We start from the raw sequence: 57,671 nt of genomic DNA, 5'->3' as shown, positions 1-57,671 counted from the left end.
AAGAATACAATGCAGCTGTTCAAGATGGGGAATACAATCCAACGGAAAAAGACGGGAAGGGAACAGTAGGTGTTACACCTGCAAAAACAAACTGGGCACTTCGAATAGAAAAAGGTCCGTTTTATGCATTTCCAGTTACATGTGGAATTACCTTCTCGTTTGGAGGCCTGCATGTGAATTCGGCAGGAGAAGTATTAGATAAAGAAGAAAAACCATTGTCCGGACTGTTTGCCGCTGGTGAGATGATTGGTGGAATTTTCTATCACAACTACCCAGGAGGATCTGGCTTGATGTCTGGAGCTGTATACGGAAAATTAGCAGGCTCTACTGCTGCACGCTATGTGCTTGGCAATAAGAAGGATACAAAGGTTACCCACTAATCTCTTAGCTTTGGTTGTGCCAGGAACAATTCCTGCTAATTGTTCCTGGCACAGAATAAAACAACTTTCGGGATAGAAGGGGGAACTAGAAAAAGTCACCTATTAAGCGGTGGCTTTTTCTAATGATTTTTACAGGGAAGAGGAGCAAAAGGAATGAATAAAAAACAACTATTACTAGGTGTTTCTCTAGTATTATATTTATTGTTCTTTTTACCCATTTTTGATTGGGATATGAAGTGGAAGGCAGTCGTTGCACTAGTTATTATTCAAATATTATGGATTGGAAAAGTGTTTCCGCTTGCGTTTAGTTCACTTTTATTTGTGTTGCTTCTGTCCTTTCACTTTTTTAGTTATGAAGAATCGTTAAGTTATTTTAGTTCTGGCATTGTTTGGCTACTATTTTCTACTTTTATTATTTCAAAAGCTTTTATTGATACAGGTCTTGCCAGTAGGGTGTCTCTTTCGATGCTAAAGCTTTCTAGTGGATCTGGAAAAGCATTGATTCTCATCTCTTTCTTGTTAATGTTTGTGCTTTCGGTGTTAGTGCCATCTAATGTTGGGAAAGCAAGCCTTGTTTCTTCTGTATTGGATAGCTTGGTAAGAAGTTTAAAGAAAATAGGAGAAGTCCGTCAGTTGGCAAAGTCATTATTTATTGGAATTGCTTATTTGGCGGCAATATCAGGCGCTTTTGTTGCGACAGGGGCAAGTTCAACGATTTACACGTTTGGAATATTTTCTGACATTTCACCAGACATAAACTATTTGAAATGGTTTCTCCTTTTTGGAATTCCAGTTTTTTTGTTTATTATCATCCTTTGGGTTATCTTTTTGGTGAAATTTCCACCAGAAACAGTTGATCGAAACCTTCTTTTAAATCTAATTGAGGAAAAAATAAAGGAATTAGGGCGGGTAAGTGCTAGAGAAAAGAAAGTGATGGCAATTATCGGATTGACTTTATTGCTATGGATGACGCAAAGTTGGCATGGATATTCGATACCACAAATAGGTTTGCTTGGTGCTTGCATGACAGTGCTTCCGTTTGTCGGGGTATGGAATTGGGAGCAAGCAAGAAAATCGATTGACTGGGATATGATCCTGTTTTTTGCGTCTACTTTGATGGTATCTGGAATGCTAATTAAAACGGAAACAATTGACTGGATGGCTGGTAGTTTAAATAGTCTCCTTGCAGGACATTCACCATGGATGGTTGTGCTTATTCTTGTACTATGCACCAGCATTCTGCGGATCGTATTTGTTAACATACTTGGATTTTTGACAATCATGCTGCCACTCGCAGTGACAATTGGTGAGAACATGCCTGGTGTGTCTCCAATGTATATTGCGATGCCTGTATTTTTGGCAGGTGTTCCGGGATTTTTCCTCGTAACGCAATCTCCTGTCCACTTGATTAGTTATACCTATGGCTACTTTACAGATAAAGACTTGTTTCGAGTGGGAAGTGTTGCTTCGTTGGTTTGGATAGGGATTATTTTATGTTCAGTGTTTTTTTATTGGTAAGTTGTAGAAATCTATTTTAAAGGTCTATTTCAAAGGTCTATTTCAAAGGTCCGTCCCCAAGCATGTTAACGCATCACCGCGATGGGGGACGGACCTTTTGTGCATAATTTCACTAAAGGTCCGTCCCTCATTACGGTGATGCGTTAAGGTGTATTGATGGTTTACCACTGGTGTTCTTCCTTTTTAAAAGGCCTATTAATTATTTGATAAGGTATTCCGTTATAATTAAACGAGTAATAGAGTTTGATGGAAAGGCGTTGCTGTGATGGCTAGTTGTCCAAGGTGTGGAGCACTACTAATAGAGGATGCCTGGGAAGAGAGTATGGTTTTAGAAGATTCTATTACGATTGATGTTTTTGAGGCATTTATTTGTAGTCAGCACTGTGGTTATTATGAGCGGCTGGAGGAAGAGGATGAGAGTGGAACAGATTAGCATTTTTGAAAGTTTAATAGATATGTATGAAAGAAGTGAGCATTATTCTAAAGTACCGCTAGAAGATTTTACGACAGAGCTACTTGCTGGCGTATTACGGTCGAATCAAGCGTGGCTGGATGCTTTTGTCTCTAAAGTTTTAACATTGGAGGGGGGAGAGTGGAGGGTTACAACGCAAAAATACTACCCACTCTCTAATCATTTTAATTGTATCGTCGATATGGTTTTTTACAATAAAGACAGTATTGCGTTTGTAGAGAATAAAGTCGATTCCACCCTACATACAGAACAGCTAGAGCGATATGAAACTGTTCTTCTTCAGTTTTTGGAAGATGATGTTTTTCAGAATGTTTCCCTTCATTACTGTACGAAAAGACGGGAAGAGGTTACGACTCCTTTTGAAGTGAAATTTAATTTATTCCGCTGGAGGGACGTTTACCAGTTTTTCCTTCCGTTTAGAGAAGATTCGTTAGTGGATGCGTTTTTACTATTTTTAGAGAGGAAGAGATTGATGAAGATTAGTGAGTTGGAAGGAGAGGATCTTCAGGTTCTAGGGAAAATATCCAGTACGATGAGCAAATTAGAGGAAATAATAGAGCTGGTGCAAATAGAGATGGGGAAACGTTTTGGAAAGCCGAAAGTAGAACAAATGATAAAGGAACTGACAGTACATGACCGGTACATTGCAAAAATTTCTCCAGCTTTTGCAGACAATTATAGTGATATTGCAGTCGGAATTACATTTGGGGATAATGCCCCAGCTTTACTAGTCCAAGTTTGGTGTAATAGAAAAAATACAAAAGCCGAAGTATTCTTTAGAAAATTGGCAAGTCACCCCCAGTTTTTTGACCAGTTTTATGAAAAATCTAGTGGTTGGAGAGCGAGATTTCTGTATCCACTTAAAAATATAATGGGGGAAAATGACCAATGGATATTTTTAGAGCAATGGTTTCAGCATCATTTGAATCTACTGGAAACTTTCATCTTAGAAACAGAAGAGCTAGAGTGGAATATCCCAATAGCAAGAGAAATTATCGCACATGAAGGAGGAGACCGTTTTCTTCTTAAACTAGGAAGCGGACGTGGACAAATTATGGACCTTCGTAACAAAGTGATTCACCCAGCTATGAACCTAGATTCACTAATTAAGTTTGGATATTGGGAGGAAAACTTTGAGCAACACGCACTTCCCAACATAAACGATGTAAACCTTAAGCAAATTAAAGAATATTTTTAATGCGTTAAAGCGATAAGGGACGGACCTTTTGTGCATAATTTCACTAAAGGTCCGTCCCTCACTACTTTAAGGTACTAAAGGTAATTTGTTTTGGCCCCCATAGAAATGGAGGATAATTACCTCTGCAATAGGGGTTTCACTTTCCCATAATTCCTTATTCCCCTACGCTTTTGGAAGTAATTACATATGTAAAAATATGTAGAATACTAGTAGGTGATGTGGTAAATTTATAGGAGAATTTAGTATTAGGTAAAAAGGAGGAGTTACGATGAGTGATATACAAACGAAGATTGGCGGAGGTCTGAATAAATTACAGGGATCTCTACAGCAAGGAAAACAAAAGTTACAAACAGTTCAAGAAATTAGTCAGTATCGAAAAGTAATCCAAGAAAATGGGGAGAAACGTGCTTCTATCATTTTAGCGTTAGGGGAAGCAGCGTTTAAAAAAATGAGAGCTGGTGAACTACAGGACGTTGAATTGCATGAGTTGACGCAGAAGGTTTTGCAGTTTGATCAAGAGATTTTTAAAGCTCAAAAGGCAGTAGAGAAGCTTGCACGACAAGCAAAACAGGAAAATGGTTGCCCTTCTTGCGGTGCTACTGTTACAGAAAATGATAAATTCTGTGGTTCTTGTGGGCAAAAGGTAGAAGCTGTTCATGAACTTGTTGATGAAGAAACAGAGCAATGCCGTGTGTGCGAAGAGGAAATTCCAGTTTCGTCAAAGTATTGCATATGCTGTGGAACTCAGCAGGTTGGTTAGGGGGTAAAATAATTGTATTGTAAAGTGTGTGGAATAGAAAATCCAACAACAGCTAATTACTGTAAACATGATGGTGTAGCATTACAGAGTGCAACCACAAATTTCAGTCTGCAAAAAAATAAAACAGTCTACTGTTCAGGGTGTGGCGAAACAGTAGCGGAATCACAGAACTACTGCCATACATGCGGAAATACCAACTTAAAGTTTGAAAATCGTAAAGTAATAGATATCGCTCAATCAAAAGAGTCTATCGCTATTCAGAAACCATCTTTTTCTAGCATGTTCGATTTGGGTATGGTGAAAAAAGCAATACTCCCAGTGGTTAGTGCTCTCCTCATTTTATTTCTTTTATCTCTTTCGATTATTAGTTCAACAGAAATATATTATCAAGAATTACTAGGCGAAGATGTAACAGATATGGATATTAATTTCCTTATGGAGCAAATAGAGAGCGAAACAGGTACAGACTTACCAGAAATAGATAAGTTAATTGGGGTCACCGATCTTATGCTACTTTCTCATTTAATTGACCCAACATTTAAGCTAGACATCAACGGGGAAATGTTTGGGGAAAGAGGAGAAATGACAGGTGACATTGGAGTTAATAATGGGATTGTTATGTACCTCCTTATTCCATTTATTGCTTTGTTTATCGCTGGTTGCATTGCAGGATTTAGAAACAAAGAAGCTTCAATAGGTAACCGAGTTCAACAAGCATTTCTTATTGCTATTTTCTATTCTATTTTATTAAGTGTTTTATCCTTGTTCATTGGTTTTAACTACAAGCTAAATTTAGATGAAGCAGATGTCGTAATGAATATTCATTTATCGAACAACTATTCTTTCTTCGCAACATTGTTTGTGTCCTTTATTTTAGCTTTCTTATTCTCGGGACTAGGACTATTATTTGCACGTAATTTTAAACAAACGACAGGTGTGTTACATCAGGAGTACGCATTTGGAGAAGCAATCCACCAAAGTATTTGGACGTTTGTTCGTGGTATAGGTGTATTCTTTGTTATTTCTATTGCGATTATTGGTTCTAAAGTAAATGAATTTAAAGCGCAAATTTTACCAGAGGTTATTGGAACACCACTTGAAGAAATATTGGATAAAAGTTATTTACTCGTGACAACGCTGAGTGCTCAGTTGAGTGTGTTAGTTTGGAATGTTGTCCACTTATCGCCTTTGAAACTTGTTGTAGCAGAAGGTGTTGGCGCTGGTGAAGAAGAAGCATCCATGAGTTACGGATTATTTTCTGGTTTAAGTGCAAAAGGAGAAGCAAACACGGATTTATTTTTTGCTCAAATGTTTTTAAAAGAGGCGAATATTGACCTTTATTTGAAACTAGCTATTATTCTACCGATTCTCCTATTTTTATGGGCAGGTTATAGAATAGCAGCTAAGAGCTACAATTTGCTTAATAGTATTGCAGTATTCAGTATTTTATATGCGGTATTGATGACGGGGCTTGCTTCATTATCATCATTAGGTGTTGACGTTAGTATGAACGCTTTCGGAGATACAGAAGGATTTAATGCAGGGATAGGTTTTTCCGCGTTTGGTGTATTTATTAGAAGTTTACTATTTGCAGCTATATTCTCTTATATAGGCTCTTGGTTGCATAAATGGAAATCTAATTAGGGGGAGGTTCGTTTATGGCTTTTTGTAATAATTGTGGTAACAAACTTGGTACAAACCAAACATTTTGTTCGGCATGTGGAGAAAAACATGAGGGTGCTAGTTTAGTAACGGAAAAAACTAGGACCGGGCAAAGCAGTGGTTTCTTTTCTAAAAAAGTAAAAATAGGCTTAGCGGCAGTTGTTATGCTTGCAATCGGACTGTTTGTCGCCCATCAAATTTTGTCTCATCGATATGCTCCTGAAAATGTCGTTGCAAATTTTGAAGAAGCTGTTACAGATGGAGATGAAAAGGCTCTTTTGGACTTGCTTCATCCTTCAACAAAATCGCTTGAATTAGATGAGGAATCGGTGGCTGGATTTATTTCTTATTTGGAAAAAGAGAGCGATGTTGATGAATTAGTAAAGGACCTTTATGAGCAGACGGTAAGAATGGAGGGCTATAAGAAAACAGAAGCCCTTACTGATCAGAGCGGAAATGAAATTTTAACGTTAAAAAGAGGAGAAAAGAAATTTGGACTTTATCCTCAATATGAAATAGAGGTCATCCCTTTTAAAGTAGAGATGACGTCTAATTTAGAAAATGTTGAGTTGACATTTCACGGTAAGAAAAAGAAAGTGAAATCTCCTGACGAATACGTTGATTTTGGTGAATTCCTTCCAGGAACTAGCAAAGTAAAGGCTGTATATAAAGGAGAATATGCAACACTAAAAGATGAATTTGAAATTCCTTTTTCAGAAGTGGCCTCAGATAATCTAGTACGTTTTCAAGCTGACCTTGAAGGAGACTATGTTTCTATTTATAGTAATGAGTATGAGGCGACTCTTTTCGTTAATGGAAAAAGTACGGGGAAAACGATAGATGAAATCGATGAGTTTGGTCCAATTGATACAAACGGAAAAGTTGTGCTCCATGCAGAGTATAAAACGGAAAAGGGAAAAATTAAAACAGAGGAAATAGAAGTTTCTAATCAAGGAGCAATCGATCTTAACTTTAAAGAAGAAGAATTATATTGGGAAGATTCGGCGCTAATAGCACAAGAAACTTTAGGTGATGGTGAGCTAGAAGCGGATATGGAAGAAATGATAGAAGCGTTTATGAAAAATTATGTACAACATTCTGTTCAATCCATCAATGAAAGAGACTTTGACATCGTTTCTCCATTCATTGATCCAGCAGGACCTTCCTATGAGGAAACAAGGAACTACCTTGACTACCTTGAGTCAGAAGGAATAACAGAAGAAACAACAGGCATTACTATCAGAGGAATTGAACAGCAAGAGCACGGCATTTCGGTAAAAACCGAAGAGTCTTATAATATCTACTACAATGATGGAACTGGCAAGGCGAAAACATTCCATTCAGAGCACTTCTTAACACAAGAAGGAAATGAGCTGAAACTACATTCGCTTGTAAAAACAGAAGAAATCTATTCGAGAGAGATATAAGCGTTAGTGCAATAAGTTCGGAGGTCCGTCCCCGGATTCTTTAAAGCGATAAAGTAAAGAGAACTCTACCTATTCTAGGATAAGTAGGGTTCTTTTTTAGAGGTCCGTCCCCAAGCATATTAACGCATCACTGCAATGAGGGACGGACCTTTTGTGCATACTTTCACTAGAGGTCCGTCCCCAAGCATATTAACGCATCACTGCAATGAGGGACGGACCTTTTGTGCATACTTTCACTAGAGGTCCGTCCCTCGCAGCATTAATAAATATCTCGTGTTATTATGTATATATTAGGAGTGAGATATATGATGGAACTTAAAGGAGTTTTACCTGCAGTAAGAAGTATGAAGGACTTTGATAAAATTTTAGAGAGTTCACAGGAACATATTATCCTGTTAGAAACTAGATTATCGCAAATAGACAGTATGGTGAAATATGCGAAACAAAGGAATAAAAAGGTATTAGTTCATGTCGATTTGATTCAAGGGTTAAAGGCGGACGAGTATGGAATTGAGTACCTTATTAGAGTCGCAAAGGTTGATGGGCTTATCTCCACAAGAAATAATGTTATCTCTTACGCCAAAAAGAAAAATGTTACCTCGATTCAACGCTTATTTGCTTTGGACAGCCATGCATTAGAACATAATATAAAAATTATTAATACAATGAGACCAGACTATATCGAAATCCTTCCTGGAGTCGTACCTGGTTTAATTCAAGAAGTTTACGAAAAAACAGGCATTCCCGTTATCGCTGGAGGGCTAATTCGTAATAAAGAAGATGTTCAAAGTGCTTTTGAAAATGGAGCACAGGCTATTACTACTTCGCAGGTTGAGCTATGGGATTTTACTACCGCTAAAACTAAATAGTAGCAAGGTGTCCGTTAGTAATAAAACATGCTAGCGGACATCATTATGAAAAAACATATTGACAACGCTTTCAAGTTAGAGTAACTTAGAGTTAACAAGTTAACAGGAACTGTGTAGGAGATTTGGAGACCCACACTGTCAAATGGTACTTTTCATGAATGGGAAAAGTATATCGTTTGTTGTGTGGGTTTTTTGTTGTCTTTTTTAGGTGGGAGAAGTGCATATATGGCTGTGCCAGGAACAAATCCCTGGATTTGTTCCTAGCACAGAAAACGCAAAATGTTCCTGGCACAGAAAACGCAAAATGTTCCTGGCACAGAAAACGTAAAATGTTCCAGGCACAGAAAACGTAAAATGTTCCAGGCACAAACAACAGCACAAACAACAACTAGTTCTTGTTAACGTCGATAGTAATACAATTTAAGGGGGAGAGGAAATGTCTGAGTTTATAGCAGAAGTGGTTGGTACGATGATTTTGATTATTTTTGGTGGAGGAGTAGTCGGTGGTGTTGTTTTAAAGAAAACAAAAGCAGAAGGTGCTGGATGGGTTCTTATTACGATTGCATGGGGCCTCGCCGTTACGATGGGAGTTTACGCGGTAGGAAGTGTGTCGGGGGCACATCTGAATCCAGCTGTTACACTTGGGTTTGCCTCTGTTGGTGAGTTTCCATGGAGCAAAGTTCCGCTGTATATCTCTGCTCAAGTTATTGGAGCATTTATCGGTGGCGTTATTGTCTTTTTACAATACCTTCCTCACTGGAGGGAAACAGAGGATCAAGGTGCCAAACTCGCAGTATTTGCGACGGATCCTGCTGTCAGAAGTCCTCTTTCCAACCTAGTAAGTGAAATGATTGGAACATTCGTTTTAGTTATGGGATTATTATTTATCGGTGCAAATCAGTTTACAGAAGGATTAAATCCTGCCATTGTAGGATTATTAATTATTGCAATTGGTATGTCGCTTGGGGGAACAACGGGTTATGCAATTAATCCAGCCCGCGACCTTGGACCAAGAATTGCCCATGCAGTATTACCGATTATAGGAAAAGGAAATTCAGATTGGGGATATGCTTGGATACCGATTGTAGGTCCAGCCTTGGGCGGGATTTATGGAGCGTTATTTTACAAAGCAGTCTTTACGAATGAATTTTCGATCCCATTTTGGATTGTAAGCGCAATCGTGGTAATTATTTTCATTACTGCAACAAAAATAGAATTGAAAAAAGCAAAAATGCCTGTTACAAATCAATTAAAACAAGCTCAATAAGGGGGAGCCATAATGGAAAAGTATATTTTATCATTAGACCAAGGAACAACAAGCTCACGTGCTATTTTATTTAATCATGCAGGAGAAATTGTAAGCTCTGCACAAAGGGAATTTGAACAGTTTTTCCAAAAGCCAGGCTGGGTGGAACATGATGCAAATGAAATATGGACATCTGTTCTTGCTTGTATCGCAGAAGCGTTGAGAAAAGCGGATATATCCGCAGAGCAAGTAGCAGGAATTGGGATTACAAACCAACGGGAGACAGCTGTCGTATGGGATAAAAACACAAGTAAACCAATTTACAAAGCGGTTGTTTGGCAGTCACGTCAAACGGATGAGATTTGTAAGGAGTTACGTGAAAAGGGTTACAATGACTTATTTAGAGAAAAAACTGGTTTATTAATAGATCCATATTTTTCTGGAACAAAAGTAAAATGGATTCTGGATAATGTAGAAGGTGCAAGAGAAAAAGCAGAGAAGGGAGACTTACTATTCGGTACGATTGACACTTGGCTTGTTTATAAGCTTTCCGGTGGTAAGAAGCATGTAACAGATTACTCTAATGCGTCCCGGACGTTGATGTACAATATTTATGATTTAGAGTGGGATGACGAGTTGCTTGAAATTCTCGATGTGCCAAAAAGTATGCTGCCAGAAGTACGTCCGTCTTCTGAAGTATATGCAACAACAGTTGATTACCACTTCTTCGGTCAAGAAGTTCCGATTGCAGGAATAGCGGGTGACCAGCAAGCAGCATTATTTGGTCAGGCTTGTTTTGAAACAGGAATGGCGAAAAATACGTATGGAACAGGCTGCTTTATGTTAATGAACACAGGTGAAAAAGGTGTTAAGTCGGAAAACGGTTTGTTAACAACACTTGCTTGGGGAGTAGACGGAAAAGTGGAGTATGCACTAGAAGGAAGTATCTTCGTCGCAGGATCTGCTATTCAATGGTTGCGCGATGGTTTACGTATGTTTGATCAATCACCTGAAAGCGAAGAATACGCGGCTAAGGTTGAATCAACGGATGGCGTCTATTTCGTCCCGGCATTTGTGGGACTTGGAACACCTTATTGGGATACGGATGCAAGAGGAGCAGTATTTGGCCTTACTCGTGGAACAACGAAGGAGCACTTTATCCGTGCTACATTAGAATCACTGGCATATCAAACGAAAGATGTTTTGGACGCAATGATTACTGATTCCGGAATTGATTTAAAAACGTTGAGGGTTGATGGAGGAGCAGTAAAAAATAATCTATTAATGCAGTTCCAAAGCGACATCCTTGGTGTACCGGTAGAAAGACCAGTTATCAATGAAACAACAGCATTAGGTGCTGCTTATCTAGCAGGTTTAGCTGTCGGTTACTGGAAAGACAAAGAAGAAATTTCAAAGCAATGGAAAAACGAACGAACGTTTACAAATAAACTAGATTCCGAGAAAAGTAAGAAATTGTATGAAGGCTGGCAAAAAGCGGTCGAAGCAACTAGGGTGTTTAAGCCGTAACATAGCGATTATCTATTTAACTATTTATTCAACTGTTGAATTTTAATGAATATTCAACAGTTGAATTCAGAACCAAATTCACCTGTTGACTTTAGCTCTATTTTCAACTGTTGAAATAAAGCTGTTATTTAGTAGCTGCGACAAATAGGGACACCGTCGATCTACAATCCCCTTCTAAGAGGTAAAAGAGGTCTGCCCGCCTTTTGCCTTTATTAACGGATATGAATTACAAACTTCTCAATAATGTAACTGGTTATAGAGGGGGAAGACACCGTAGGGAATTAGCTGAAGCTCAGTAAAAAAAGATTGTTATAATTTTAACTGAGCAATTGCCGACTACATTTCGGTGTCCGTCCCTACGTACAAAGAAATACATTAAGCGGGAAAGAGTAGATCATCTACTATTTGAATAGGAGAGGGGACAGACCTCGTCTGCATAGGAAGGGTTAATTTATAATCTCCTTCCTGCAGATAATCAAAGTTTCCCTTCATAATTACCTTAAAATATGCTATAATAATTTTACAAGTTAATAGAATGTATCGGAGAAACGGAGAGACTACATACCTCTATAGATTAATATATTAATCTTAGGGTGTTTTGTGGTCTCTTTTTTTCTGCCTTGTTGTTACCTTATGAGATTTGGAGATTATCGAGGATAGCATCGTAACGACTAAGTTTATACATCTAAAAAAGGAGCGATGAAGTTGATATTTTCCAGTTTAAATAGAAAAGAAACGTATAAAAAAATGAATGAAACAAACCTTGATTTACTTGTTATTGGTGGAGGCATTACAGGATCCGGAATCGCATTAGATGCTGCGGCAAGGGGCATGAAGGTTGCGGTTGTGGAGATGCAGGACTTTGCTGCGGGTACATCAAGCAGATCAACTAAATTAGTTCATGGTGGCCTGCGCTATCTAAAACAGTTTGAAATTAAAGTAGTTTCAGAAGTAGGGAAAGAACGAGCTATTGTGTATGAAAATGGCCCACACGTGACGACACCAGAATGGATGCTACTACCTTTTTATAAAGGTGGAACATTCGGTCCGTTTACAACAAATATCGGCCTTCGCGTCTATGATTTTCTTGCTGGTGTAAAGAAAAGCGAGAGAAGACAGATGTTTGGTAAAGACGAAGCCCTAAGAAGAGAGCCTCTTTTGAAAAAACAGGATATGAAGGGTGCAGGCTATTACGTTGAGTATAAAACGGATGATGCCCGCCTTACGATTGAAGTGATGAAAAAGGCGATTGAAAAAGGGGCACAGGCTCTTAATTATGCAAAAGTTTCCGAGCTACTTTACAAAGATAATAAAATAATTGGTGTAAAAGTAAAAGATATGATTGATGGCAGTGAGCATACTATTTATGCGAAACAAATCGTCAATGCAGCAGGTCCTTGGGTGGATACATTAAGGGAAAAAGATAACTCTAAACGAGGAAAAACGTTGCAGCTTACAAAAGGGATTCATTTAGTTTTTGATGGAAAAAGATTTCCGTTAAAGCAAGCTGTTTACTTTGATACACCAGATGGACGGATGGTATTTGCGATTCCTCGTGAAGGAAAAACATATGTTGGTACAACAGACACGGTATATAAAGGAAATATCGCTCACCCAACGATGACGGAAAGCGACCGTGATTATGTATTAAAAGCGATTGATTATATGTTCCCTGAGGTCAAAATTAAGGCAGAGGATGTAGAGTCAAGCTGGTCTGGTTTGCGACCGCTAATTCATGAAGAAGGAAAAGATCCATCTGAAATATCAAGAAAAGATGAGATTTTCGTTTCGGAATCAGGATTTATTTCCATCGCAGGAGGTAAATTAACTGGCTATCGAAAAATGGCAGAAAGCATTGTTGATTTAGTTGCGAAAAACCTACATGAGTTAGAAGGGGCTAATTATCCAGGAACACCGACAATGCACCTTCCTATTTCAGGAGGAGATGTGGGTGGATCGAAAGGTTTCGCTCGTTTTAAGCAAGAAAAAGTAAAAGAAGGAATTAACCTTGGTTTAACAGAAGACGAAGCAACTCTTGTCACCCAGCGATACGGGTCGAACGTCGATAAACTCTTCTCCTTGTACGAAGAGGAAAAAGTAAAAACGAAGGAAGACAACCAACTTGCATTAGTATTTGCAATGGTACGATATTCCGTAGAATATGAACTTGTCTACAAGCCTGTTGACTTTTTTATCCGACGCACAGGAGCACTTTTCTTCAATATTAATTGGGTTAGAAAATATAAAGAAGAAGTGATAACGTATATGGCAAGCATGCTTGGTTGGACGGCAGACCAGGTGAGCGATTATACAGAAGAACTGGATAAATTAATATATGAGACAAATCATCCTGTAGCGGGGTGAGGGGAAAACAGAGGCATCGTTTATTGAAGGATGTCTCTGTTTTTTGTATTGGGGACCTTTCTTTCTTCGTTAAAATAATACGGATAACATAATTGTCGCTTTTCTGACAGTTTCCTATTCTTCTAGTTCATCCTCAACCCAATTTCCTTCTAGTACTTTTCCATCCGGATCGACAGCCTTTCCCTGACCATGTCGTTCCCAATCCTTCACTTCTCCAACATAAGTTTCTCCGTTAGCTAGTGTAAAAGTCCCCTGCCCATTCGGAGCATCATTTTTCCATTGTCCCTTATAGACATTTCCGTCACGATCGATAAATGTTCCTTCCCCATGTCTAAGACCATTTTTCCATTGTCCTTCGTAATGAGCATCCAACCAAAGCATTTGGACTGTTTGTTCACCGTACCCTTCCTCTTGATTGTCTTTCCATTCTCCGTTGTAGGAAATTTTTGCAAGAAATCCAAAGTTCGTTACTTCTTTTCCAGTACCGTTACGGAGATCACTTTTCCACTCTCCATTATAAAAACCGGAGTAATTGGAAATTTTACCCTTACCATCTTTTAATCCATCTTGCTTATCTCCTTCATAAATTCCCATGACTATCTCGTCTTGCTCATATTCAATACTCGCGGGTAAACCTGCAATGAAAAAAAGAACGATAAGTAACAATGTATACTGCCATATTATTTTCCAGCGAGTCGTCTTTCCGATGCAGCGTATCTTTGCAGGTTTAATCAATCCTATTAAAATGGCAAAAATAGAAACTAAACCAAAGATTGCACCAATAAGCATGAAAAAGATTGGCCATCTAGTAACTAAGGTGATTAGTATGATAAATAAAAAGAGAAGTGAAGAACCCCATACTTTCATAACAGACCATCTATTTCTTCGTTCTACTGGTCTCCAATACACTGCCCACCGTGGTTTCACTAACCCAATCAACAATTCAATTAAGACAATTATTGTAAGGGTGAGAAAAAAGTTCACTAACATAGTCATATAAAACTACCTCTATTCTATAAAAATAATAATTTCAAATTTAGAAAGACTAAAAGGGGGGAGGCTTAATTGTAGTAAGTTTTTTGTAGTAACAATTACCCATTATCTTTAGACTTGGTAATTATAGCATAAAAAAACAAATGGATATCATTTTTCTATTACTACGTTGTCAGCTTCTAACAATAAGGAAATGAGAATATGGAAGGAAAATCTTGAATTCATAGAGAATGTAAATATAAAAGGTCTAAGCTATAAAAAGATAATGGAGGAGGATGCTGTGAGTAAAAAGAAAAAGTATCTATTTATAGCATACATTATCGCTTTTCTAGTTGTTGTTTCTTCTCTAACAACGTACTCTTTTTTAACCACTAGTCCAGAACGAATAAAGGCCGACGAGAAAAAAAGTACAGAAGAGGCTTCTAAAAAAGTAGAGGGAGATACGTCTGTTAATACAGGAGAGAGCAATGAAAATCCGTTTAATGAGGAAGTTGCGACACCATTAACGGAGACAGTTCTTCAACAATATATTCATGCAATGAGTCATCAAAAAGTAGAAGCAGAAGAAAAATGGTCTTTTTATAAAATGACGGATGACCGTATTCAGTTTTTGCTCAACCAATTAGAAGCCGAGGACTACGAACATGAGGAGCTATATCATACGATTTTGTTGAAATGGCAGGAAGGCGACTTATCCTCCGTCGACGACGACCACAATGAAATTTGGAACTTACAAGGGGGAACCGTTGGAGAAGCGACAGGAATACTAACAAAAGAAGAAGAAAACCAATACCTCCAAAAACAAAAAAATGAAAAAAGATAACCAAAGGTCCGTCCCCAACCACGGTGTTGCATTAAAGCAGTGAGGGACGGACCTCGAATTAGGAAGGGGAATTTCGAATGGCAAAGACACTTACGAAAGAAAACTATTTTTATGCATTTAGTAAAGATAATAATGCTTCTATGACCGTTGCTTCCGGTGACCAAGTGGTGATTGATACATATGATTGTTTTCAAAATCAAATTACTTCTGAACAGGCAGCATTTCAATCAATTGATTGGGACCAGATTAATCCTGCAACAGGGGCTATATTTGTAGAAGGGGCACAACCGGGAGATGTGCTGAAAGTGAAAATTGATAATATCGAGTTAGGAGAACGCGGTGTTATGTCGGTCGGTCCCGAGCTTGGGGTGATGGGACATCGGCTTGAAGAGTTTCAGGTGAAAATGATTCCAATTCAAGATGGGAAAGCTGTTTTTAATGAGAAACTCCATTTACCTTTAAATCCGATGATTGGTGTAATTGGAGTTGCACCGGAAGCAGATCCTGTTTCATGCGGTACACCTGGAGCGCATGGTGGAAATATGGATACAACACTAATAACAACAGGGGCTACGCTGTATTTTCCCGTATTTCAAGAAGGGGCATTATTCGGATTAGGGGACCTTCATGCTGCAATGGGTGACGGCGAAATCGGTGTTTCCGGTATTGAGATTCCTGGAAAAGTTACCGTCACGTTGGAGGTCATCAAAGATCGTTCGATTCCCTACCCTTATGTGGAAAATGAAGAAGGAATTGCGGTGATTGTCTCAAAGGAAACATTAGATGACGCTGCAAAAACAGCTGTCGAAGTGATGATCGATGCTATCCTTCCACACACCGACCTCACAATCGGGGAACTGACAATGCTATTTAGTGCTGTGGGTCAATCACAAGTCTCGCAAATTGTAGATCCATTGATGACGGCACGTTTCTTTGTCCCGCGTCAGGTGCTAGATGCTTATGGGATTAAATTATTCTAATTGGGAGGTCCTTACTTTGGTGCTTTAAGTTAATAAAGTAAAGTCGAGAGGTCCGTCCCTCAGTGCTTTAAATTGGTAAAGATTTTGCAAAAGAATACAAACTAGTAAAAGGAAGGTCTCCATTTATGGGACTTTCCTTTTTAAGTGCGGTCCTAGAGTCCGGGGGCAAGGTTTCACTTCCTCCCTACGAAAAGGAACGGTCCATTACCCACAAACAACAAACTTTACGAAAACAGCCATTTAAAAAGGGACAATCACCCTTTTTAGGAAAAATGTCATTATGTACATGAATGACTATACCGCTAGTCCCTCTTTTCATAAGATATAACGAGTTGCATTAGAGTAGAAAACAAGAAATATAGGAAAGGAGTAAAGAGATGGACAACCGTGCATTGTCAGAGAATTTACAGGCTGTGTTAAAGAGATTGCAGGGGTTGGAACGACTAATCTATGATCAAGATAATAGAATTGATTCTCTTCAAAAAGAGTTAGAAGAAGTTCGTCAAAAAATAGGACAAGACAACGCGGAACAATTGAAAAGGACTAGAGAGGAGTCATTCTACCGTCCGCCGCATTCACCACATTTCCCACCAATTTTTCAGCCAGTGTATCCATATCCACCACAGTATTCAGAGAATGACAAAAAGCCTCCTAAGAAGGAGAAAAAGGGATTCGAAAACCTATTTACAATGGATAACCTCCAGATGGTTCTCACTGTATTAAATAGCTTGAATGAGAAAAACGACGAACCTGAAAGTGACATGGATAGCTATCAAGAATAAACAACGTGTGGAACCTCTTTTATAAAATAAAGGGGTTTTTTAGATTTATAAGTTTGCTTTAATGACTTAAAGGGACAAGGAAAAGATGGCTTTTTTCATATCAGTAGTATAAGCCTCATACTTATCTAAATAAATACGTATTTGGAAGGTGACGTTATGAGGAGAAAAAGAAAGCCTTTACCAGCCATATTGATTGGATTGTTGATTATTGTGGCTGGAGTTTTCTTGACTAAATGTGCCTTCACTTCTTTTTCTAGTGATGACCCAGAAGAAGTAGTGAGAGAATTTTATAATTATGAAAAAGAAGGGGATTTTGGATCTTCCTGGGAACTTTTTCATTCAGAAATGCAAAAGCGATTTTCAAAGGGAGATTATATTGAAACGAAAAATCATGTGTTTATAGGTCACATGGGAGTAGAAACTTTTGAAGTAGAGATTGGAGAAATCGAAAATATTGGTGAATGGGAGTATAAACAAGGTGACGAGGTAGATACGTTTACTGATGTAAAGGCAGCCGAAGTTGATATGATCTATGAAAGTGATTATGGGTTGATGACAATAAGTCAAGTTTGTTATGTAGCGCAAGAGAAAGGCGAGTGGAAGGTTTTGTGGGATTATAATTTTTAGAAGTGAAGGGATCCTTCTGGCTGTTTTAAATTGAAAAGTAGTTAAGTGTTTTTTTGTGAGCTACAAAGGATATAAAAATTCAATCAAACGTTTGTTCAAGAAAGGGAAAGTAGGCAGATAAAGGGTTTTATAGATTTGAACAAACGTTTGAACAAGAGAAGTTTCTTCATCCTATTAGTTGAATTAGGAAAGTAACATTTGCAATTTTATTAAAGGTCCGTCCCCAATTGCTTTAAAGTATTAAAGTTGAATAGCAGAATAGTTGAAAGATATGTTACTATAATTTATATGAAAGTTGGAAAAATAAAGGATATGCATATCCGCTTTTTCTTTTTGCAGTTTAAGGAAGTGTAAACTATTCACATGTAGATTATTGTTCTGTTGGAGTAATTTATGTCTTGATCCAATGCTTAGTTGAGGCTGTTTTTAGGGTATGGCTGATCCAGACACCCGAATCTTTGCTTCAGTGGCTTACCTACATAAGGAAATCAGGTGAAATGTAATATGGAATTTATTGTTGTACTAGTACCGGTGTTTTGTATTTTTGCACTCGGTTTTATTGGGCAAAAGGTGATTGGCTTTGATCCGAAGGCGTTATCAACAATGGCTCTTTACTTAATGTCTCCCGTTCTGGCATTCAGAACTTTTTATGAAAATGAGCTGAATATGGACTATCTCTATTTGGCGGTTTATGGGTTAGGCATCTGCTTTGGTTTAATTTCCATTGTGTATGCTATTGCCTATTTTAAAAAGTACTCGAAAAGTGAAACGAGTAGTCTCATTCTATCTTCCGTTTTTATGAATAATGGAAATTACGGGACACCAGTAGCGCTTTTTGCTTTTGGAGCAGTAGGGTTTGATATTGCAGTTATCTTTATGGTAATTCAACAGTTGATTATGAGCACAATCGGTATTTATTATGCAGCAAAAGGAAGCGACGAGCATGATGGCATCCGAGCAGCGCTAATGGCTGTTGTACGCATGCCTGTTGTGTATGGAGCTATTTTAGGAATAGTATTCCAACTTACTCGCATAGATATTTCAGAAATATTTTATGAGTCTATCAATCTAGTAGCGGATGCGGCAATCCCGACAATTATGATTATTCTCGGCATGCAGCTTGCAAAAATATCCCTGAAAAAGCTTGAGATAGAAAAGGTTTCTTACTCATTAATAATCAAGCTTGCTATTTCGCCTTTGCTTGCTGTTGTATTTGCGATGATACTACCTGTTTCAGAAATCGTTCGCAATGTCATGATATTAATGGCAGCAATGCCGTCAGCGGCAAACACAACAATGTTTGCTTTGCAGTTCAATACAAAACCGGATTTTGTCTCCTCGGTAACGTTGATTAGCACATTATCAAGCATTGTAACATTGCCGATTGTGCTGTGGTTGATTTCTGGTTAGGCAGGTGGAAGGGATTTATCGGCGAACCGGAAAATATAGACATAATTCTCTTTCAACAACAAACGGTACACCCTTCACATAGGGTGTACCGTTTGTTATAAAACTCACTTTTCCAAGTCCTCACCAATAATCCTTACTTCCCGCTCCAGCTCAACGTTGAATTTCTCTTTCACCGTTTTTTGAACATGCTCGATAAGGGAAATATAGTCTGTTGCCGTTGCGTTATCCTTGTTAACAATAAATCCTGCATGCTTCGTAGAAACTTCAGCGCCACCAATATTCTTTCCTTGTAGGTCGCTATCTTGAATAAGTTTCCCCGCAAAGTAGCCTGGAGGACGTTTAAAAACACTTCCGCAAGATGGGAATTCAAGCGGTTGTTTGGATTCTCTTTTATACGTAAGATCATCCATAATCGCTTTAATATCCTCGTATTTACCATGTTTTAAGTGGAAGGTTGCTTCAAGAACGATATCACCATTTTCGGGAATATTACTTGTACGGTAATCAAGAGCAAGATCTGCTGCTTCCCGCTTCACGAGTTCACCGTGGCGGTCTACAACGATTGCATGATCCAAAACATCTTTGATTTCGCCTCCGTAAGCTCCAGCGTTCATAAATAGCGCTCCACCGACCGTTCCGGGAATCCCACAAGCAAATTCTAGGCCAGATAGATTCTCAGCCAGTGCTTTGCGAGACGCTTCAATAATGGCTGCGCCACTTTGCGCAACGAGCGTCGTACCGTCTGTGGAAATATCGTTAAAGTTCTTCAGGTGAATAACAATTCCACGAATCCCGCCGTCTTTAACAATTAAGTTAGAGCCGTTTCCTAACAATGTGAAAGGAATATTCTCTTCATTCGAAAGCTTTACGACATTTTGAACTTCTTCATAAGTCGTTGGAGTTATAAAAAAGTCCGCTTTCCCACCTAGTTTCGTATACAAATGATTTCTCAACATTTCATCCACTTTAATCGTATCTTCAGCAACAACAGTTAATAACTTTTCATACACTTGACGATTATTCATATTCATCATCCTATAGTAAAGTTTGTCTCCTTCATTTTTAATTCGATAAGAAACACTCACGTATCATTATATGACTAAATCGCCTAGAAGTTAAATCATTTATTTCTGGAAGTACTTGCCTTTGGCTCTTCACATTGAAAGGTCCGTCCCTCATCGCAGTAGAGAGTGAAAGTTCAGAGGTCCGTCCCTCACTACTGTACCGTGTTAGAGGACAGGTGCAGAAATGAATATTTTATAGTTTTTTTCGTAGGTATATATAAAGCCCTTTGTGGCGTGGTGGGTTACTACGGGTAGGTTGGAGGGAGTGGTAGAAGTGGCTGTGTTGGTTTGTGGTGGAGCGGGTTATATTGGGAGTCATACGGTAAAAGCATTATTGAAGCGGAAGGAAGAGGTAATTGTTTTAGATAATTTTCAACAAGGTCATACAGAGGCTGTCGACGATGAAGCCCTACTATACAATGGGGATCTAAGAGATGAAGCGATAGTAGAGGAAATTTTTCTTAATCATAAAATAACATCGGTGATTCACTTTGCTGCAAATTCCCTTGTTGCCGAAAGTGTCAGAAATCCCCTCAGCTATTATGATAATAACCTATACGGGACGCTTTGTTTAGTAAAAGCGATGAATAAATACGGAGTAAAGCAAATCGTTTTTTCATCAACTGCTGCGGTTTATGGAGATCCAGTAAGCACTCCAATTTTAGAAACAGATCCTACACATCCAACTAATCCTTATGGAGAAACAAAATTAGCTACTGAAAAAATGTTGAAATGGTGTGCAGCGGCCTACAATATGCAATACATCATCCTCCGTTATTTTAACGCAGCAGGTGCGGACATGGGCGGTGAAATTGGTGAGGACCACAATCCCGAAACACACTTGATTCCGCTGGTCTTACAAGCTGCGTTACGAAAAAGAGAAAAAATAATGATTTATGGTGATGACTATGATACACGGGATGGCACATGTATTAGAGATTATATTCATGTCGATGACCTCGCCAGCGCACATGTAGTAGCGCTAGAAAAATTACGAAGAAACCGAAAGAGTGGAACGTATAACTTAGGAACGGAAAAGGGTTTTTCGGTAAAAGAAGTAATCGATGCTGCTTGTAAAGTAACGGGTGTCAATATTGTTGCTGAAAAAGCGGCTCGTCGTACGGGTGACCCAGCGGTACTAATTGCTTCTTCGGCAAAGGCGAAAAAAGAACTAGAATGGAAACCGAAGTATGAGTCACTGGAAGAGATCGTCACAAGTGCGTGGAGATGGTTTCAAAAGTACCCGGAAGGTTATAAAAGCAAAAGTTATGTACAGTAATCATAAAAAATACGAAGCAAATTATTTTTCATATAGAAATTTGTCTTCTCCTTTGCGTATTTATTTATGCCATTTCGCAAATCGGGCCCAGTTTGGATAACGACATATTGTAAGCGTAGTTTTAGCGGGTAATGGTTATTTTAATCAAGGGGAGAAAGGAGGTTAGAAACCTTCTTTCTCCTTTCTGATTTAAAACGAAAATACGGATTCTTTATAAAGCACTCTGCCTGCCTCCACACCAAGTTCGAAAGCTTTGTAGCCTGTCACTGTAAAACATTTTGTTTCTATTTGTGAAAAGTATTCTTGGGATTCAGAGGCAATATTGTCTAGTAGGTCCTCGACGAGAAGAGCAATTTCCTCTTTATAGGCAGAATCCAACATATTAGCTGCTTGCTGAACACCATAAGAAAAGCCTTTTGTGAAAAGTTGAAGTCCATAACTTTCCATCATTTTCATGAAAAAGGGACCTTTAAAAAGATAGGTGATATTCTGAAGTTGAAGGTCATCCTTTGCAACATTATGAATGGATTTAAAAAGTTGATGGGTAATGTTTTCGTAGCTTTGAAGGATGTACTGCTGTAGGTCATTCGTTAACTTTCTATTTTTTTCTCTATTTGTTCGGAAGCGAGACAGATGCTTGGATTTGACAAAGTTAACGTTTAAGTCGGGGCGAGGATGATTTTTCTTTTCAGACATAGTAAAGAAACCTCCTGAGAGTATTAGTTTATTTTTTGAGTAACGGAGTAAATAAGGTTAGGTTGGATAGGAGACTGGCTAGGGGTGTAAGGGAATCGTTGTAGAGAGGGGATGCTTATTACATTGTTTTAATACTAAAATTGTCCGTTCATCCCCAATGATTTTTCTATACGTACAATATCTTTCTTCGTATTCCAATTCTCTTTTACCAACAAATTGACACTATCAATCAGTTCTTGTTGGCCTTCTTCTACAGCTAGCATTCTTGACTTCAAACTATCCATTCTTGTCTCTAGCTTAGTAAATCCTTCTTTCATTGCCACTTGCAATTCCTTAATAGCTTGTAAAATTACATTCTGTTCCATTTTTATCACCTCCTTGGTTTCTCTATTATAGCACCTTCGACCCAGGATACAAATATTAAACATATTACAAAGGTCCGTCCCTCACTGCGTTAAAGCGATGAGGGACGGACCTTTGCTAGATAAAAAAGGACACTTCCCACAAAGAGAAGTGCCATCAACAGGTATTGTTTTGATGATGATTCTATTAAAACATATTTTGGAGATTTGCGTATTTCTATTCTCCGTGCATGAAGGTGTCTTTTATCCAACTTTCTTCGAATATATTCCCTGTATCTGATAAAATATTAATATATTAATATTTTTGAGGTGGCGTCTATGGATTACTCCGCCATAGGGAGAAAAATAAAAGAATTGCGTAAAACTATAGGTATCACGCAAGGGGAACTAGCAAAAGGAATTTGTACGCAGGCACTTATTAGTAGAATAGAAAAGGGTGATATCTATCCAAGTGCAACGGTATTGTATGAAATTTCGCAGAGACTTGGAGTTGATGTGAACTACTTTTTTGAGATAGGTTTAACTCCTCGGTTGGATTATATAAAGGAAGTAGAGCATCAACTAAGGGTGTTGAGAAGGGCATTCCGATATGAAGAGATGATGGAAATGGTCAGAGTCGAGGAACAAAACCCGCTATTTACGAATAATGAGAAAAACCTTCAACTTTTATATTGGCACAAGGGGATTTACCTCTTTGAAGCAAAACAGGAGAGGGAAGCTGCCTTGCAAATTCTTCAGCAAGCACTCGAACTTACCAATACGCTAAAAAAGGCATGGACAGAAAGAGAGATGGAAATCCTTCTTTCAACGGGGGCTGTCTATTTTAAAGAAAACTTTTTAGAAAAGGCTCTCGAAATATACAACGATTTAAGAAGTCACTTAAAATCATACAAACGACTGCAAGATATAACGATAAAAACTAGGTTGCTATACAATTTATCCAGAGTATACACACGACTAGGCGAATATAAAAAGTCTATTCATCTTACAAATGAAGGGATTCAATGGTGCAAAGAATCCGAGCATATATTTATGGTTGGGCAGTTTTATTATAATTTAGGCTATAATAATGAGCTTCTTCACAATTATGACAAGGCAATCCCACACTATGAAAAAGCTCAACTAATTTTCCATCTTCAAAACGACTACAAATACGACCAGTACATAGAGGGAAGACTAGCTAAACTAAAAAAACTCGAGAAGTAATCTAACTTCTCGAGTTTCATCATAGTTTATCCATTTAATTCCGCCTGTTTACGTTCTTCGAATTCCTTCTTCATTTCAGCTAATAAATCCGAATCCGTCAAAACTTCCAAGCCTGTCAATGCCAAGCCCTTCGCACCAAAAATTAAAGCACGATCTCCTTCGGGGGATTTGGCTGCTTCTCTAAATTCATCTGTGTGAACAACGAGATTTTCAGGTCCAATTTTAATATAAGGATGAATCGTTGGGACAACGCGGCTAATATTTCCGGCATCAGATGAGCCAAGTCCTTTTCTTTCTGTTGCATCAAAAGGTTCGCCAAGCGATTCCACTACCGTTTGGAATACTTTATCAAACGTACGGTTCAATTGAAAATGATCTACTTCATTTTGAATTTTAATAATGTTAAGGTTCGTTCCGGTAGCCAATGCAGCACCTTCTGCGATAGTCTTTACTTTTTTCGTTACTTCATCACAAGCTATACGAGTCTTCGCTCGGATAAAAAATCGAGCCTTTGCATATTGAGGAACAATATTTGGTGCTTCACCGCCATGCGTGATGATTCCGTGAATTCGAACGTCATCTGTTACATGCTGGCGAAGGGCGTTGATTCCGTTGAATAATTGGATAACACCGTCCAATGCATTAATCCCATCTTCAGGAGACGCAGCAGCATGTGCAGCTTTTCCATGAAACTCAAAATCAAGCGGATCGACTGCTAACGTTTCTCCAGTAAAAGTAGTGCGGTTAAAAGGATGAGCCATTAGGCAAGCATCAATTCCGTCAACCAATCCATGTTTGACAAAGCTTCCTTTCGCACTTCCATTTGGTCCGCCTTCCTCAGCAGGTGTTCCAAGAACTAACACTTCACCGCCAGTTTCTTCTAAAACGGAAGAGAGGGCAATTCCTGCTGCCACACTTGTTGTTCCAATAATATTGTGTCCACATGCATGGCCCAATCCTGGAAGTGCATCATACTCTGCTAAAAAGCCAATCGCTGGACCGGGCTTATCGGACTTTTTACGAGCAAGAAAAGCTGTTTCATGACCAGCAACACCGCGTTCCACAGTGAATCCATGCTTTTCAAGAAAACTAGACAACAACTTCGAAGCAAAAAACTCTTCATTACCAATTTCAGGATTATCATGGATCGAATGACTGATCGAAATCAGTTCCTTTTCCAAGCCATCAATTTTAGAAAGAATGCTTTCTTTTATTTGATCAAACGTTTGAACAGCAGTCATATGTATACCTCCATTTAATTTGTTTTTTTGTGCCAGGCACAGAAAGCATGAATTGTTCCTGGCACAAAAGACTTGATTTGTTCCAGGAACAAAACCTCCCGGAACAAAGCCAAAGCCCTCCCCTATAAATTACTCTCCAATTTCGCTAAGCGGTACGAATGTTGGAATTAGTGATTTTTTATATACTTTATTCACGTGATCTGCTACATCATCCGTTTGGAAGATTTCAACAATCTTTTTGTATGTTTCATTGTCTTTGTCTTCTGTACGAGCAGCAATGATATTAATATAAGGCGTTGCTGTGTCGCCTTCTCTGAAAATGGAATCCTCCACAGGGATGAATCCAGCTTCTACTGCTACACCATTGTTGATAACAGAACCAGCTACGTCTGGAAGTACACGCGGTGTTTGTGCTGCAACAACAGCTTCAAACTTTATGTTTTTTGGATTTTTTGTAATGGCTTCAAGATCACCGTTTCCATCAAAGCCTTCTTCTAGTTCAATTAAGCCTGCTTCTTGTAAAAGTAGAAGGGCGCGTCCCATATTTGTTGCTTCTTGTGGGACAGCGATAGTGCTGCCTTCTGGAATTTCATCGGCTGATTTATATTTTTCAGAGTATAGTCCCATTGGTGCAATATACGTTGTACCAATCGGTGAAAGATCTAAATCTTTTTCTTCAATAAATGAATTGAAATAAGAAATTGTTTGGAAAGAGTTGATATCAATGTCCCCATCAGCTAATGCCATATTAGGACGAACATAATCGGCAAATTCAACAAGTTCAATTTCAATTCCTTCGTCTGCCGCTTTCTCTTTAATATACTCCCAAGTAGGTACACCAGAACCGTTGACACCAACCTTCACGACTTTCTTTTCACCGCCCGAACAACCAGCAAGTAAAGCTCCAACTAATAAAGCGAATGTAAGTATAATTCCAAATTTTCTCTTCATGGTGATTCTCCCTTATAAGTAATTTTTATAAAACCATCCTACTATCTTCTTCTAATGGATTTAGAAAATCTGTTTCCGAATGTTTGCATTCCTTGGACCATCACAACAAGAATAATAACGGTCACAATCATGACAGATGTCTCAAACCGTTGATACCCATAGGCGATTGCAAGGTCACCAAGGCCGCCTCCCCCGACAGCACCAGCCATTGCGGATGCGCCGACTAGTCCAACTGTTGCAATTGTAATATTCAATACAATCGAGCTTAAAGCTTCCGGAATTAATATTTGAAAAACAATCTGCCACGGAGTAGCACCCATCGCTTCAGCTGCTTCAATAACTCCTGGTTCGACTTCAAGTAAGGAACTTTCAATCAATCTAGCAATATATGGCGCAGCAAAAACGACTAATGGAACAATTGCAGCCGCCGTCCCAATCGATGTTCCCACAATAACGCGAGTAAAAGGGATAATTGCAACCATCAAAATAATAAATGGAATCGAGCGAAAAATATTAACAATCCCATTTAAAATGTTAAAAACAGCTTGCTGCTCCATCAAGTGACCTTTCCTTGTCACAACAAGAGCAATTCCTAAAGGAATCCCAATTAAAGCGGCAAATAATAGCGAAAATCCGACCATAACGAGTGTATCCCAAGTAGCTTCAATAATTCTTGGCCAAAATGTACCCCAATTTATGCTCATGATTCCCTAACCTCCTTCACTAAGATTTGTTTTTCTACAAAGTCGAGTGCTTTTCTTACTTCTTCTTGTTTGCCTTTGAACTCGACAATTAAATTTCCAAAAGGCTTTCCTTGCAACTCCGTAATCTGTCCAAATAACACATTCGCTTCGACATCAAATTGTTTGTTCACTTGAGAGAGAAGCGGCTGGCTGGCAGATTCCCCTAAAAATATTAATCTATAAATATTAGAAGGCTGATTCGATTTCAACTGTTCTAGTATTGAATCTGGAATATGATCATTCATGACACTTCTTACAAAGTTTTTCGCTGTGCGACTATCTGGTTGAGAGAAAACATCAAAAACGGTACCCTGCTCGATAACCTTTCCGTTTTCCATCACGGCAACTCTGTCACAAATTTCGCGGATAACATTCATTTCGTGCGTGATCATTAGGATTGTTATTCCGTACTCTTTGTTTACTTTTTTCAACAGTTGTAAAATTGCATCCGTTGTTTGCGGATCAAGGGCTGATGTTGCTTCATCACAAAGCAGGATATCGGGTGAAGTTGCTAATGCTCTTGCAATTCCGACACGCTGTTTTTGTCCTCCTGAAAGCTGATCCGGATAATAACTTGCTTTATCCTCTAGCCCCACGAATTGAAGGAGCTCTGTCACCCGTTTAGTAATTTCTGCTTTAGAAAACTTTGCGAGCTTAAGAGGATAAGCAATGTTTCCAAAAACGGTCCGAGAATGCAGCAAGTTAAAATGCTGAAAAATCATCCCAATCTTTTGTCGTGTTTTCCTAAGAGCTGCCTGATCGAGCTCTGTCATATCTTTATTATTAATAAAAATCTTACCGCTCGTCGGTCTTTCTAGTAAATTCACACAACGGATTAGCGTACTCTTCCCAGCACCACTAAATCCAATAACACCAAAAATCTCCCCTTTCTCAACGTCCAAGCTAATATCATTCACAGCATGAACCGGATTTCCATTACTCTCAAACACCTTTGTTACATTTTGTAGTGAAATCATGTTGTCCCTCCTTCTATTAGGTCCGTCCCCGGATAAGGTAACGCGGTAAATTGTTAAAGTTTTTAGTTGTAGAGGTCCGTCCCCGACTGCTTTACAGTGCTAAAGGTTCGACCAGAATGGAATAAAACAAAAAGGCCCCTCTTCTTAACAGGAAGAAGAGGGGCCTACGTATATGTAAATAAACCGCTCTTCTCATCTTACAAGTGCATATTGGTCACTTGCAGGAATTGGCACGGTATTCAGTAAAGAACCCGTTGCCGAGGTTTCAAAGGGCCAGTCCCTCCACCTCTCTGGATAAGAAGATATTTTCGCTATTCAATTAACATTTGAAATTCATAATACTTTAAAGTTTTAAAGTAGTCAAGAGAAATTTGACAATTATTTCGATTTTGACTAGAAGGAATTATGAGTGAAAAGGATAGTGGTTGTTTATATGTTTGCTGAAAAATAGTAGATGGGAAGAGAAAAGAAAGGATCAAAGGCTTGCATTCTAATACAATATAAAAAGCAAACTTCGAAACAAAATTAGCGATTAGAAATAAAACGATATAGTTAAGTAATAATATGGTTGAAATTTGAAACCAATTATTTATTTTGTGCGTAAGGATATAAAAGGAATAAAGTAGGGGGAGAGAAAATGGGGAGCATTATTACAGGTGTAGTAGTTATAGCAATACTTTTAGGTGCATTTTTCTTATTCAACTGGCTAATGGGCTATAAGAAAGATCATATCGTTATTGACTTGGATGAACGCTATATTGACTACAATAAGTATGTTAAAGCGATTCAACGGGAACTAGAAAGCAGGGGGATGGACGTAAAGTATGAAGGGAATTATCGGTTTGTAATAGATGGTAAACGTTATTTGTTTATTGAAAGAAATGTTTCGATGGGCGGAGTTCCGCTGCAGCGCACCATTTTGAAACCGGAAAAGTAGTGGAAGAAAGGTTCGAGAACAGTTTTACTTTTAAAAAATCAGTCCCCCCAATTCCAGGGAGACTGATTGCCCTATCACCTATCACTGCTTCTCATAAATCCGCAAATTCGCATAAATTTTCTCAAGCGTCGGAGCTGCAATCTCTTTCTCTTTCGCAATCCCTAGTAAATATCCATAAAAGTGATCGCCCTCTACAGATAGTCCTTTTTCCATATCACGCTGCAAGGACGACTTCATTTCATGTGCCATAGATTGAAGCTTACCCCAATTCACTTCTACAATATCGTCAGCAAGTGGAGCATTGATGCTTCTCATAATCGATGCTGCTTCGTCCAGTGTATTCTGAATAGTACTAGCACCTAGCTCGTCATCGCGAATAGGACCGATTGGTGAGCGGAATAGGGAAGTAACACCTGATAATGTTGAAATAAATAAGTACTTATGCCACATATCTCTGTTGATATTTTCGGATAACACAAAATTTGCCTTCGTCCCGTTGAAAGCCTGTTGAAGTTTAGTAATTCTCTCCGTTTTTTCTCCAGTTCTTTCCCCAAATATGAGATCATGAATAGGGCTAGTTTGGACAATATGCCCTTGCTCATTCAACGTGGATTCGATGAAACATAAACCGCCTAAAACATTCGATTCACCGAATGTATCAACCAACGTATCGATATGAGAGATTCCATTGAGGAGCGGTACAATCATCGTTTCAGGACCAACATATGGGCGGAAATCCTCGATTGCTCCTTCCAAGTGATAGGCCTTCATCGACAATAAAACAGCATCGTAGGCTTCAACATTTTCACCCGTCTGGATCAAATGAGGCTTTACTGTTACATCACCATGAACACTTTCTAAAACAAGCCCGGTTTCCTCTAACTGCTGTTTTCTTTTTTCGCGAACAAGAAAGGTAACATCTTCGCCTTTTTCAATCAATCTTCCTCCGAAATAGCCGCCGACTGCGCCGGCTCCAACTATTAGTATTTTCATTTGGCATCCCCTCCAACGTTTATGTATTATTTTTATTTTAACAGGTTTAGTTCTGGGTGGCAGTAAACAGCCTTTCAAAAAGTTGACAAAACCGGTAAGTTCCTATGGATTGCGCTTATGGGAGTAGACAGTTATAAATATAGATAAAAAATGACACAGTTGACAAAAACAGTGAAACAAATTGTTCTGTTAGTTATTGATAAAAAAGAAAAGAACCTAACTTGGTTCTTCTTCACTCTACAACTTCAAATGGGGCAGCAAGTTCACCGATAGTAGCTCGATATTCACCAGGTGTTAGCTTATATTTCAGGTCATTGACATTAAGAACTAGGGTTGACGATTTATTTGGAGGATGCATAAAACCTAGTTCTGTGAAGGATTCGTCTTTCATTGGCACCTTATACCATGTATCTTTCACTTTTTTTTCAAGGAATACATGAATACCTGTGGAAAATTCTTTAGGGCTGTCATTTTGAATTTTAACAATAATCTTTTTAACTGATGTTGGATATTCAACCTTTTCGGTTTTGATAGTAATACCATTTTTCGAGTCAGCACGTTTTTGGACAGGGGCTTCTTCTGTTAGAGGTGCTCGGCAACCGCTAAAAAAAATAAGTAATAACGCAAAACAAAAAACAGCTAATGGATACTTTTTCATCATTAAAACACCTCCTACCTACATTTTACCAATAATCGGATAGGAAAACAGCAAGAGAGGTTAATGAATAATACGAGAAAACTGTTTATTTTATTATGCAATTTTCTGTGGTAATATTCCAAATTTTTTATTTGTTGAAGCGTCGTGTTTTAATTTAAGAATTAAACTATTACCGAAACTATTTATTCAAAAAGGTTCCCTTCAAAGTATTATTGAACTGTAATATTAAGTGTTAATGTAGTTATATTATTTGCTTTATCGGTAAAAGGTGCTTCTAATACATAGTTTCTTACTGGGATTATATCATATTTTTCATTGTCATTAAGGTTAAAAGTTGTACCATTATTTTTGAGAGTTCCCCAAGTCAGTCTCTCACCAGCCTTAGTAGCTTCTACATTAGTGCTTTTCAAAACAACATTAATAGTTTTGCTTGTTTCAAACTCGTTATTTATTATTAATCCCATTTCGTTTAGGTTTGTTACATCATCTGTCACAGGAAGGAATACCGATGCAGTAGTGGCCCTTCAAGGTTAATTTAGATGTCAAATCCTTCAATAGTAATAGTGCCAGCTCCGGCAACTGTTTTTTTGTAGTCAAACGGAATTTCTATGTCGTCAATATAAAGCAACCCATCTTTCCTTACTGAGTCGAAGTTGTCAAAAATGACAGCTAATTCAGTACAATCATCAGATAGCACCACACAGATACCTTAGGATAATGGTATTGTTATTAAAGGATTCTATGCTAATATAAATGGAATCTAAAGCATTTTGTGCAGCCTATTCTCTCACTACTATTTCTTCTAGTTTAAATATAATATTCTTGGAATTTATAGGTTCTGTAGATAAAACGTAAGCTGTCTAATATTTATTAAATGAAAACATAAATGTTCTATCAAGGGGAAGGGGAGTATTTATCGTTATTTATCTCCTTGGATTAACCCTCTTTCTAAAGCTACATAAATTAACCCAATAGCATCAGATGTTGTTAATTTCCCGTCTAGAAAGTCGTTTCTCCATTTAGGACTAATTCCATTTTCTTTATTTTCTAAGCGTTTTAGAACAATAGAGACACTGTCTCTTATTGCTTGATTAGATGGATCCATGATTTCATCCCCCTTTTCTTTATAAGTAATGTTAAAGTATCTGCAAATAGCCTTAGCATGAACAACGGCTAACCTTTTAATATATTCTTCTTGTTTTTTACCAAAAATATTTTCAAAGTCAGTAGAATTTGTCATAAATCCGTTCTCCGTAAGTACAGCAGTCATTTTGGTTTCTCTAACAATGTGCAAGTCTGTCCAAGTTCCGGGTACAGAAGCGTGTAATCCATTACCGTGTGTGTCTAATCCTGCCTTGTTGAGTTCATCTATGAATAGCTCTGCAGCTCTTTTAGAATCAGGGTGGTCATGCCAATAAAAACAACAAATACCGTTTACATCCTTATTACTATTAGCATTGGCGTGTAGAGACCAAACCAAATCTACATTTTGACTATTATAAAAATCTGTTCTAGTCTTCAAATCAATCTCGTTTCTAAAAGGTTTTTGTATTGCCACGACATCAATGCCATTACGTTGTAAATGTTTATCCAATTCGATAGCTAACCTCGAATTAAAGTCATGTTCCTCATAAACTTTCCCATTAACTTTAACACCTTTACCTCTAGTATTTTCCCATGTATTAGAGCCGTGTCCAATATCTCTTCCTACTGTTGGCATAAGTATCACCTCACTATATTTAATGTGAAATCTTTTTTTTCGGTGAGGGCTAATTGGAAACTATTTCAGGATAAGTACCTGGTCACTTACATATTCCTAACTTTTACATATCTTCAGTTATTTGCGATTGTGTATACATATGTTTTACTATAAAAGTAAACTTAATGAAATATTTCGTGAGAAGAGGGGATAGTTTGAAAAAGATTATTAGTCTAATTGTGGTTCTCTTTATTTGTACTATTATAGTACCTAAGCCTACTGTTAATGCCCAATCTTTAAGTGATGTAAGTGACCATTGGGCAAAAGAGGAAATTAACAGCTTGGTAGAAAGAGGGATAATTGAAGGTTTTAAAGACAACTCATTTCGTCCAAATGCAGATGTTTCTCGTGGTCAATTTGCGGCTTTTTTAGTTAGAGCGTTAGATTTACCAAAAGGTTCTTCGTCTTTTGTTGATGTAACAAAGGGGAGTAATCTTTATGAAGAAATTTCTGCAGCTAAAAAAGCTGGAATTGTTAAAGGGACTTTAAACGGGAAAGCACTGCCTAATCAAAAGATTTCCAGGGCTGATGCAGCCGTTATGCTGGATCGTGCACTACAGTTAAACGGAGACTTTAAAGAGAGAGCAACTCTAGAATTCACTGATGCTGGTTCTGTGCCTGAATATGCTTTAACAGCATTTAGTAGAACGGTTCAATATGGGTTTATTCAAGGGACAAAAGAAAATGCATTAGATCATTCTTCTACAGCAACCCGTGCAGAATCAGCTGTATTTATTCATAGACTATTTACATTTTTAGTAGACAAAGGGTTAATTGAAGATCAGCCAATAAGCTCTCCGGCTAAACCAGGAGAATCTGTAAATTTATCTGCTTCCCATGTTCAGGTCACTTTAGATGATGGTAATAAAATAGGTGTTAAAATGAATACGAAAGGAGTTCCGTTAAATTTTTTCAAGAAAACAGCAGTAAAGCATATTCGTTCAACTGATACACATTATTACTATCATATGGGTTATGCAAGTAAACCGCTTGGGCAACTGAAGCTTACATTAAGAACATTAGATAATGGGGACACCTTTGTCTTTTCTCAATTTGAGCATAATGGAGATAATACTTATTCTGCTTCCATAACTTTGCCAATTACTAACATTGATTCTTATGACCTTAAAAAAATTGAGAAGTATGGAACTATAGAACACGGTCATAGTGGAACGTTTGGGGTTGACCCAACAACACACCCAATAGGATTATTAAATTTATATAGTGCTTCTGGGTTAGAAAGTAGTCTAATGTTAAGTAAAAACTATACATCGCTTCGTAGAGAAAAAGTATACAATGACGGACAAAAATCAGTTTTACGTGAACTGTTAGAAGAATATGAAAGCTATAATATAACTAAAAGTGGTTCGAGTGTTCAAGTAAATCTAAACATGAAAGTTACGAGTAATGCAATTTCAGAAAGCTGGGCTTTACTATCGAACCATAAACTTCTTGAAAAACAATCATCAATTGATTCTTGGTTTAGCCGAAGTATTGATGAATATCGAGTAATTAATAAATGGTTAACAGCAGAAGGAGTCTATTCAAAACTTCCTTGGTCAATAGAACCTGGGTATCAAATGGGATATGGAAGAAACCTTGGCAATATCCAGGGTGGAATGTACCTAAATGCATATAAAAGCACAGATGAAAGGTATTTTTATGATTTAGTAATGAATTCTGTTGCCGACTTAGATGTATATTCCGATGGAGCCTTAACAGCTGGAAAGGTCCCTGTCTTTAAAAAGGAATACACAAGTACATGGTTGAAAAAGGCTTATGGCACAACAGCTCCTTACATTGATACAAGGCATAATGAAAATACAGCACTTTTCTTAAAAAACACTGGAGAAACGTTTAATATTCCATCATTGAGTGTGGCAAATCTTAAATATGCTGATTTTCTTACTCAGCAAAAGGAAATGGGCAATACCATTCCTGTTACTGTTTCTAGTTATTTAATAGCTGATTATTACGCACCAGGAAGTAAAATTACTCATACATCCCTAAATCATGCTCTTGGAGAAATGCGCTTTCTAATTGAAACCTATCAGCAAACAGGAGCTGAAGTCTATTTTAAGACTGCTCGAGAGTTAAAAGCTGGAATTGAAAATCTATACCCTAAATGGATTCGTTCAAATGGTGATCTTTGGTATCAAGTAAATGGAGAGTTGGAGTTTACCGGAAATGACTATGAGACACTCACATTGGTAGACCTACTGAAGAGTCAAGAGTTATTTAAAAAAATAAATTACCCGAGAAGTTCAATCTTCGATAAGATGATTGAGTCAAAATTGAAATACCTAGTGAAAATTAATCACCCACTAAAAAGTTTTGAGATAGATCTAATTAATTCACAAGGCTTTGGTTATCTTTTAGGGGAGAAATACAGTGTGAAATCAGCAACAACTATTCCTGAAGAAAAAGATACGTTAGAGTTACTAGCTGAATAAATAAGAGAGCAGTGTTCTTTTGATAAGAATACTGCTTTTTATATTGAAGTATCGGGTGATGGATAATTATGTGAAGTTCACTAAATTATTTGATCGGGTTCCCGTAAAGGGGTGAAACACAGTTAGTAAGAAATAGTTTTAGTTAAAGTTAGAAAGGGAGTTTTGAAAAAACAAGTAGATAAATAGAAGTAAAGTATAGAGTAAGGGGAAGGAATATGGTAAAATGGGGAAAAATGTCGAAAGGAGATAACACAGTGAGACGCATTTCACAAGTATTTGGCTTATGTATCACTTTAATTTTAGCGTTTTCACTCGTTCCAGAAGTTCATGGAATGACGTTTAATGACATCGGTGAATCTCATCGTGCAAAAGAGGAGATTTTCTACCTTGCCACTGGAAAAATAGCAAATGGGGATTTGGCGGGGAATTTTAAACCAAACAGTACAGTAACTCGTGCGGAAGCTGCTGCTATGATTGGAAGGGCACTACAACTGGATGGAGACCAAAGGGCAACTGAATTTAATGATGTGGGTTCAAACCACTTTGCTTCTGGCTATATTCAAGAAGCAGCAAAACTCGGGATTATAACGGGGTATCGAGATGGTAGTTTCCAACCTGACAAACCTGTTGTTCGTGGGGAGATGGCCCTATTAATAAGTCGTGCTTTTGAGTATAATTCGACTACGATAACAGCTGCTTCTCATCAACTACTCTCAATGGGGATCGCCCAAGGAATGGCAGACGGGTCATTTGGTGCAAAAGAATCTATTAAAAGATCCGACTTTGCAGTTTTTCTTGCTCGAAGTATAAATGCTGAAATGAGGCTGCTGGGACAGGAAGCATCTTTTAATAAGTCTCGTTATGTAACAACGAATAATTTGAACTTTCGTTCGGGACCTTCCACACTCTATTCTATAAAAGGTAAATTAAACTCTAGTGATAAAGTGAAAGTAGCATACTACATTGGAGAGTGGGCTTATATAGAATCTAATAGTAAACAAGGGTTTGTACATAGCGCCTACCTCAGTAAGACAGATGTAACAGATATCGAAGGAATTCTAAAAAACAAAACACTTATCATCGATCCAGGTCATGGAGATCAAGATCCAGGAGCTTCTGGCTATGGGTTATTGGAAAAAAATGTGGTTTTAGATACTTCTATTAGACTTAAAAACTACTTGGAGGATAGTCCTTTTAATGTTAAACTTACAAGAGAAAAGGACGTTTTCCTAGAACTTTGGGAAAGGGTCGCATTTGCTGAAGAAAATAATGGTGATATTTTTATTAGTGTTCATGCAAATGCCTTTAATGGAAGTGCAACTGGTACTGAATCGTACTATTATAGATCTGCTAACAACTCCTATGTGAAAGAAAGTAAGGCGTTGGCAACTTATCTTCAAAATAGACTCATTAATGCATGGAACTTATCTGATAGGGGAGTGAAAGAAAAAAATCTTCATGTCCTTCGAGAAAATTCAATGCCAGCTTCTTTAGTAGAATTAGGATTTATTGATAATAAATCAGACAATGCTAAGTTAGCTTCTGCGGAATGGAGACAAAAAGCAGCTAAGGCACTATATTTAGGTATCCTCGACTATTATTATCATTATGAAGGTCTTAAAGATATCTCTTATTTATATGAGAATTTAGGAGCCTCACCATCAAAAAAATTACATTAAAATAATACTGAAAAGGGGTCTTGTAAAGCAGGCTCCTTTTTTGGTAGAAAGAGGGTGAAAAGTTGAAGAAAGTTATTCCTTTTTTGTTAGTTCCTTTACTACTTACTTTTGTATTACCCAATGTTTCCAACGGGGAAACACAGGAGAACAAAAAATACGTCATTTTTTTCGATGAAAAGGTTGATAGTGAACTTTTAAACAAAAATGATATTACTATATTGGAAGACTTTACTTATGTCCCGGCTGTTTCGGTAGAGGCATCTAAAAATCAAATGGATGTTCTTAAGAATGAAAATGGTATACGTCTTATTCAAGAAGAAAAAGCTTATAAAGTTATGGAGCAATCAACCCCTTGGGCATTTGAAGATATGAACTTAACAAATGAAGTAAGAAGTAAGTATAAAGGTACAGGTATAAAAGTAGCGGTATTAGACACTGGGATTGATTCTACTCATCCTGACCTAAATGTGGTTGGTGGAACCTGTGCATTGAAAATTAATTGTAATAATGGCTTTCAAGATGACAATGGACATGGCACGCATGTGGCAGGAATTATAGCAGCTCTAAACAATAGAATTGGAATGGTTGGTGTAGCACCAAATATTCAACTTTACGGTGTCAAGGTGTTGGACTATAGCGGACTAGGTACTACCACGACAATACTTACAGGGATTGAGTGGGCTCTAGAAAATGATATGGATATTCTCAATCTAAGTTTTACTACTCCAGCGGACGATCCAGCTTTAAAAGCAATTATTGATGAAGCATATAGAAGAGGATTATTAATAGTAGCGGCTGCTGGAAATGTCGGCAACTCTTCTGGCACTGGTGATACGGTCCTTTACCCTGCTAAGTATTCTAGTGTTATAGGGGTAGCGGGTGTTGATAAATATTTACAAAGAATGAAAGAGTCTTCGTCTGGTTCAACGGTAGAAGTCTCCGCCCCTGGTAAAAATATTATTAGTACTATACCATTAAGTGCCGATATTTATGACGGTGTGCAGGATGGATATGCACCGATGTCTGGGACGTCTATGGCAACACCATATGTTACAGGGCTTTTAGCTTTGTATAAAGAAAAGTATCCCAATGAAAACAATGAAACGTTACGTAATAAGTTGGTTACAACTACTTTAGATTTAGGAGAAAACGGGCGAGACCCTTTATATGGGTTCGGCCTCGCGAGGTTCTCTGATGTACCCGTGAATAAGGAACTACCATCTGCTTCTTTAATGAAAGTAGAAAATAGTGAGATAGAATTTCAATTTGATATGGATGAGGATACTGATTCTCTAGATATCTACGAAAATAAAAAACTACTAGTAAGTGATTATAAAGACAATCAATACTTTGATTATAGACCAAAAGGTAATTATCAATATGAATTTCATTTCAATATGGATTCTGGGGAAACAAGAGTAGTAGAAAAGTCAGTCTCTGTTTTTTCTCCATATTTTCAAGACTTAAAAGGAAATGAGTGGTATGCTCCCCACATGATGTATTTGAATCACCAAGGGATTTTAAATGGAGTAGATGAAAATGTATTAAAACCGAATCTTAACATTACAAGAGGACAAGCAGTTGCAATACTTGGGAGAGCTATAGGGCTAAACGGAGACAAAAGAAAAACTAAATTCACAGATGTAGGTAATCAATACTTTGCCTCGGGATATATCCAATCAGCTTTGGAAAAGGATATATTACAAGGCTTTCCTGATGGTTCCTTTAGGCCTGAACAATATGTATCTAGAGCAGAAATGGCAATCCTATTAGCTAATGCGTATCATCTTTCTAATGAAACTGGGCAAGAATTTAACGATGTAAATAAAAGTATTACTGGTTATCAAGAAATATATAAAATTGCAAATCAAGGTATAACAGAAGGTTATCCTGATGGCAATTTCAAACCTCACGAAAAAATGACGAGAGCTAATTACTCTGTCTTTATTTCTAGAGCGGAAAACTCTTCTTTTCTAAATAGATAGTGAAAAAGGGTCCACCTATGAATTAATTATTCTAGGTGGACCCTTTTGTAATGAATATGTAATATAATCGTAATAACATAATTCGCAAATATTTGATAGAATTTTACTATAATCGATAAAAAATGTAATGCTTTTGGGGTGGGAAAATGAAAAAACTGTTGTATTTACTTGTAACATGTTCTCTATTATTATTAATTACTCCTGTTCAGTCAACTAAAGCTGCTAGTGGTCAGCAAATAGTAGATTTTGCTAAGAAGTATGTAGGAGTACCTTATAAATTTGGTGGTACTAGTCCTGCTGGTTTTGATTGTTCAGGATTTTTGAAATATGTGTACGGGAAATTTAACATAAACCTACCACGAACGTCATCTGAACAATACAAGGTAGGCACAAAGGTTTCGAAGAGTGAATTAGAACCGGGGGATATTGTACTATTTAGTAATACATACAAACCAGGTATTTCTCATGCAGGTATTTACATAGGAGATAATAAATTTATATCTGCAGAAAATAAAGGAATTGCTATTTCTTCCCTTAGCAATTCATACTGGGGACCTAAATTTACTGCAGGAAAAAGATTAGATTCGGTATCTTCTAATAAACAATTCAGTGACTTAGCAACTTCACATCCGGCATATGATGCTATTATAGAGCTTTCTTCTAATGATGTAATCAATGGATTTACTGATAATACATTTAAACCAGAAAAGCCTGTAACTCGTGGACAAGCTGCTGCTATTCTGAATCGTGTACTAGGATACACACCTTCTAAGAATACTAGTTTTAAAGATGTCTCACCAAATCAGTCATTCTACAAGGACATATTAGCGATGCAAAGTGCTGGGATTATACAAGGATACCCAGATGGGACATTTAAGTCCAATCAATATATGGACCGAGCACAGATGGCGGTTATTATTGAAAGAGCGTTTGAATTGGATCATGGCTTTAGTATTGCAAAAGCTAGTACTATTTATGATGATGTAGTCCCGAATCACTGGGCAGGTGCAGCAATTGCTAGCATGCATGCAATTGACAAAACAACACTTTTTCAAACATCAAGTTTTAGAGCTAGCGATGAGGCTACTAGAGCAGAATTTTCTGCAGCAATTTACAACGCCTATACTGGAAAATAGATTACAAGCTTCTTATCCTATAAGGGTAGGAAGCTTTTTTGATGTTATTAATAATTCGCGAGGTATGAATTGCTCATACCTCTCATAATTAGCCTATGTAAGGTCATTTCTAGAAAATAAGGAAGAAGTACATCAAGGTACTTTGTTATTGTTTTACCCAATTGTCTTTTATTAAAACGCAAATACTATTTAATCTGAAACTAGTTGTTTTACTAATAACTACTCGCAAGATACTTTATTACGTAATTCCATAAAATACTTATTTTTTTATTACTAGGTTACGTGTAAAATATTTGATAGAATAGTAGGGTATATGTCGAAGAAGTAAAGAAATAGGAGGATTTTGTATGAAGAAGTTCTATGCAGTTATGACACTACTTTTTGCACTAGTAACTGGAACTGTATTTGGTAGCATTGAAGCTCAAGCAGCTTCTGATGACATCACTGGAATTACGTTAGAAAAAGAAATGAGAGAAATGATTGAACTTGATGTACTTCAAGGCTTTTCAGATGGTGTTTATAAACCAAAAGTAAATGTGACTAGAGGGCAATTTGCAACATTTATTTACAGAGCACTAGATTTACCAGTAGGAGATAAAACGTATCCTGATGTAGCACTGGATTCCTCATTAGCAGATGGAATTAGTGGGGCAAGCTCTGCTGGTATTGTAACAGGGTATTCGAACGGTAAATTCGGCCCAAATGATAAAATAACACGTGAGCAAATGGCTGTTATGATTCAACGTGCATTAAAATTTTATAATATTGAGTTACAGCAAGCAGATATGAAATTCACAGACTCAAGTCAATTTAATTCTTCTGAGATAAAGCGAGCAGTAGCAGTCAATGTACATTATAAAATTATTCAAGGTATTCCTAACAAAGATAATACACACCGTTTTGAACCGAAGTCATATGCGAAACGTGACCAAGCTGCGGCAGTTATTTCGAGATTATTAACAGCAGTTGAGGAAAATGTTGACGAAGAAATAAAAACCTATAGCGTATCGAAAATTGAAAATGGGAAGTTAGTTCCTATTAAATCCTATAGCAGTTATAGTGCTGCGGTAAAAGCGTGGGATGGTTCAAACAATCAAGTAGTTACTAATGGGAAAGATGTTGTTAAAATGAACACGGGTATTGCAGTAACAGTAGCGACTCCTGCCGGAAGTAATACTAATATTTACCCATCCGAAGGTTCATCTTCAGCTGAAACCTATGTAGCGTTTGATACTGAACTAAAATATCTGGATTCAACGGAAGATAGGGTGAAAATTCAGATTGGTGATCGCATTGGTTATGTTAAACAAGAAAATGTGAAACTAGAACCTATTAATATGGTGGAGGAACGTTCTTACTATAAAGTGAATAATGGTCTACTGTACCACTATATTTATTCAGATTTAAATGACACATATGGTTCATACAATGTTGGGAAAGCTCCAAGTGAGTTAAAAGAAGGTGCTATCTATTACAGCTGGGATGGAAGTACTTTTATGAATGCAAGTACCGGAAAAGTAGTAGGACCTGTATATCAATATTTTCAGTATTTACCGGCAAGAACGAAGACAAGTTATACGGCAGAGGAAATTGATTCCTTCATTTTGAATAGAATGAAAGAACTAGAAAAAGCCTATCCGAATGATCCTAAATACCAAAATGCAAGCAAGAAAGGTAAACTTATAGGAATTGGATCCTATCTTAAAGAGGTAGAAAAGGAGAAAAAGATAAATGCGCTTCATATTTTATCTTTGGCTTTTCATGAGGGGCAGTATGGCCTATCGCCTCGTGCGCAAACATACAATAACCTTTTTGGTTTAAGAGTATATGATGATGATCCGAAAAATGACTATTTTGAGTCTGTTGAGGAAAATATTGATGAATTCATCGAACTCTTCTGGAACAAAAATTACATTCCGCCAAGTGGTCCTTATGCAAATGGTGCCATGTTTGGTAATAAAGTAGCTGGCTTCAATGTAAGATACGCATCCGATCCTTATTGGGGAGCGAAAGCAGCAGGCCATTATTATCGAATTGATAAGGCAATGGGTTCAAAGGATTTTAATAAATACCAAATTGGACTTACAAATACAGATGGTTTGAATTTTAGAAGTGAGCCTACCGTTTCTTCCTCAACCTTTTTATTTGAATATAGAAACGCGAATAGGGCGATTGTTATTCTAGATGAGCTAGACCGACCGGATAGAACGTGGATTAAAACGATTTCTGATGATATTCGCTACAATGAAGTGTACGTAGCAGGGGAATTCGTAGATAAAATAAACATTGCAAAATAATTATCTTAGTGAAAAAGACAGGCCCAATTAATTTTTAAGGGCCTGTCTTTTTAATGAAAACCTTGAGATTTCAATTCCTGTTGTACGTCAGGTATAAGCTCAATTTTCTTGCTTTGTAAATACTTAAGTTTAGAAGAAAGGAGATTATCTATAAAGGCACTCCTTTTTAGTCCTGCCTTTTCCAATTTTTCCTGATGCTTTAGTAAGTCTAAAAGCGTAAGTTGCTCATAATCATTTCCCGCAAAGGTAAGGTCGGGATTCACTTGGTACCATAAATCCCCGTTGTCTCTAATCCACTTTTGATCAAGGTCTTCTAGGCCAGTTTCAATTTGTACAGCTGCATGTAAATACTTCTCTTCGCCTGATTGAATATAACAATCTAAAAGTAAGTTTGCTCCACCTAGTATATGATTAAGTGATGCATGAGTTTTTTGACCAACATCATAAGGGGAGAAGTAATCAGAAATTAATACTCCATTTTCCGTTTTAATTACATTGCCAATATTTATTTGCTCTAGGAGATAATCTCCGTATGTTAATGGTGCTTTTTGAAGTTGTGGGATATTAAGTTCATCCCCAATTTTCTTTAAGTAAAGGGCAATAAATTCATTGTGTCTCGTGTCAATATAAGGAGCGGTTAGTCCATATGCTTTCTTTAACCAGGTACTAGTATATTCTGTTTCCCAAATTGTTGTATCTTTTTGTTTACGATACTCCATAAGACTTGCAACGGAATTAATAGTAAGATTATGATAATATCTTTCATGGGTTTCTAGGTATCTATCAATAGCTTCCCTGTCCACCATTACCCCGAGATTTCGACCATATCCCTTTTTCGTATACGGTTCAATGGACCATGGAAGTTTTTTCATTGGTCCACTGGGAGTAAGCCAAGTATTGGCCTCTTTGTAAGAATCAAGATGATAGTCAATCCAACTTTGAAGTTCATCATTTGTAGAAAAAAATTTTTCTTTTGAGAGCATCAACCACTGCTCAGAAGTTTCACCTTTATTAGCCTTTAGTGTAAAGTCTAAAGTAGCGGATGAAGTTTGCTGAGCAATCTGGTATTTCTTTTTTTCTGATACGATTTCTCTTAAGTGACTATGGAGACCATTCGAGTAATCTTTTGTCACCGGTAATGAGGTGTATTGTTTTCCCAACACTACTTCATAACGGAGGTTATCATAGTGCCGAAATGAGAAAAGGCCAATAGGTTGAGTTGTTTTGTCTATGCCCGTATTGCCGTCATGCGGATGATTCACTTTCCTTTGATCCCAATCTGTTAAAGAATAACGATTTGTTTGCGGGAGAGTTAGGGAAAAGTCGATGGACTTTGGTTGATCACTTTTATTTTCAATCGAAGTGAAAATAAGTAGATCTTTATTATTTAATTTACGAACCGTCACAGAACCATCTAACAATGTGTTGGAGTTCTTTGTCACAGTAAAGAAAGAGGAAGCATCCTCATAGAGGTTTAGAGAGGAAGACTTCTGCTCATCAACTAACTCAATTTCTCCATCTAACGTAGTAAGTTTTAGTTCTAGTCTTTCGTTTAATGCTACATCTATTGAAGAAGGTTGTTTTTTTGTTTCCCCTTTGTTTATGCACCCAGTTAGGAAAATAGAAATACATAAAACAATTAGGAACTTTCTTTTCGTATGGATCAAGTACATAAAAAGCCATCCTCTTTCTTATTTAGCTTTTTTAGCTTTGGATTTAATCACTTTAAACAATTCGTTAAATGCTTCCCGATAGAAGATAAACAAGCCAATTAGATATAAAACAACTCCTATAGGAATAATAATCGCTAATTGCCATAAAGAGTATAATTTGGAGATAGGTATAAAGGTTTTAAGTAAATAGATTGGTACAACCATTATGAAAGTTGGAATTAAGACCTTTACAATTAATTTTAATAACTTTATTCTCTCTGCCACTGGGAAATCTTTATAAACAAAGATGATTGTCATCGTCAAATAATATAGTGAAACAAATGCACTAGAAAGAGCTAAACCTGGATACCCGAAAGGCTTTACAAGCAACCAATTAAGAAAAATATTTAAAACAATCGTTGTTACACTGATTCTAAATACAATGGCTGTTTTACCTTGGGCATACATAGATTTGGAAACAATATATTGCAGTCCTTGGGTAATGATAATAGGTAAATAAAACATTAAAGCTAAATAAGTGTTATAAGTATCTGCTTCCGTAAACTTACCTCTTTCAAAGACGAAAGATATTGCTTCCTGACCAACAAGGAACAATCCTGCTGCAATAGGCATTAGTGTAACAAGTGAAATTTGCATTCCCATAAATACAGTTTCTTGAAATCTTTTTTTATTATCCACGCGCTCTGACAATAAGGTAAATATAATAGTAGCAATGGTTGTCCCGTAAATTGTATGAGGAATACTAACAAGGAGAGAAGCGTTATTTAAATAGGTAACAGCACCCTGAATAGTATCGGAGGCAAACGCCTTATTGACAAACATATTCACTTGCCCAACTACTGCATTTAACAAAGATGGGATAAGCAGAATGATAAATGCTTTTCGAAATTCCTTGTTTATTTTTAAAGTAGGTCGCCAACGATAGCCCTTTTTGATTAAGTAGTAAAATTGAACACATATCCCAAGGAGCGTTCCAAAAATAAAACCATAGGCAAGACTATGGATTCCCCAGTACTGCGAGAATAAAAGAGCGAAAACTGCCCCCATTAATGTCGACAGTAATTTTGATATCTGTGCTGGGACATAGGTTCTTCTACCTTGTAAATAGGAATCCAGTATTCCGTTTAAGGCGATGGCACTTATAAATAGAAAGAAAAATTGTGTAATAGATACGGCGATTTCCTCTGTTTCAAGCGTCATATTACCAAAAATAAAAGGGACAAAATAAGGTACTAAGAAATACCCAACGGCTGTTATCCCTAAAAACAACAGAACTGTAAAATTTAATATTCCATTCGCACTTTGTTCTGTTTCCTCAGGGTTTTCTTTCATTCGTTGAATATATAAAGGAAGAAATACATTATTAAACCCGCCGGAAATCATGGCAACCACAAGGGTAATGAAGGAGAAGGCAAGTAAATAACCGTCTGTATATTCATTTGCACCAAATTGACGAGCGATGATACTTTCTCGTAAAAATCCTGATAGTTTTAATACGATTGCAAGTAAAGTAATCCATAAGGCTGCTTTTTTTAAAGACATATTTTCACCTTCTATTCAAAAGAAACGTGTAGATAACAGGGAAGATATCTACACGTTCGTTAAGTTTTTAAATTATTTTAGAGCAGATAAATAAATTTGTTCATACTTTTCAGCGGCAGCTACATGGGAATATTCTGCTTCAATTTTTTCTCTTGCATTCATAGCTAGCTGGTTCCCTTTTTCAGGGTTGTCAAGTAGTTCAATCATAGCTTCTGAAAGTTCGCCTACATTACGTTCTTCAACTAGTAAGCCATCCTCGTTATGATGAACGATTTCTTTCAAACCTCCAACGGCACATGCTATAAGTGGGACACCGGACCCCATCGCTTCTAGCGCAGATATAGAGGTTGCTTCTTCTACTCCTGCAGAATGGATACTTGGAACAAGGACCACATTAGATAAAGCAAAAAATTCTTTGATTTGTTGATGTGGAATTGGACCTAACAATTGAATACTATTCTCAAGGTTTTTTTCTGCAATCAATTTTTTCATATCTTCTAAAGCCTCGCCAGATCCTGCATAAATTAACTTTGCATTAGGATACTTTTCGAGCACTTTAGGGAAGGAAAGTATTGGGTAGATGACCCCGTTTTTCTTTGTTAAGCGACGAGGTACAAAAAATACTTTGTCATCCTGATTGACTTGATGTTTGCTTCGATACTCCTGTTTTTTTGTTGTATCTGGTTTAAAGTCATCAATGTTAATGAAGTTTCGGATGGCATTCCCCTCTACCCCAGCTTGCTTCAATACATAATCTTTAATGCGCTGGTCGACAGTAATAACTTTTCTAGTTTTTTGGAAAGCTTCAATTTCTTTTTCTTGTAGGTATTTTGCCTCTGGGCTATTTTCTAGTACAGAACCTGCACTTACTGCTTCAAATGCCATATAACCGTGTACAGTGGAAACTGTCGGGAGACCAGCATCAAGCGAAGCGAAGGTAGCATAAACATCCTGGGCGTTAACGATGTCGTAGTCCTTGTGTTTATTTGCTTCTATTAATCGTTGAAGCATTTTTTTTCGTGCTTTTCTGCTCCATATAATGCCTTTCCCTTTGGCGACTTTATTAAGGATAAAGCTAGGACCACGAGCTTTGAGGGTTTGCGTCGATTTAGGGATGTCACTGATGGATAAGATATCGACTATATGTCCTCTTGCTTCAAGACCAGCTTTTAATGTTGTCACATGTGTAGATAACCCACCAGGATGGGGGTAATCAAATACGGTTGCTAATAAGATTTTCATTTTATCGTCTCCTCATCGTGAGAAAGTGTCGATTACTTTAAGAAGTGTTTCTTTAATAAACGAATATTTTCTAATGCCTCATCTCTCATAGATTCAGCGTTCTTTTCAACAGTAACACTTAGTTCATTTTGGTGCGTTAAGATATATTGAGCATTTTTTATCATCTTTTGTGTATTGATTTCTTCGAGTCTAAACGAATATTCCCACATTCCAGACCGTTTTAGTAAACTCTCTACTTTTCTGTCATAGCTTATCCCTATGTGAGGAATACCAGTTAAAGCGGAAAAGATTAAGGAATGTAGTCTAAGTCCAATCGTCATCTTACATATTGAAATAAAATTTAAGTATTGGTTCGGAGTAAAATCAGGTCCTAACACATAACAAGAATCCCCGTGTTTCATATGCTCTAAAACAAAGTTAGAAGCTTTTACATCATGAGAGCCTTCCATTGGAACGAAAACAGGAGTAATTCCTTCCGTTTCAATTAATGAATCTACTACTTCTGCCAATTGGGAGTAGTGTTCGGTATGGTTAAACCAAGGCCTTACAGAAATAGCTACTAACTTTTCATCCCCATTTAAAGGAAGGCTATTGTAACAAGATGAATCTTCTTTCTTTTGAAAGCCAAACACAATATCGGCAGTTACAATAGACTCAGGTCTGTTAACACCTAGTTTGTGTAGTAGGTCTTTAGAATATTGATCACGGACAGTAATGAAGTCAGCCATATTGGCAAAAACCTTCATTAATATCTTTCCCCATGTAGAATTTACAGGGCCAATCCCTTGGGAAAAGAACATGACTTTTGTTCCGCATAGCTTAGCTAGAAATACAATCAATAAATAGTAAGGGAGAGGTCCGAACAAGAACTTAGTTGGATAGGTATCTTGCAAAAGCCCCCCACCACCGCTGATTAATAAATCAGCTTGCCGGAGTGCTCGAACTTTTTCTTTATTTTCCTTCCGCCATGCTCGATACACACTTTTAACATTGTGGTCAGCGGAAGTTCTCTCTGGAGAAAGAGAAAAAACAGTAATTTCTGGGTTGTCCAGTTCATCTCTTAGGTTATCAATAATGGCTTCTAGGATTGCTTCATCACCAGTGTTTCCTAGTCCGTAAAAGCCAGAAATAACTACTTTCAAAGTAGTACTCCTCCTTAATTCGACTCATTTTTTAATTTTTCGAGTGAAAAGTAGCATAAATAAAGACCTTTATTAAGCATTAAAAGAAGGCATATCACTGTATTTAGCACACTTTTCAAAACTAAATTTCATTCTATCATTACTCCATATGACATTCAATGTAAATAGTGCAACGTGTTTGTGAATTTGCTATACTATGTTAGGATTATGAAAAATAATTTGTCGAAAAATAAATTAGTCTAATAATAAAGCGAGGTCTTTTTTTATGAAAAAGATTTGTGTAGTAGGGTTAGGATATATTGGCCTTCCAACAGCAGCCGTATTTGCAAGAGCAGGATATGACATTGTTGGGGTCGATGTTAATCAACAAGTAGTAGATAAACTAAATAACGGGGAAGTAGTCATTGAAGAGGTAGGTTTACCTGAAGTTGTCAAACAAGTAGTAGCGGACGGCAAACTTATAGCTTCCACGACTCCTGAGGAAGCAGATGTATTTATAATTTCTGTTCCAACACCTATTCACGATAATTGCACAGCCAATGTTGACTATGTAGAAAATGCAACAAGAGCTATTATACCGTATCTAAAAAAAGGGAATATAATCATTGTTGAATCTACAATTCCTCCAAGAACGATAAGTGACGTTGTGGCTCCGATTATTCAAGAAAATGGTTTTGATCCAGAACAGGATGTTCATCTAGCTCATTGTCCAGAGCGTGTACTTCCTGGAAGAATTCTAATAGAGCTTATAGAAAATACTCGTATCGTTGGTGGGCTGACACCAACTGCTACCAAAAAGGCAGCAGACGTTTATAGAGCGATAGTAACTGGAGATATTATGGAGACAGAGGCGGTTACTGCTGAAATGTCTAAACTAATGGAAAATACATTCCGCGATGTCAATATTGCTTTAGCAAACGAACTAGTTAAAATATCAGCAAAGCTAAATGTAGATGCTCACAAAGTGATAGAACTAGCGAATAGGCATCCACGTGTAAATCTTCATCAACCTGGCCCGGGAGTCGGGGGACATTGTTTAGCGGTGGATCCATATTTTATTGTGGAAAAAGCGCAAGAAGAAGCATTGTTAATTAAGCTTTCGAGGGATATCAATAACTCAATGCCAGATTTTGTTGTTAATCAAGTGAATCGTTTAACAATCGAATTATGTGAGCCGAAAATTGCTGTGTTTGGTTTAACTTATAAAGGAAACATAGATGATGTTCGAGAAAGCCCAGCATTGGAGATTGTAGAAAAGTTAAGAAGTAATTCACGGTTTGATATTCGTGTTCATGATCCGCATGTTCGACAAGAACAGGTAAATATGCCACTTTTATCTTTTGAGGATGCTCTTAAAGGTGCTAACCTTATTGTGATTTTAACGGACCACAATGAGTTTAAGGAAATGAATTCGGATGAAGTTACTTCTTTAATGAGTACTCCTGTTGTGTTTGATACGAAGAATTGTGCACAGCTTGATGGAGAAAAGCTTGTACATTATAGAATTGGAGACTTAACTAACTTAAGAGCGATTCAAGAATAGCCTTTGATAGGAAAAAGGAATGTTATCAATGGAAAAGGAACAGTATTTGGGGGTATCGGTATCCCCTCTAACTTATGATGAAATTATTCAAGATGTCGAACAAAGAATAAGGGAAGGTAGGCAATCGACTATCATTGCCGTCAACCCAGAAAAAGTAATAACAGCAAATAGAGACCCATTAGTAAAAGATCTAATTAATCAATCCACCTACCAGATACCGGATGGGGTGGGAATACTGATTGCCTCTAAACTAAAAGGAGGCAATATTCAAGAACGTGTAACAGGTGTCGATATGATGGAGCGACTACTTCAGTTCGCTGCACAAGAGAATCACAGTGTTTTTCTATACGGCGCCAAAGAAGGAGTAGTTTCAGAGGCAAAGAAAAAGATAGAAGAACGTTTTCACGGAATTCACATAGCAGGGTATGAAAATGGGTATGTTAGCGATCATGAAGCATTAATTGAAAAAATTAATGCTTCGGGTGCAACATTATTATTTGTTGCGTTAGGAAGTCCACGTCAAGAACTTTGGATTCAAGAGCATATGCCACATTTAAATGTAAAAGTGTTTCAAGGTGTTGGTGGGAGCCTAGATGTATTCTCAGGGAATGTAAAAAGAGCTCCATCATTATTTCGGAAGCTTGGGTTGGAGTGGCTCTACAGGCTATTAAAAGAGCCTAAACGATTTAAGCGTCAACTTGCATTACCAAGTTTTCTTTTTAAAGTAATAGTCAAAAGATAAAAAGAGGGAAATCAATGATTAGACCGTATCAAAAAGATGACGAAGTCGAAATTAATAATTTGTTTACAGAGGTTTTTCACAAACAACGCTCTATCCCACATTGGGAATGGAAATATAAAGGTAATGTTTTAAATAAAACGATTGTGACGGTTGCAGAAGAAAACAAAGAAATAGCCGGACATGTTGCTCTCGTTCCCTTTAAAGGAAAATGGTTCCATGAAAATATTTACCTTGGTGCTCGTACAGATACGATGGTATCCCCTAAGCATAGAGGGAAGGGCATTTATAAGGATTTAAACGTAGAAATGATCCAACAGGCATCTGAACAGGGACTCGACTATCTTTTTGGCTATCCAGCCCCTAAAGCGAAAGAGTTATTTTTGAAATATACTGGTGCCCAAGAAATTGGCTTTGTACCGAGATTAATGAAAATAAATAAGGTGTCTAACTTATTAGAGAGCCGTTTTTCTGCCCTAAAGCTAGCTAAGCCGCTGTTAAAATGGGCAGATGTTTTTTTTCGTTCGAAAAATACCTCGCTCCCAACAGGATATCGGATAGAGAGTAAGACAGCTGCGGATTCCTCCTTTGATGAGCTATGGGAGAGGGGGAAACAACTTTCCAACATTTCCCTAGTGAGGGATGCGGATTTTATTAATTGGCGTTTTACGAATCATCCAGATTGGGACTATTCTATACTAGCTCTTTATAAAGAGGAGAAACTTATTGGATATATTGTAACAAGAACAGAAGAAAAGCAGTACGGAACAGGGAAGGTATTGAATGGGTATATTGTTGATGTATTTGCCGATGGAGAAAAAGAAGTTTGGGACCTTTTAATAAGTGCAGGGATTCAAAATTTACATGAAGCGGATGTAATCCAAACATGGGCTTTAGATCATACGTTATTGTTCAAATGTTTGACTAGCACGTTTTCTTTTAAGCACAAAGATTCTCCTATGCCACTTGTTGGGAAAAAAATAACAGAATCTCTTTCGGATGGGATAAGTCTCTCAGACTGGTACATAACTCCAGCCGATGTTGATTCTTTTTAGGAGTGAAGCGTATGTGTGCAAACTTAAAAAAGACCATCCTCAACACGATAAAACCAATTATTATGCCTTGGAACAGAATGACGCTAAAGTCTTTCTACAAAGAAGATAAACAATTGACTGAAATGAATGCTTCAGGAGCAAAAGTGCTTTTTTTAGCACCTCATGTAGATGATGAGACGATTGGTGCAGGAGGGACAATTCTTCGTCATGTTGAGCAAGGAGATGATGTGACGGTTGTGTATATGACGGATGGAGCCAAAAGTGTAACGAAAATGGATAGAGATGTTCTTGTTAAAGCACGAAAGGCAGAGGCACAGAAAGTAAAAGAAATACTTGGTTTTCGTGACATGCTTTTTCTTGATTTACCAGATGGTGAAGTGGAAAGTACTCCAGATATTCAAAACAGGCTGCTTGAATTATTAGAAAACATAAAGCCCGAGTATATATACTGCCCTACCTTTGTGGATTGTCATTCCGACCATATTGCAACAGCGGAAATTGTGGCGGATACACTAGTAAACTATAATCAGGATTGTATGGTCCGTCTATATGAAATCAATTGCCCTATCCCGCCTGAAGAGATAAATGTCATCGTTGATATTTCACAACAAATAGTGAAAAAAAATCTAGCAATTGGTGTATTCACGTCACAAGCGATTGACTTTGATGGATTTCAAGAACTGAGCTACATTAAACAGGCACTGTTAAATGAAAGTAACTCTAAGGCAGTAGAAACCTTTTTGGAAATTCCAAGTCAGCAATATATAGTAGAAGCGAAAAGTGTTATTGATAAGCGTAGGAACTATAATAAACATTTTAAACAAGTAAACAAGGCTGTAACCCTTGGAGTAAGAGTGAAAAAGAATGCGGTGCAAAAGCAGAAATTTTATCAAGAAAGAAAAATGGGATAGGAGGAAAGGTATGAAAGTTCTTCATCTTATAAGTGGAGGAGAGACAGGTGGTTCACGCAAGCATGTGATTACACTGCTTTCCAAGTTCCCAAAAGATCAAGTTGTGCTTGCTGTTTTTCAAGAGGGTGCATTAGCAGAAGAAGCAAGGAAAGCCGGTATACGCGTCGAATTGTTTTTACAGTCCTCTCGTTATGACTTAAGTATCTTGAAAAGGCTTGTCGCTTTTATCAAGTCAGAGAAATTTGACATCATTCATACACATGGACCGAGAGCTAATCTATTTGGAATTTATCTTCATAAAAAAACAAAGGTTAAATGGCTAACAACAGTTCATAGCGACCCTTCGCTTGATTTTATAAAATCTGGAGTAAAAGGAAGGGTCTTCACTAATTTACATCTCTATGCTGTAAAAAAGATGGACTATTACTTCGCAGTTTCAGAGCGTTTTAAAGAGAATCTAATCAAACTAGGAATTGAAAGAGATAAAGTACAAACAGTTTACAATGGAATTGATTTTACAGAAGAAAAAGCAGAACCTCTTTCATTAGGAGATATGGGTGTTAACGACACCGACTTTGTCATGACTATGGTCGCTAGACTCCATCCTATTAAAGGCCATGATATTGTTTTTAATGCTCTGAAAAATATAAACAACCCTTCTGTTAAACTGCTTCTAGTCGGAGATGGACCTATACAAAAGGAACTGGAAAAAATGGTTCAGGATCTTAACCTTCGTAATCAAGTTTATTTTTTAGGGTTCCGACACGATGTAGATCAGCTTTATGCTTCCTCCCATTTAGGTTTATTAGCTTCTCATAGTGAAAGCTTTCCCCTTGCGCTTTTGGAGGCGGCCAATCAGCGGGTACCAATTCTTACAACAGATGTAGGGGGAGTTGGCGAGCTTGTTAGCCCAAAAGAGACTGGTTGGATTGTTCCAGTAAAGGATACTAAAGCTTATGAAATGGCAATTAGAGATGCATTAGCTTGCTATCAAGACAATCAATTAAGTGGGATGGGGGAGAAGCTTTATGATTACGCCTCTACCACCTTTTCTTTAGAAAATCTGTATAAAACGACAAAACAGGTATATTTTGACTTAATAGATAAAAATTAAGATTGATTAAGGGAGTAATTTCTTGTAAGCTAAACGAGGAAATTAGCTTTATGAACGTTAAAGGAGAATTAAAATATGCATCAAAAATCTTTAACATATTATGTTGTATTATTAATGGCTTTCTTTATGCCTTTGTTGTATTTTAAGACCTATCTTGGTCCAATTCCAATTTCTGCTGAGGTAATATTTATACCGCTACTAACGCTCTTAGCAGCATATGAATATTGGAAAGGGAAAATTGAGCTGAATGATTTTAAAATTTGGCCACTTTTACTTGCTTTCGGGGTTTATTTTCTAATTGCTGCTATCTCCTTAACACAAGCAGTTAGTGTTACTCCTGGGATTATGGAAATTGCCCGCTATTTATCCTATGTTGTTATGTTTGTTATTGTCTCAAAAGTTAATTTTACGAAAGCGCAATATAAATCATTCGGGATTGCTTTCCTAGCATCTATCATGATTGTCGGCTTATTTGGGGCACTTCAGTATGTATTTAACTTTTCATTGAATAAAGCAGGACTATACGCTTTAGACGAAGCAATAGGAAGGGTGGATTCTACACTTATTAATCCTAACTACTATTCAGCGTTTTTAAACTTTGTGATTCCTGCTGTTCTTTTGTTCTCTGTTCTTTATTTCAAAGACAAGAAGTATCAACTGCTAATGTTTGCTTTATATGGAGTATTTATCGTTAACTTAATTCTTACCTATACTAGGGCTGCATGGCTGACAATGGCTTGTGCACTTATTTTAACGATTATTATCATTCCAAAACAATTTATAAAAAATGTAATTAAACCACATATTCTTATCGCTTTTCTTGTTCTGTTTACAGGTGTTTACTTTATGCCGGATGTTCAAGAGAGAACAAGCTCCGCTCTTTATGCATTAGAAAGACTACTTCCTTCAGGCTCTGATCACGAAAAGCCTCCTTCGGACGATGGTGATGATTCGGTAGAAGATGGAAGTGAAGAAGACGATGAGAACAATGAAGATAAAGAGAAAGAAGATGAAACAACAAATAGAGCGGTTGTTTCCCGTACTACTCTGTGGAAAACTGGATTTTATATGATGAAGGACAATCCTATCTTAGGGATTGGAAGTGGAAACTATCGTGAACGATATTATGAGTATGTCACGAAATATCCTGAATTATATATCGGACATGATGACAGTTATTCCGTTCATAACTCTTATTTGAAAGTAGGAGCGGAAAATGGAGTAACAGGATTAATTGCGTTCTTGGCTATATATATAGTCTATTTGTTAAAGATTGCGAAGCTACACTTTAAACAAACAACTACATTAGGTAAAACCTTATCCGTTGGGTTGTTCGTCGGAAGTGTTTGTTATTTGGTGCAAAACCTATCCAACAACCTTATTTTTATCCCACAACTAAATGTTATCTTTTGGCTTGTAGGTGGGGTAGTATTGTCCTATCTGTATAAACTATCAAAAAAATAATGAATGTGAAAAATGGACTTTCTCCTTAGAGAAAGTCCATTTTTTTAATTTTGTAAGCATACTTTTTTGTAAGCATACTTTTGTTTGGTAATAAAATAATGTTTTACAGTGAGATAACAATTATGACAATAAAACGGAGGTATTGAGCGCTTTAACGTAATGAATTGTAATTGGAATGTAATTATTATTATAAACTTGGAAAATAAATAGGGAAAATTGTAAAAAGGAGTTGAAATATCCAATTAATTTGATAGAATAGAAAACGAGTTTAATAATTCTATTTCTACCGGGCATTGGATTTATTACCATATTAATCTACATATTATTAATATTACCAAAGAATATTTTGGAATATTAATAGGTATGAATGCATAGTCTCTAAATTGTGGGAAATAGAGTGTTAGCTTCTAATGTTAATCGATCGATAGAAACATCGATTAAAGATAAAACATAATAAATTATACAAAACTAGGGAGGAACTTTAAAATGGCTTATCAACCAAAGTCTTATCGTAAGTTTGTTGCAACTGCAGCAACTGCAACATTAGTAGCATCTGCTGTAGCACCAGCTGCTTCAGCGGCAGGTTTATCTGATATTGATAATCACCGCCACGAAGATGCAATTAAAAATCTAGTAGAAAAAGAAATTATTTCTGGTTACCCAGATGGTACATTCCGTCCGGATACAACAATTACACGTGCTGAAGGTGCTATCATGATCGCGCGTGCATTAGGTATCCTTGGAGAAGGTGAAACACCAGAAACAGACTTCTCTGACGTTCATGAAATGACTCAAGCTTATGAAGCTATTGTTAAACTTGAAGAGAAAGGTATTATTTCTGGTTATCCAGATGGTACATACCGTCCAGATGAGTCAATTACGCGTGAAGCAATTGCGAAATACTTAGTACTTGCATTCCAAGACAGATTTGAAGATGCTGATGGTGATGGAACAAAATTCACAGACGTTTCTGGTGACTCTGCACTAGGTAAATACGTTGAGCAACTACTTAACGCTGGCGTTACTGAAGGTGTAAACGAAACTCAATTCGGTTCTAAACAAGAAATGAAACGCGGTGACTTCGCTGCATTCACTCATAGAACTCTTGAATTAGAAGAGAAAGTTGTTGTACCTGAGGTTGTTGGAGTAAGTGCGATTGCCGATAATCAAGTTGAATTAACTTTCAGCACAGAAGTTTCTGAAGATACTACTGAAGACAACTTTTCAGTATCAGATAGAACTGTAACTGGTGTTGAAGTTAACGGTAAGACTGTTGTTCTAACTTTGAACAGTGCATTAGCTGATGGTACTGAGTACGAAGTTACTGCAGCTGATGTCTACAATGCAAATAACACTGAAAAATTAGATTCTTATACTGGAACAGTTACTTATCAAGTTGCTGATGTTGAAGATGTTACTATTAACAAAACTGACTTCAGAGCTAACGTTGGTACTAAAATCACAAATTATGTAACAGTTAAAGATTCTGACGGTAAAGTAGTTTCTATTGAGGACTACCAAGTAACAGCTGTTGAGTCTAAAAATACTACAATTGTTGAAGAAACAAATGGTGAAGTACTAAACCCAGGTACAACAGAAGTACGTGTTAAAGTGGAATACAAAAACGGAGAAACAATTTGGTCTGATTGGACTGAAGTTTCTGTCGAAGGTGTAACTGTATCTGATGATGCAACTTACGGATTCGTTGATTCTGTAGGAGATATTCCAGAAAATGAGGTTGAGTTTGCAGCTAATGCTAAAGATTACCTATATAGCGATGGTGATAGTGAAACATTAGTTTTATTCAAAAACTATGCAAACGGAGATTCAATGGGTCGTCATGTTGATTTAGGTTCTGATAGCTTAGATAATGTTACTATTACTAACAACACAACTACTTTAATCGACGTAACACAGGATGCTGAAGGATCATTAACTGTATCATCTTTACAAAATGGTAAAACTGGAACAGCGAGTATTACTGTTAAAGGTGAAATTGAAGGTCAATCATTTACTAATGAATTAACTTTTGAAGTAAAAGCTTCTCCAGCTGCAACTTCTATTTCATCACTTGATAAGGTTACTCTTTTACCAAATAAACTTGCTGGTACTACTGATACGAACCTTGCTGATAAAGCTGCAATTCAAGGTGCATTAGATGATGGAACATTTGAAGAAGGTGTAGATCAATATACACTTCCTTTATTTACTCATGGATTGGTTGAAGGGGTAATCCTTGATCAATATGATGAAGATTATGCTCTAGTTCAATATACTGGTGCAGCTATAAACACACCTAATAGCAGCAATGGTCAGGCTCAATGGACTCTTACAACACAAGATCATGGAAATGATGATAAAGCTGGTAAATTTGTAGTTTCTATTCCAGAAAGTTCATATGATAAAATAATAGCAGACGGTGGAGACATCCGTATTAATGGTTCTGGTGATTTAGTTGTTCAAGCTCCAAGTGAAATTGCTGTACCTCAATTTGATGTTACAGTAACTTACTTTGCTGATGCTGACTCAACTGAGAAAACTTATGAAACTACTCTTCCAGTTGAAATCGTAGAAACTGATGGTGAAGTGGCATCATTTGAAATTGAAGCAGATGAGGATATTCTTGATGCTTCTGATCTAGATCAAGACCAAGTAACATTTACTGCTTCAGCTGTAGATGAAGATGGTAATGTATTAACTTACAACGCTAATAAGTTACTTCTTGCTAACGTTGATGGGGCTGAAACATTGACTGATTCAGAGGATAAATATACCGATTTCGATAGTCTTTCTAATACAGCAGGAGCTGATGGTGAAACTGGTGTAACTGCTGGATTTGATACAGGTGCTAATCCAGACTTATACTATGCCGGTGATGAGTCTACAAAAATTAAGGTTGCTGTAGGTGATTCTACTTCTACTGTGTATGCTACTGAAATCTTTACTATTAACCTAACTAATAGTAATCCAGTTCCTACTAGTGTAGAGTTACCAACAGAAGTAACAGTAGACTTGAGTGATGCTACTGCTGCAAAAGGTTCAGCACCAGCGTTACTTGACCTACTAAATGGTAGCATTGCAGAAAGTGAACTAGTTGTTGATAAGTTTGATAATGACTTATCAGATGACACAGAAGATGGATCTAACTTTGCTATAGCACCAAAAGCAGATCTTGATGGATATGTTGATGGACTTGAGCCAATGCTTAAAGTTTATGACAAAGACGGAAATGCAGTACCGTTTGGTGCAAATGCATACGGTATTGATAATTTTGCTAGCGATGCTGATGCATTAACATATGATTTTGATTATGCTACAGCTCCTAATAAATTAGAATTCTTGGCTAATGATGTTACTATTGCAAACGCTGATGAAGGAATTCTAATTGGTAGTACAGATGCAACACAAAAATCTACATTAGCACTTGCTGACTTCAATGCTCAGATTACACTTGCTTCTGGTGTTGAAAAAGCATCACTTACATTTATTGTTGGTGAGTATGGTCTTAAGAATGGTTCAGCAATTGAAAATGATTTAATTGATGGTAAACATACTGTACGCGTAACTTTTGTAAAATAATAGTTTAGGAATATCGCCTTACTGTTATTATGAAGCTCTGTGGAGAGTAAAATCTCTGCAGGGCTTTTCTTTTTTGGCTCTATAATATTTGTTGGGGTTAACACACAATAGAAGGCAAAATAAAACACGCAACCTTCCCATTCTTTTATGGCTCTATAATATTTGTTGGGGTTAACACACAATAGAAGGCAAAATAAAACACGCAACCTTCCC

Annotated in this window: 48 protein-coding genes and 1 riboswitch (1 of these 49 running past the window's edge); of the genes, 31 read left to right on the top strand and 17 right to left on the bottom strand. The window is 37.2% G+C overall.

Features of this window, described 5'->3' with window-relative positions; all coding sequences use genetic code 11:
* The 11 genes from tcuA to ACFSUL_RS20645 all read left to right on the top strand — a co-directional run.
* A protein-coding gene (tcuA, locus tag ACFSUL_RS20695; RefSeq protein WP_377938197.1) for an FAD-dependent tricarballylate dehydrogenase TcuA crosses the window boundary here: on the top strand, positions 1-380 show its 3' end. It extends 1,138 nt beyond the left edge of the window; only the last 380 of its 1,518 coding nucleotides appear in the window; its start codon lies off the left edge, out of view; it ends in the stop codon at positions 378-380.
* A gap of 153 nt (positions 381-533) precedes the next feature.
* A complete protein-coding gene (locus tag ACFSUL_RS20690; protein ID WP_377938195.1) occupies positions 534-1,898 on the top strand; it encodes an SLC13 family permease in 1,365 nt (454 codons plus the stop codon).
* Positions 1,899-2,163: 265 nt separating this feature from the next.
* On the top strand, positions 2,164-2,331 hold the full coding sequence (locus ACFSUL_RS20685) for a hypothetical protein (RefSeq protein ID WP_377938193.1): 168 nt from the start codon (positions 2,164-2,166) through the stop codon (positions 2,329-2,331).
* Complete coding sequence (locus tag ACFSUL_RS20680) at positions 2,312-3,568, top strand: hypothetical protein (protein ID WP_377938191.1); 1,257 nt, start codon at positions 2,312-2,314, stop codon at positions 3,566-3,568. Before ACFSUL_RS20685 ends, ACFSUL_RS20680 begins: the two co-directional genes overlap by 20 nt.
* Before the next feature lie 268 nt (positions 3,569-3,836).
* On the top strand, positions 3,837-4,328 hold the full coding sequence (locus tag ACFSUL_RS20675) for a zinc ribbon domain-containing protein (RefSeq protein ID WP_377938189.1): 492 nt from the start codon (positions 3,837-3,839) through the stop codon (positions 4,326-4,328).
* Positions 4,329-4,340: 12 nt separating this feature from the next.
* The gene (locus ACFSUL_RS20670; protein WP_377938187.1) at positions 4,341-5,972 is read left to right on the top strand and encodes a zinc ribbon domain-containing protein; all 1,632 of its coding nucleotides are present in this window, start codon (positions 4,341-4,343) and stop codon (positions 5,970-5,972) included.
* A 14-nt stretch (positions 5,973-5,986) separates the two neighbouring features.
* Entirely contained in the window at positions 5,987-7,417 is a 1,431-nt protein-coding gene (locus ACFSUL_RS20665) for a zinc ribbon domain-containing protein (RefSeq protein WP_377938185.1), read from the top strand.
* Between the two features lie 305 nt (positions 7,418-7,722).
* Entirely contained in the window at positions 7,723-8,286 is a 564-nt protein-coding gene (locus ACFSUL_RS20660; protein ID WP_377938183.1) for a glycerol-3-phosphate responsive antiterminator, read from the top strand.
* 436 nt (positions 8,287-8,722) lie between these two features.
* Positions 8,723-9,553: an MIP/aquaporin family protein gene (locus tag ACFSUL_RS20655; protein ID WP_377938181.1), complete on the top strand. Its 831-nt coding sequence runs from the start codon at positions 8,723-8,725 to the stop codon at positions 9,551-9,553.
* A gap of 12 nt (positions 9,554-9,565) precedes the next feature.
* The gene (gene glpK / locus ACFSUL_RS20650; RefSeq protein ID WP_377938179.1) at positions 9,566-11,059 is read left to right on the top strand and encodes a glycerol kinase GlpK; all 1,494 of its coding nucleotides are present in this window, start codon (positions 9,566-9,568) and stop codon (positions 11,057-11,059) included.
* Positions 11,060-11,764: 705 nt separating this feature from the next.
* Positions 11,765-13,423, top strand: a complete 1,659-nt coding sequence (locus ACFSUL_RS20645) for a glycerol-3-phosphate dehydrogenase/oxidase (protein WP_377938177.1) — start codon at positions 11,765-11,767, stop codon at positions 13,421-13,423.
* A 114-nt stretch (positions 13,424-13,537) separates the two neighbouring features.
* Here the strand turns inward: ACFSUL_RS20645 and ACFSUL_RS20640 are convergent, their stop codons facing one another.
* Positions 13,538-14,419, bottom strand: a complete 882-nt coding sequence (locus tag ACFSUL_RS20640) for a hypothetical protein (protein ID WP_377938175.1) — start codon at positions 14,417-14,419, stop codon at positions 13,538-13,540.
* A 277-nt stretch (positions 14,420-14,696) separates the two neighbouring features.
* Between ACFSUL_RS20640 and ACFSUL_RS20635 the strand changes: the two genes are divergently transcribed.
* The 5 genes from ACFSUL_RS20635 (at position 14,697) to ACFSUL_RS20615 (ending at position 19,038) form a co-directional block, all read left to right on the top strand.
* Positions 14,697-15,239, top strand: a complete 543-nt coding sequence (locus ACFSUL_RS20635; protein ID WP_377938173.1) for a DUF6241 domain-containing protein — start codon at positions 14,697-14,699, stop codon at positions 15,237-15,239.
* Between the two features lie 77 nt (positions 15,240-15,316).
* Positions 15,317-16,219 carry an acetamidase/formamidase family protein gene (locus ACFSUL_RS20630; protein ID WP_377938171.1) on the top strand — a complete coding sequence of 301 codons (903 nt, stop codon included), beginning with the start codon at positions 15,317-15,319 and terminating at the stop codon, positions 16,217-16,219.
* A gap of 377 nt (positions 16,220-16,596) precedes the next feature.
* Positions 16,597-17,001 (top strand): hypothetical protein, encoded by a 405-nt coding sequence (locus tag ACFSUL_RS20625; RefSeq protein ID WP_377938169.1) that lies wholly within the window; start codon positions 16,597-16,599, stop codon positions 16,999-17,001.
* 156 nt (positions 17,002-17,157) lie between these two features.
* Positions 17,158-17,628, top strand: coding sequence for a hypothetical protein (locus tag ACFSUL_RS20620; RefSeq protein ID WP_377938167.1), 471 nt, complete (start codon positions 17,158-17,160; stop codon positions 17,626-17,628).
* Between the two features lie 504 nt (positions 17,629-18,132).
* A complete protein-coding gene (locus tag ACFSUL_RS20615; protein ID WP_377938165.1) occupies positions 18,133-19,038 on the top strand; it encodes an AEC family transporter in 906 nt (301 codons plus the stop codon).
* Between the two features lie 104 nt (positions 19,039-19,142).
* Here ACFSUL_RS20615 and murB read toward each other — a convergent pair whose 3' ends face one another.
* Positions 19,143-20,063, bottom strand: coding sequence for a UDP-N-acetylmuramate dehydrogenase (murB, locus tag ACFSUL_RS20610; protein ID WP_377938163.1), 921 nt, complete (start codon positions 20,061-20,063; stop codon positions 19,143-19,145).
* A 313-nt stretch (positions 20,064-20,376) separates the two neighbouring features.
* Here murB and galE point away from each other — a divergent pair, with 313 nt between their 5' ends.
* Positions 20,377-21,381: a UDP-glucose 4-epimerase GalE gene (galE, locus tag ACFSUL_RS20605; protein WP_377938161.1), complete on the top strand. Its 1,005-nt coding sequence runs from the start codon at positions 20,377-20,379 to the stop codon at positions 21,379-21,381.
* 189 nt (positions 21,382-21,570) lie between these two features.
* On the opposite strand, the gene ACFSUL_RS20600 is transcribed toward galE, so the two are convergent.
* Both ACFSUL_RS20600 and ACFSUL_RS20595 read right to left on the bottom strand, forming a co-directional pair.
* A complete protein-coding gene (locus ACFSUL_RS20600) occupies positions 21,571-22,077 on the bottom strand; it encodes a hypothetical protein (protein WP_071410645.1) in 507 nt (168 codons plus the stop codon).
* A gap of 134 nt (positions 22,078-22,211) precedes the next feature.
* Positions 22,212-22,442: a hypothetical protein gene (locus ACFSUL_RS20595; RefSeq protein WP_377938158.1), complete on the bottom strand. Its 231-nt coding sequence runs from the start codon at positions 22,440-22,442 to the stop codon at positions 22,212-22,214.
* A gap of 351 nt (positions 22,443-22,793) precedes the next feature.
* Here ACFSUL_RS20595 and ACFSUL_RS20590 point away from each other — a divergent pair, with 351 nt between their 5' ends.
* On the top strand, positions 22,794-23,645 hold the full coding sequence (locus ACFSUL_RS20590; RefSeq protein ID WP_377938156.1) for a helix-turn-helix domain-containing protein: 852 nt from the start codon (positions 22,794-22,796) through the stop codon (positions 23,643-23,645).
* Positions 23,646-23,671: 26 nt separating this feature from the next.
* Here the strand turns inward: ACFSUL_RS20590 and ACFSUL_RS20585 are convergent, their stop codons facing one another.
* From ACFSUL_RS20585 to ACFSUL_RS20570, 4 genes are all read right to left on the bottom strand, one after another.
* Positions 23,672-24,886 (bottom strand): M20 family metallopeptidase, encoded by a 1,215-nt coding sequence (locus ACFSUL_RS20585; RefSeq protein ID WP_071410648.1) that lies wholly within the window; start codon positions 24,884-24,886, stop codon positions 23,672-23,674.
* Positions 24,887-25,015: 129 nt separating this feature from the next.
* Positions 25,016-25,837, bottom strand: a complete 822-nt coding sequence (locus tag ACFSUL_RS20580) for a MetQ/NlpA family ABC transporter substrate-binding protein (RefSeq protein ID WP_377938153.1) — start codon at positions 25,835-25,837, stop codon at positions 25,016-25,018.
* Between the two features lie 41 nt (positions 25,838-25,878).
* Positions 25,879-26,541 (bottom strand): methionine ABC transporter permease, encoded by a 663-nt coding sequence (locus ACFSUL_RS20575; protein WP_377938150.1) that lies wholly within the window; start codon positions 26,539-26,541, stop codon positions 25,879-25,881.
* On the bottom strand, positions 26,538-27,557 hold the full coding sequence (locus ACFSUL_RS20570; protein WP_377938148.1) for a methionine ABC transporter ATP-binding protein: 1,020 nt from the start codon (positions 27,555-27,557) through the stop codon (positions 26,538-26,540). Before ACFSUL_RS20570 ends, ACFSUL_RS20575 begins: the two co-directional genes overlap by 4 nt.
* Positions 27,558-27,746: 189 nt before the next feature.
* A riboswitch (SAM riboswitch) is annotated at positions 27,747-27,858 on the bottom strand.
* A gap of 336 nt (positions 27,859-28,194) precedes the next feature.
* On the opposite strand from ACFSUL_RS20570, the gene ACFSUL_RS20565 reads away from it, so the two are divergent.
* Positions 28,195-28,494 carry a hypothetical protein gene (locus tag ACFSUL_RS20565; protein WP_377938146.1) on the top strand — a complete coding sequence of 100 codons (300 nt, stop codon included), beginning with the start codon at positions 28,195-28,197 and terminating at the stop codon, positions 28,492-28,494.
* Between the two features lie 81 nt (positions 28,495-28,575).
* On the opposite strand, the gene ACFSUL_RS20560 is transcribed toward ACFSUL_RS20565, so the two are convergent.
* The 5 genes from ACFSUL_RS20560 to ACFSUL_RS20540 all read right to left on the bottom strand — a co-directional run bounded on the left by ACFSUL_RS20560 (position 28,576) and on the right by ACFSUL_RS20540 (position 31,865).
* On the bottom strand, positions 28,576-29,487 hold the full coding sequence (locus ACFSUL_RS20560; RefSeq protein WP_377938143.1) for a ketopantoate reductase family protein: 912 nt from the start codon (positions 29,485-29,487) through the stop codon (positions 28,576-28,578).
* A 232-nt stretch (positions 29,488-29,719) separates the two neighbouring features.
* Positions 29,720-30,148, bottom strand: a complete 429-nt coding sequence (locus ACFSUL_RS20555) for an immunoglobulin-like domain-containing protein (RefSeq protein ID WP_377938141.1) — start codon at positions 30,146-30,148, stop codon at positions 29,720-29,722.
* 206 nt (positions 30,149-30,354) lie between these two features.
* Positions 30,355-30,639 carry a hypothetical protein gene (locus tag ACFSUL_RS20550; protein ID WP_377938139.1) on the bottom strand — a complete coding sequence of 95 codons (285 nt, stop codon included), beginning with the start codon at positions 30,637-30,639 and terminating at the stop codon, positions 30,355-30,357.
* A 41-nt stretch (positions 30,640-30,680) separates the two neighbouring features.
* Entirely contained in the window at positions 30,681-30,842 is a 162-nt protein-coding gene (locus ACFSUL_RS20545; protein WP_377938137.1) for a hypothetical protein, read from the bottom strand.
* Positions 30,843-31,064: 222 nt separating this feature from the next.
* Entirely contained in the window at positions 31,065-31,865 is an 801-nt protein-coding gene (locus ACFSUL_RS20540) for an N-acetylmuramoyl-L-alanine amidase family protein (protein ID WP_377938135.1), read from the bottom strand.
* A gap of 194 nt (positions 31,866-32,059) precedes the next feature.
* On the opposite strand from ACFSUL_RS20540, the gene ACFSUL_RS20535 reads away from it, so the two are divergent.
* The 5 genes from ACFSUL_RS20535 (at position 32,060) to ACFSUL_RS20515 (ending at position 41,454) form a co-directional block, all read left to right on the top strand.
* The gene (locus ACFSUL_RS20535) at positions 32,060-34,357 is read left to right on the top strand and encodes an S-layer homology domain-containing protein (protein ID WP_377938133.1); all 2,298 of its coding nucleotides are present in this window, start codon (positions 32,060-32,062) and stop codon (positions 34,355-34,357) included.
* 254 nt (positions 34,358-34,611) lie between these two features.
* Positions 34,612-36,036, top strand: a complete 1,425-nt coding sequence (locus tag ACFSUL_RS20530) for an N-acetylmuramoyl-L-alanine amidase (protein WP_377938131.1) — start codon at positions 34,612-34,614, stop codon at positions 36,034-36,036.
* Positions 36,037-36,098: 62 nt separating this feature from the next.
* Positions 36,099-38,021: a S8 family peptidase gene (locus tag ACFSUL_RS20525; protein ID WP_377938129.1), complete on the top strand. Its 1,923-nt coding sequence runs from the start codon at positions 36,099-36,101 to the stop codon at positions 38,019-38,021.
* 146 nt (positions 38,022-38,167) lie between these two features.
* Positions 38,168-39,157, top strand: coding sequence for a C40 family peptidase (locus ACFSUL_RS20520; protein ID WP_377938126.1), 990 nt, complete (start codon positions 38,168-38,170; stop codon positions 39,155-39,157).
* 347 nt (positions 39,158-39,504) lie between these two features.
* Positions 39,505-41,454 carry an S-layer homology domain-containing protein gene (locus ACFSUL_RS20515; protein ID WP_377938124.1) on the top strand — a complete coding sequence of 650 codons (1,950 nt, stop codon included), beginning with the start codon at positions 39,505-39,507 and terminating at the stop codon, positions 41,452-41,454.
* Positions 41,455-41,504: 50 nt separating this feature from the next.
* Here ACFSUL_RS20515 and ACFSUL_RS20510 read toward each other — a convergent pair whose 3' ends face one another.
* The 4 genes from ACFSUL_RS20510 to csaB all read right to left on the bottom strand — a co-directional run bounded on the left by ACFSUL_RS20510 (position 41,505) and on the right by csaB (position 47,053).
* The gene (locus tag ACFSUL_RS20510; protein ID WP_377938122.1) at positions 41,505-43,127 is read right to left on the bottom strand and encodes a hypothetical protein; all 1,623 of its coding nucleotides are present in this window, start codon (positions 43,125-43,127) and stop codon (positions 41,505-41,507) included.
* Between the two features lie 18 nt (positions 43,128-43,145).
* Entirely contained in the window at positions 43,146-44,669 is a 1,524-nt protein-coding gene (gene murJ / locus ACFSUL_RS20505; protein ID WP_377938120.1) for a murein biosynthesis integral membrane protein MurJ, read from the bottom strand.
* A 72-nt stretch (positions 44,670-44,741) separates the two neighbouring features.
* Positions 44,742-45,911, bottom strand: a complete 1,170-nt coding sequence (locus tag ACFSUL_RS20500) for a glycosyltransferase family 4 protein (protein ID WP_377938118.1) — start codon at positions 45,909-45,911, stop codon at positions 44,742-44,744.
* Between the two features lie 32 nt (positions 45,912-45,943).
* On the bottom strand, positions 45,944-47,053 hold the full coding sequence (gene csaB / locus ACFSUL_RS20495) for a polysaccharide pyruvyl transferase CsaB (protein ID WP_377938116.1): 1,110 nt from the start codon (positions 47,051-47,053) through the stop codon (positions 45,944-45,946).
* A 265-nt stretch (positions 47,054-47,318) separates the two neighbouring features.
* Between csaB and ACFSUL_RS20490 the strand changes: the two genes are divergently transcribed.
* From ACFSUL_RS20490 to ACFSUL_RS20460, 7 genes are all read left to right on the top strand, one after another.
* Complete coding sequence (locus tag ACFSUL_RS20490; RefSeq protein ID WP_377938114.1) at positions 47,319-48,596, top strand: nucleotide sugar dehydrogenase; 1,278 nt, start codon at positions 47,319-47,321, stop codon at positions 48,594-48,596.
* 28 nt (positions 48,597-48,624) lie between these two features.
* Positions 48,625-49,338, top strand: coding sequence for a WecB/TagA/CpsF family glycosyltransferase (locus ACFSUL_RS20485; protein ID WP_377938111.1), 714 nt, complete (start codon positions 48,625-48,627; stop codon positions 49,336-49,338).
* Positions 49,339-49,352: 14 nt separating this feature from the next.
* Entirely contained in the window at positions 49,353-50,390 is a 1,038-nt protein-coding gene (locus ACFSUL_RS20480; protein ID WP_377938109.1) for a GNAT family N-acetyltransferase, read from the top strand.
* A gap of 11 nt (positions 50,391-50,401) precedes the next feature.
* The gene (locus ACFSUL_RS20475; RefSeq protein WP_377938107.1) at positions 50,402-51,301 is read left to right on the top strand and encodes a PIG-L deacetylase family protein; all 900 of its coding nucleotides are present in this window, start codon (positions 50,402-50,404) and stop codon (positions 51,299-51,301) included.
* Positions 51,302-51,311: 10 nt separating this feature from the next.
* Positions 51,312-52,415, top strand: a complete 1,104-nt coding sequence (locus ACFSUL_RS20470) for a glycosyltransferase (protein ID WP_377938105.1) — start codon at positions 51,312-51,314, stop codon at positions 52,413-52,415.
* A 75-nt stretch (positions 52,416-52,490) separates the two neighbouring features.
* On the top strand, positions 52,491-53,879 hold the full coding sequence (locus tag ACFSUL_RS20465) for an O-antigen ligase family protein (RefSeq protein WP_377938103.1): 1,389 nt from the start codon (positions 52,491-52,493) through the stop codon (positions 53,877-53,879).
* A 486-nt stretch (positions 53,880-54,365) separates the two neighbouring features.
* Positions 54,366-57,458: an S-layer homology domain-containing protein gene (locus ACFSUL_RS20460; RefSeq protein WP_377938101.1), complete on the top strand. Its 3,093-nt coding sequence runs from the start codon at positions 54,366-54,368 to the stop codon at positions 57,456-57,458.
* Positions 57,459-57,671: the final 213 nt, after the last annotated feature.

The organism is Bacillus seohaeanensis, assembly GCF_042684945.1.
GTDB classification, from domain to species: Bacteria; Bacillota; Bacilli; order Bacillales; family Bacillaceae_B; genus Rossellomorea; species Rossellomorea seohaeanensis.
The sequence above is the reverse complement of the archived record's forward strand: the minus strand, read 5'-3'. Positions and strand labels throughout refer to the sequence as shown.

Coding starts and splice junctions, on each gene's coding strand:
- ACFSUL_RS20690 (WP_377938195.1), top strand. CDS start 534: ATGAATAAAAAACAACTATTACTAGGTGTTTCTCTAGTATTATATTTA.
- ACFSUL_RS20685 (WP_377938193.1), top strand. CDS start 2,164: ATGGCTAGTTGTCCAAGGTGTGGAGCACTACTAATAGAGGATGCCTGG.
- ACFSUL_RS20680 (WP_377938191.1), top strand. CDS start 2,312: ATGAGAGTGGAACAGATTAGCATTTTTGAAAGTTTAATAGATATGTAT.
- ACFSUL_RS20675 (WP_377938189.1), top strand. CDS start 3,837: ATGAGTGATATACAAACGAAGATTGGCGGAGGTCTGAATAAATTACAG.
- ACFSUL_RS20665 (WP_377938185.1), top strand. CDS start 5,987: ATGGCTTTTTGTAATAATTGTGGTAACAAACTTGGTACAAACCAAACA.
- ACFSUL_RS20660 (WP_377938183.1), top strand. CDS start 7,723: ATGATGGAACTTAAAGGAGTTTTACCTGCAGTAAGAAGTATGAAGGAC.
- ACFSUL_RS20655 (WP_377938181.1), top strand. CDS start 8,723: ATGTCTGAGTTTATAGCAGAAGTGGTTGGTACGATGATTTTGATTATT.
- glpK (WP_377938179.1), top strand. CDS start 9,566: ATGGAAAAGTATATTTTATCATTAGACCAAGGAACAACAAGCTCACGT.
- ACFSUL_RS20640 (WP_377938175.1), bottom strand. CDS start 14,419: ATGACTATGTTAGTGAACTTTTTTCTCACCCTTACAATAATTGTCTTA.
- ACFSUL_RS20630 (WP_377938171.1), top strand. CDS start 15,317: ATGGCAAAGACACTTACGAAAGAAAACTATTTTTATGCATTTAGTAAA.
- ACFSUL_RS20625 (WP_377938169.1), top strand. CDS start 16,597: ATGGACAACCGTGCATTGTCAGAGAATTTACAGGCTGTGTTAAAGAGA.
- ACFSUL_RS20620 (WP_377938167.1), top strand. CDS start 17,158: ATGAGGAGAAAAAGAAAGCCTTTACCAGCCATATTGATTGGATTGTTG.
- ACFSUL_RS20615 (WP_377938165.1), top strand. CDS start 18,133: ATGGAATTTATTGTTGTACTAGTACCGGTGTTTTGTATTTTTGCACTC.
- murB (WP_377938163.1), bottom strand. CDS start 20,063: ATGAATAATCGTCAAGTGTATGAAAAGTTATTAACTGTTGTTGCTGAA.
- ACFSUL_RS20600 (WP_071410645.1), bottom strand. CDS start 22,077: ATGTCTGAAAAGAAAAATCATCCTCGCCCCGACTTAAACGTTAACTTT.
- ACFSUL_RS20595 (WP_377938158.1), bottom strand. CDS start 22,442: ATGGAACAGAATGTAATTTTACAAGCTATTAAGGAATTGCAAGTGGCA.
- ACFSUL_RS20585 (WP_071410648.1), bottom strand. CDS start 24,886: ATGACTGCTGTTCAAACGTTTGATCAAATAAAAGAAAGCATTCTTTCT.
- ACFSUL_RS20580 (WP_377938153.1), bottom strand. CDS start 25,837: ATGAAGAGAAAATTTGGAATTATACTTACATTCGCTTTATTAGTTGGA.
- ACFSUL_RS20575 (WP_377938150.1), bottom strand. CDS start 26,541: ATGAGCATAAATTGGGGTACATTTTGGCCAAGAATTATTGAAGCTACT.
- ACFSUL_RS20570 (WP_377938148.1), bottom strand. CDS start 27,557: ATGATTTCACTACAAAATGTAACAAAGGTGTTTGAGAGTAATGGAAAT.
- ACFSUL_RS20565 (WP_377938146.1), top strand. CDS start 28,195: ATGGGGAGCATTATTACAGGTGTAGTAGTTATAGCAATACTTTTAGGT.
- ACFSUL_RS20560 (WP_377938143.1), bottom strand. CDS start 29,487: ATGAAAATACTAATAGTTGGAGCCGGCGCAGTCGGCGGCTATTTCGGA.
- ACFSUL_RS20555 (WP_377938141.1), bottom strand. CDS start 30,148: ATGATGAAAAAGTATCCATTAGCTGTTTTTTGTTTTGCGTTATTACTT.
- ACFSUL_RS20540 (WP_377938135.1), bottom strand. CDS start 31,865: ATGCCAACAGTAGGAAGAGATATTGGACACGGCTCTAATACATGGGAA.
- ACFSUL_RS20520 (WP_377938126.1), top strand. CDS start 38,168: ATGAAAAAACTGTTGTATTTACTTGTAACATGTTCTCTATTATTATTA.
- ACFSUL_RS20515 (WP_377938124.1), top strand. CDS start 39,505: ATGAAGAAGTTCTATGCAGTTATGACACTACTTTTTGCACTAGTAACT.
- ACFSUL_RS20510 (WP_377938122.1), bottom strand. CDS start 43,127: ATGTACTTGATCCATACGAAAAGAAAGTTCCTAATTGTTTTATGTATT.
- murJ (WP_377938120.1), bottom strand. CDS start 44,669: ATGTCTTTAAAAAAAGCAGCCTTATGGATTACTTTACTTGCAATCGTA.
- ACFSUL_RS20500 (WP_377938118.1), bottom strand. CDS start 45,911: ATGAAAATCTTATTAGCAACCGTATTTGATTACCCCCATCCTGGTGGG.
- ACFSUL_RS20490 (WP_377938114.1), top strand. CDS start 47,319: ATGAAAAAGATTTGTGTAGTAGGGTTAGGATATATTGGCCTTCCAACA.
- ACFSUL_RS20485 (WP_377938111.1), top strand. CDS start 48,625: ATGGAAAAGGAACAGTATTTGGGGGTATCGGTATCCCCTCTAACTTAT.
- ACFSUL_RS20480 (WP_377938109.1), top strand. CDS start 49,353: ATGATTAGACCGTATCAAAAAGATGACGAAGTCGAAATTAATAATTTG.
- ACFSUL_RS20475 (WP_377938107.1), top strand. CDS start 50,402: ATGTGTGCAAACTTAAAAAAGACCATCCTCAACACGATAAAACCAATT.
- ACFSUL_RS20470 (WP_377938105.1), top strand. CDS start 51,312: ATGAAAGTTCTTCATCTTATAAGTGGAGGAGAGACAGGTGGTTCACGC.
- ACFSUL_RS20465 (WP_377938103.1), top strand. CDS start 52,491: ATGCATCAAAAATCTTTAACATATTATGTTGTATTATTAATGGCTTTC.
- ACFSUL_RS20460 (WP_377938101.1), top strand. CDS start 54,366: ATGGCTTATCAACCAAAGTCTTATCGTAAGTTTGTTGCAACTGCAGCA.